The sequence below is a fragment of the Micromonospora sp. NPDC047465 genome (assembly GCF_040643125.1).
Lineage (GTDB): Bacteria > Actinomycetota > Actinomycetes > Mycobacteriales > Micromonosporaceae > Micromonospora.
Map to the genome: position 1 here is coordinate 111,333 of NZ_JBEYTP010000001.1, position 56,477 is coordinate 167,809.

A 56,477-nucleotide genomic window follows, 5' to 3' on the forward strand; every position below is an offset into this window, starting at 1 on the left:
CCAGGGCGGCTACGGCCAGCAGGGCGGCGGCTACGACGACCCGCAGGCCGGGCGCGGCCGCCCGGACGGCCCGCCGCAGCAGGACCGGGGCGGTCGCCGGCTGGACTGGCTGGACGACTGACCGCACGGGCACAGCCGAAAACGACAGCACCACGGCGAGGGCCGTCCGGGACACCCGGGCGGCCCTCGCCGCTGTGGCGCGCGGCACCGTCAGTCGGTCCGCCGAAGCGACGGAGGCCGGCGGACGCGGGTGAGCGGACGCCCGGACGGCACGCCGCCGCGCAGTCCCGGCAGGCGGCAGGACGCGCGGCCGTCAGATGACAGGGCGCGCGCGGCCGGCAGGCGGGCAGAGGGGCGCGCGGCCGGCAGGCGGGGCAGGGGCGCGCGGCCGGCAGGGCGCGAGCGAACTGTCAGGCGGCGGAGAAGACGCCCTGGCGCAGGACCGGGACCACGTCGGAGACGCCGACCCGGACGGCGATCTCCACGTCCTGGGCGAAGCCGCCCTCGACCAACTCGCGGCCCGACACGCTGCCGCGTACCGCGGCGGGAACGTCCGGGGTGCTGGCGAGCGCGGCGAGCGCCATGGCCGCCTCCACGGAGAGACCGCCGGTCACCCCGGAGAGGGCGTCCAGCACGCTGGCCGCCCCGAGCTGGTCCTCCACGGCGGGGCGCAGCGACCCGTCCGGCCAGCGCTCGCCCGAGGCGACCACGCCGATCGGGGCGTCCGTCGAGCCGTACCCGTGGCGGCGCAGCCAGCGCCCGACGGCGCGCGCGTTGCGCAGGCAGGCCGCGACCACCGGCAGGCCGGTGGCGCTGGCCGCGGCGCTGATCGCCGAGCCGTTGGGCGACGGCAACACGAGGTCGGCGACGACCGGCGCGGTGCTCAGCGCCGCCGGCGAGAGCGACCACGGGTGCTCCGGGGTCGTCTGCCGGCGGCCCACCGCGGCGACCGCGCCGACCCGTCGCGCGTAGTCGGCCGCCTGCTCCCCCCAGGGGAACGGGTGCACCCGCATGCCGCGCCCGACGGCGACCTCCACGGCGGTGGTGAACGAGAGCACGTCCACCACCACCAGCACCGCGCAGACCCGGCCGAGCTCAGCCGCTCCCGTCAGCCCCCAGTCGAACCGGGCGCCGGATCCGGGTTGGGCGTAGACGGCCGCAGCCAATGCCTCAGCGCTTATCGGGCGCGGAGGGCTGCTCGGTGTCACCGGAGTCGGGGTCGGACGTGGCGTCGGCCCCGGTCGGGCCCTCGGCCGCCTCGGCGGCCGGCTCCTCGGGAGCGGGGGCCGCGGCCTCCACCGGCGCCACGGCACCGGTCGACGGGACCGGCCCGGCCGACGCGATCGGCTCGGACGCGACGTCCGCCGGGTCCACCGGCGCCACCTCGGCCCGCTCGGCGTCGGGCAGCGGCACGGCCTCGACCGCACCGGCTGCCGGCGCGGGCACCTGGACGACCTCCGAGCCCCCGAAGAGGCGCGGCAGCGTCGCCGTGTGCGCGGCGCGCAGCTCGTCCAGGCCGATCCGGAACTGTCCGTGCACCTCCAGCGCGCCGCCGGCCGGGTCGGTGACGCCGATCAGCTCGAACGGCACCCCGCGCTCGGCGCACAGGGCGGTGAACGCCTTCTCGTGGCCGCGCGGCACCGAGACCAGGACCCGCCCCGCGGACTCGCTGAACAGGTAGACGAACGGCATCGAGCCGCTGGCGAACCGCTCCGGCACCGCGATCCGCGCGCCGACCCCGCGCCGCAGGCAGGACTCGACCAGGCTCTGCGCGAGACCGCCGTCGGAGAGGTCGTGCGCGGAGCTGAGGTGCCCGACCCGGGCGGCCTCCGCCAGCAGGTCCGCCAGCAGCCGCTCGTGGGCCAGGTTGACCTGCGGGGGTACGCCGCCGAGGTGCTCGTGGGTGACCCACGCCCACTCCGAGCCGGAGAGCTCCACGTGCGTCTCGCCGAGCAGGAAGAGCTGGTCGTGGTCGCCGCCGGGGCGCGGCACGAAGCCCATCGGCACCCGGTTGGCGACGTCGTCGAGCACGCCGAGCACGCCGACCACCGGGGTCGGGTGGATGGCCGCCGCGCCGGTCTGGTTGTAGAAGCTGACGTTGCCGCCGGTCACCGGGATGCCCAGCTCGGCGCAGCCGTCGGCCAGGCCACGGACGGCCTCGGCGAACTGCCACATCACGCCCGGGTCCTCCGGGGAGCCGAAGTTCAGGCAGTTGGTGACGGCGATCGGCTTCGCGCCGGTGACGGCGACGTTCCGGTACGCCTCGGCCAGCGCGAGCTTCGTGCCGTGGTACGGGTCGAGGCGGGCGTACCGGCCGTTGCCGTCCACCGACAGCGCCACGCCGAGCCCGGTCCGCTCGTCGATCCGGATCACGCCGGAGTCCTCGGGCTGGGCGAGCACGGTGTTGCCCAGCACGTACCGGTCGTACTGCTCGGTGACCCAGGTCTTGTCGGTCAGGTTCGGCGACGCGATCATGCGCAGCACGGTCTCGCGCAGCGCCTCCGGGTCGGCCGGCCGGGGCAGCGTCTCCGCGCGGTCGGCCTGGAGCAGGATCAGGTCGGCCGGCTCGCGCATCGGGCGGGCGTAGACCGGGCCGTCGTCGACCAGCGAGCCCGGCGGCACGTCGACCACGAGCTGGTCCCGCCAGGTGATCACCACCCGGCCCGGCTGGCCGTCCGGGGCCGGCGGGGTGACCTCGCCGATCGCGGTGGCCCAGACGCCCCACTTCTCGGCGGTCTTGAGCACGGCGTCGAGCTTCTCCGGCTCGACCACCAGCAGCATCCGCTCCTGCGACTCGCTCGCCAGGATCTCGTGCGGCTCCATCGAGGGCTCGCGCAGCGGCACCCGCTCCAGCCACACCCGCATGCCGGTGCCGGCCGCCGCGGCGGTCTCGGTCAGCGCGCAGGTCAGGCCGGCGCCGCCGAGGTCCTGGATGCCGACGACGAGCTGGGCGTCGTAGAGCTCCAGGCAGGCCTCGATGAGCAGCTTCTCCATGAACGGGTCGCCCACCTGCACCGACGGGCGGCGCTGCTCGCTGCCCTCGTCGAAGGTGGCGCTCGCCAGCACCGACACGCCGCCGATACCGTCCCGGCCGGTCTTGGCGCCCATCAGCACCACGACGTTGCCCGGGCCGGCGGCGGCCTTGTTCTGCAGGCGGTTGACCGGCAGCACGCCGAGGCAGAGCGCGTTGACCAGGGGGTTGCCCTGGTAGCAGGGGTCGAACACGACCTCGCCGCCGATGTTCGGCAGGCCGAGGCAGTTGCCGTAGCCGCCCACGCCGGCGACGACGCCGGGCAGCACCCGGGCGGTGTCGGGGTGGTCGGCCGCGCCGAAGCGCAGCGGATCCATCACCGCGACCGGACGGGCGCCCATGGCCAGGATGTCCCGGACGATGCCGCCGACGCCGGTGGCCGCGCCCTGGTAGGGCTCGACGAAGCTGGGGTGGTTGTGCGACTCGACCTTGAAGGTCACCGCGAGCTCGTCGGAGACCTGCACCACGCCGGCGTTCTCGCCGATGCCGGCGAGCAGCCGGTCGCTCGGCGGGGCCTTCTCCCCGAACTGGCGCAGGTGCACCTTGCTCGACTTGTAGGAGCAGTGCTCGCTCCACATGATCGAGTACATGGCCAGCTCGGCCTGGGTGGGCCGGCGGCCGAGGATGTGCCGGATCCGGTCGTACTCGTCGTCGCGGAGCCCCAGCTCGGCGTACGGCTGCAGCTCACCGGGGGTGTCCACGGCGCGCGGCACGGTGTCCAGTCCGGCCGCCCAGTCGGCCGTCGCCGGCCCGGTGGGCGCGGCCGGCGGCGCGACGACGGCCGCGCCCACCGGCTGCGCCGGGCCGGCCGGGAAGGCCTCCGGGGTCTCCCGTACCTCGTCCGGATGGCTGGTCATGACCTCTCCTCGCTGCGCTCAGGGCCGCCCTGAGGGCGGGTGAGCCGACCGATGATGCCGCCGCGCACGGTCACCGCCCCGCACGTCGTTCGCGACTGCGGGGCTCGCAGACCCGGCTCACTCCTCGCGCTCACGCTGGCGCCCCCACCAGGTGCTTGAGCACCGAGGTGAAGAAGCCGAGGCCGTCCAGGGAGGGGCCGGTGAGCGCCTCCACGGCGTGCTCGGGGTGCGGCATGATGCCGACCACGTTGCCGGCGGGGTTCGTGATCGCGGCGATGTCGCGCTGCGACCCGTTGGGGTTGCCGCCGACGTAGCGGGCGACCACCCGACCCTCGGCTTCGAGCTGGTCGAGCGTCGCGGTGTCGGCGACGTAGCAGCCCTCGCCGTTCTTGACCGGGATCAGCACCTCCTGGCCGGGCTGGAACGCGTTCGTCCACGCGGTGCCGACCGACTCGATGCGCAGGACCTGGTCCCGGTTGCGGAAGTGCAGGTGCTGGTTGCGGGTGAGGGCCCCGGGCAGCAGGTGGGCCTCGCAGAGGATCTGGAAGCCGTTGCAGATGCCGAGCACCGGCAGGCCGGCCCGGGCCGCGTCCACGATCGTCTCCATCACCGGGGCGAACCGGGCGATGGCCCCGCAGCGCAGGTAGTCGCCGTAGGAGAAGCCGCCGGGCAGGACGACGGCGTCCACCCCGTGCAGCCGCGGGTCACCGTGCCAGAGACGGACCGGTTCGGCGCCCGCGATGCGGACGGCCCGGGCCGCGTCCCCGTCGTCCAGCGAGCCGGGGAACGTGACCACACCGACCCGGGCGGTCACGAGCGGGCGTCCGCGGTCTCGTCGGCCTCGACCAGGCGGACGGTGAAGTCCTCGATGACCGGGTTGGCGAGCAGTTTGTCGGCGATCTCCCGGGCCCGGTCCAGGTCCGGTTCACCGGTGAACTCGATCTCGATCCGCCTGCCGATCCGAACCGAGGCGACGTCGCTGACGCCGAGCCGGGGCAGCGCGTTTGCGACGGCCTGGCCCTGCGGATCGAGGATCTCGGGCTTGAGCATGACGTCGACGACGACGCGAGGCACTGGGCACTCCTGACTGTGTACGCAGTTGGGTGCCTACCCACAACGGGCGAGCGCAGCCAGCCTACCTGGCAGATACGGCCCTGGACGCACCGGCCGGACGCAGTTCAGGCAGTGATCGGCATTCCCGGCGCGGAGGCCGCGGACCGATACGGGTTCGTTGCGATCCCGATGCGTTTCCGTTGCCGACCAGCCCGTTTCGCCCCACTCCGGCCGCCGGGACGCCCGCCGCCACCGACCGGCCGACCGGCGATCACATAGACGGAAGTCGATGAAACTCTTGTGAACGACATCTCAGGAGCCCTACCGTACATCGTCGTACGTCGATCGGACGTGCCCGGCCGCCGGCCACCCCGACCGCCGGCCGACAGCTCGACCCGGTGACCCCGGGCCCATCCCCGAAGGAGCCCCCATGCGCATCCGATCCATGATCGCGGTGCTGGCCACCGCAGCGGCCGGCCTGCTCGGCGCCAGCTCCGGCGCCCTCGCCGCCCCGGCGGGCCCGCAGCCCATCATCGGTGGCGGGACCGTCTCGTCCGCCCCGTGGGCCGCCGCGGTGTTCAGCAACGGATCGTTCACCTGTTCCGGCACGATCATCGCGCCGGAGTGGGTGCTCACCGCCCGGCACTGCCTCGGCGGCAGCATGTCCGTCCGGGTCGGCAGCGTCTACCGCTCCTCCGGCGGGGTCACCCGCACGGTGAGCGCCACCTACAGCCGCTACGACCTGGCCCTGATGCGCCTGTCCAGCTCGGTGAGCACCTCGTACGTCACGCTGGCCACCAGCAACCCGCCGATCGGCTCCACCAACTCGATCTACGGCTGGGGCATGACCTGCTACAGCGGCTGCTCCGCCTCCAGCCAACTGAAGACCGCGAGCGTCCAGGTGACCAGCAACAGCGCCACCGACGCGTACGGCGGCCAGGCGATCCGGAGCACGCGGATCAACGGCAACGCGTGGCGGGGCGACTCGGGCGGCCCGCAGTTCTACAACGGCCGCCAGGTCGGCGTCGCCTCGACCGCCGACGGCTACAGCATCCAGAACTACGGCAGTGTCGCGTACAACCGGGCCTGGATCACCTCGGTGGCCGGTGTCTGACGGTTAGCGCCCGGACGGCGCGGATGGGCGGCCACGCGCCGGCCGTCCGCGCCGCGCCGTTTTGCAGCATCCGATCAGGTGAACAAGGCTCGCGATCGGGTGCGGGGTCGCCCTGACAGCATCGGAAACGTGCTGGTCGTGACGACGGAGCAACTACCCGGGTACGAGATCCGCCAGATCCTCGGCGAAGTGGTGTCGTCGATGGCCAGGACGCGGAACCCGTACCGCGAGGGGGTCAAGAACCTGCGCGGCGGCGCGTACGACCCGATGGCGCCGGACAACCTGACCCGGTGGCGTACCGACTCGGTGGCCCGGCTCGGCGAGGAGGCCCGCCGCCTCGGCGCGAACGCCGTGGTGGGCATGCGCTTCGACAGCCGCGACTGCGGCGAGATGTGGATGGAGATCTGCGCGTACGGCACGGCGGTGATCGTGGTGCCCAAGGTGCCCGACGTCATGCCGCCCGACCAGCCGCTGGTCGCCGCGGAGACCGCCCACGACCCCGCCTTCGCCGACTCCCCGGGCGGCATCGCCGAGCCGGCGAGCGCCCCCACCCTCCGCACCGCGGCCGAAACCCCCACCCGCGACTCCTGACCCTCCCGCCCCTTGGGCCCCTTGATCATGAAGTTGTTGCCCGCCCGTTCGGCGTGTCGAGGCAACAACTTCATGATCAACGCGGGCGGTGGGGGTGGGGGGTTAGAGGATGGGGGGTGGGGTGTAGGTGGCGGCCTTGGGGTGGGCTTCGACCACGGCGGCTACTCGGCGGGTGACCGCCTCGACCTGGGCCGGGGCGGCGCCGACGAAGGCGGTGCGGTCGGCGACGAGCGCGTCGATCTCGCCCCGGGTCAGGCCCAGGCGGCCGTCCGCCGCGAGGCGGTCGAAGAGGTCGTTCTCGGGGGCGCCCTTCTCGCGCATGGCGAGCGCGACGGCGACCGCGTGCTCCTTGATCACCTCGTGGGCGACCTCGCGCCCGACGCCGCGCCGGACCGCCGCCACCAGGATCTTGGTGGTGGCCAGGAACGGCAGGAAGCGCTCCAGCTCCCGGTTGACCACCGCCGGGTACGCGCCGAACTCGTCCAGCACGGTGAGGAACGTCTGGAACAGCCCGTCGGCGGCGAAGAACGCGTCCGGCAGCGCGACCCGGCGGACCACCGAGCAGGAGACGTCCCCCTCGTTCCACTGGTCGCCGGCCAGTTCGCCGACCATCGACAGGTAGCCCCGGATGATCACCGCGAAGCCGTTGACCCGCTCGCTGGACCGGGTGTTCATCTTGTGCGGCATGGCGCTGGAGCCGACCTGGCCCGGCTTGAAGCCCTCGGTCGCCAGCTCCTGGCCCACCATCAGCCGGATCGTCGTGGCCAGCGAGGACGGCGCGGCGGCGATCTGCGCCAACGCGGAGAGCACCGCCAGGTCGATCGAGCGCGGGTAGACCTGGCCGACGCTGTCGAGCACCCGGGAGAAGCCGAGGTGCTCGGCCACCCGGCGCTCCAGCTCGGCCACCTTGTCGGCGTCGCCGTCGAAGAGGTCCAACTGGTCGGCGGCGGTGCCCACCGGGCCCTTGATGCCGCGCAGCGGGTACCAGTTGATCAGGTCGTCCAGCCGCTCGTACGCGATCAGCAGCTCCTCCGCGGCCGACGCGAAGCGCTTCCCGAGCGTGGTGGCCTGCGCGGCGACGTTGTGCGAGCGGCCGGTCATGACGAGGCCCGAGTGCTCGACGGCCAACCGGGACAGCCGGGCCAGGGTGGCGACCACCCGGTCCCGGACCAGCTCCAGCGAGGCCCGCACCTGGAGTTGCTCGACGTTCTCCGTGAGGTCGCGGGAGGTCATCCCCTTGTGCACGTGCTCGTGCCCGGCGAGCGCGCTGAACTCCTCGATCCGGGCCTTCACGTCGTGCCGGGTGACCCGCTCCCGCTCGGCGATCGAGGCGAGGTCGACCTGGTCGAGCACCCGCTCGTACGCCTCGACCACGCCGTCCGGGACGGGCACGCCGAGGTCCCGCTGCGCCCGGAGCACGGCGAGCCAGAGCTGCCGTTCCATCCGGACCTTCTGCTCCGGTGACCAGAGGGCGACCAGCTCGGGCGAGGCGTACCGGTTGGCGAGCACGTTGGGGATCGTCGTCACGTACCTCAGTCTTGCACGCCCCTCTCGCGGGCCTTCGCCGAAGACCCGCGACGTGCCACGGCTCTCGGCAGGGCGGGGTGGGCGGAGCGTCGTCGCCCCGGCATGCCGCGCGTCGCGGCGACCGGTCGACCGACCGCCCTGAGGACGAAGGTGCGGGACGGCCCGTCAGGGCCCGCCACCGCCCCGGGATCAGCGGGGCCCGTCCCCCGTCGACGGTCCCGCCCCGATCACGAGCCGGTCCAGGTAGAGCAGCTGCAACGCCACGAACGCGGCCAGGAACAACAGCAGCATCGGCAGCGGCAGCACCTGGGCGACGAGGCCCCGCGTGGCCTCCGGGTCGCCGAAGGACTCCGCGAGCCGCAGGAGGACCAGGTTCGCCGCCGGCGCGTGCCGGACGTCCGCGACGACCAGTTGCGGCCACAGCCAACTCTGCGCGCCGACCAGCCAGCTCAGCAGCCCGGCGCCGGCCAGCATCGGCAGGGCGGGCAGGAGCATGCTCGACCCGAACCCGCCACCGGCCTCCCAGCGTTCCCGCTGGCCCCGGAAGAGCAGGGTGAACACCACGAGCGCGGGAATGCAGAGCCAGCCCGGCGGGATCAGCCCGACGAAGGTGTTGAGCTGGTCGGCCTCCCGGGCCCGGACGAAATGGGCGATGGCGAGCGGACCGTCGCCGACGAAGAGCCAGGGCGCGAACGGCAGCAGGAGCAGCTCACTGGCCCGGCCCAGTGGGCGCAGGCCGCCGATGCCGAAGCCGGCCAGGGCGGCGACGCCCACCCCGACCACCGCCGGGATCAGCGGCGGCAGCCAGGTGTTGACCTGGACCTGGCCGGTGGAGACGCCGGAGGGCAGGAGCGCCGCCTCGGCGGTGAGCGCCCGCAGCCACGGCGCCAGCACGTAGGCGAGTACGCCGAGGAACGCCAGCAGCCCCACCGCCAGCAGGCCGAGCGCGACCGGGTTGCGCACACCGGCCGGGACGCCCGTCGGAGCGCCTGTCGGGGCACCGGCCGGGCGGTCGCGCCACCCGGTGAAGGCGATCCTCGTCCGGGTGACCAGGAGCAGGACGACCGCGAGGATGCCGAGCACCGCCAGCAGGGCGAGCAGCAGCACGTTGCCTGCGGCGCCGACGCCGAACTGGAGCCAGGCCACGCTCTCCCGGACGATCCGCACCAGGGGGGCGACCTGGTCTTCCCGCCCGCCGAGGACGGGCCACTGGAGGGACCAGGACTGTACGGTCACCGCGACGACGGCCAGCCCGAGCACGCCGCCGACGGCCAGGACCGCCGGGCCGGAGCGGCCGCCGCCGGGGCCACGGCGCAGCGCGGCGAGGAAGACGGTGGCACCGACCCCGACCACCAGCCCGGCCGTCAGCAGCGCCACGGCGCGTACGGCGGTCAGCGTGGGCGCCTGCGTCCAGGCGTCCCGGTCGGCCTCGAACCGGTCCATCGTCCACGCCACCCCCACGGCGAGCGGGGCGTAGGCGGCCAGCGGCAGGGCCAGCAGCGCCCGGGTCACCAGGCGGGGCACCCGGCCGGCACGCTGTGCGGCGAGCGCGAGCAGCGGGGCGACGAGCAGCGCGAGCAGCAGCGGCACGAGGGCGAGGAGCAGCGCGTGGCCCAGGTCGCCGAGGAACCCCCGCTCGATCGCCTGCGCGTAGTTGTCGCCGCCGGCGGACTCGGTCGGCCCGCCCAGCCCGTTGCCCCGCCGGAAGCTCTCCACCAGCGTGCTGACCGACGGGAGCACGTACGACCAGAGCAGGGCGACGGCCGCCGGCACGAGCAGCACCAGCCCGGTGACCACCTGGGCCGTCCGGCCGATCCCGACGCCCCCGGACGGCGCCGGGCCGAACGGGGCCGGGAAGGGCGGCGCGGGGTGGGCCTCGGGGTCGGACACGGACGTCGGGTTGGCAGACACCGGCGGGATCCTCCGGTCGACAGCGGAACGAGGGCGACTCAGGTTAGGCCACCGGACCGGCACCGCGTCCAGGTGCGGATCTGCACAGTCACGCCGGCCGGCGGCGCGCGCCGCACAGCGTCCACCCCGGCGGGGCGGGCGCTCAGCGCTCCAGGATCGCCGTCACGCCCTGGCCGCCGGCCGCGCAGATCGAGATCAGTCCCCGCCCGCTCCCCTTCTCGGCGAGCAGCTTCGCCAGGGTCGCCACGATCCGGCCGCCCGTCGCCGCGAACGGGTGCCCGGCGGCCAGCGAGGAGCCGTTGACGTTCAGCCTCTCCCGGTCGATCGCGCCGAGGGGGGCGTCCAGCCCGAGCCGGTCCTTGCAGAACTCGGGCGACTCCCAGGCGGCCAGGGTGGCCAACACCTGCGAGGCGAACGCCTCGTGGATCTCGTAGAAGTCGAAGTCCTGGAGCGTCAGCCCGGCCCGGGCCAGCATCCGGGGCACCGCGTACGCGGGGGCCATCAGCAGCCCCTCGTCGCCGTGCACGAAGTCGACGGCGGCGGTCTCCGACCAGGAGAACCAGGCCAGCACGGGCAGGTGGTGCTCGCTGGCCCACTCCTCGCTGGCCAGCAGCACCGTGGAGGCGCCGTCGGTCAGCGGCGACGAGTTGCCGGCCGTCATCGTCGCCCGCTCGGCGTCCGGGCCCTTCGCGCCGAAGACCGGCCGCAGCGACGCGAGCTTCTCCGGGCTGGTGTCCGCGCGCAGGTTCTGGTCACGGGTGAGCCCGAGATAGGGCGTCAGCAGGTCGTCGAAGAACCCCCGGTCGTACGCGGCGGCGAGCCGCTGGTGCGAGCGCAGCGCCAGCTCGTCCTGCGCCTGCCGGTCGACCTGCCAGCGCAGCGCCGTGCGGGCGGCGTGCTCCCCCATCGACAGCCCGGTACGCGGCTCGGCGTTGCGCGGGATCTCCGGCCGGAACGGCTGGGTGGGGCGCAGCTTCGCGGCGACCCTCAGCCGCTCGCCGAGGGTGCGGGCGCTGTTCAGCCTGAGCAGCGTGCGGCGCATGTCCTCGTTGACCGCGAGCGGGGCGTCGGAGGTGGTGTCCACGCCGCCGGCGATGCCGACGTCGATCTGCCCGAGGGCGATCTTGTTGGCGACCAGGATGGCGGCCTCCAGCCCGGTGCCGCAGGCCTGCTGGATGTCGTAGGCGGGGGTGTGCGGGTCGAGCTTCGAGCCGAGCACCACCTCGCGGGTCAGGTTGAAGTCCTTGGCGTGCTTGAGCACCGCGCCGGCGACCACCTCGCCGACCCGCTGGCCGGCCAGGCCGAACCGGGCGACCAGCCCGTCCAGCGCCGCGCCCAGCATGTCCGCGTTGGACGCGCTCGCGTACCGCGAGTTGGACCGGGCGAAGGGGATGCGGTTGCCGCCGATGACCGCCACCCGCCGGATGCTCTGCACGATCCCGCCTCCTCGAAGGGCTTGCCCTCAACCTACTCGCCAGTAGGCTACGCCTATGACCGACAGGTACGCGAGCTTCGTCCGATCGGGGGCCGGTCGCGCGCTGGTCAAGCGCCTCGGGCTGCCCGACCCGCCGCGACTGCGCCGGCACACCCCCGGCGACCCCCTCGCCCCCGGGCCCGTCCTGCTCGGTGCCGCGACCGGGGGTCGGCTCGCCGAGCAGGTCGGCAAGATCCTGACCGCCGCCGGGGTCGAGCTGCGGGACCCCGCCGCCGTGGAGCCCACCGGGCGCTTCGCCGCCCTGGTCTTCGACGCGACCGGCATTACCGACTCCACCGAGCTGCGCCAGCTGTACGACTTCTTCCACCCGCACGCCCGCTCGGTGCTGCCCAGCGGCCGGGTGGTCGTGCTCGGCACCCCGCCCGCCGAGGGCGGCTCGCCCCGGGAGGCCACCGCCCAGCGGGCCCTGGAGGGGCTGACCCGCAGCATCGGCAAGGAGTTCGGCCGGGGTGTCACCGCCCAGCTCGTGTACGTCACGAAGGAGCCCGACGCCGGCACGTCGACCAGCCTGGAGGCCACCCTCCGGTTCCTGCTCTCCGGCCGGTCCGCGTACGTCTCCGGGCAGGTGGTCCGGGTCGGCGCCGGCAGGGCCGAGCCGCCGACCGACTGGGACCGCCCGCTGGACGGGCAGGTCGTCCTGGTCACCGGGGCGGCCCGGGGCATCGGCGCGGCGCTGGCCCGGGTGCTGGCCCGCGACGGCGCGCGCGTCGTCGCGCTGGACATCCCGGCGGCCGGGGACGCGCTGGCAGCGGTCGCCAACGAGATCGGCGGAACGGCCGTCCAGCTCGACCTCACCGCTCCCGACGCCCCGAACCGGCTCGCGGAGCACCTCGCCGGCCGGCACGGGCGGGTCGACGTGGTCGTGCACAACGCCGGCATCACCCGGGACAAGACCCTCGGCCGGATGGACGCAGACCGCTGGGACTCCGTGCTCGACGTCAACCTCTCCAGCCAGGAGCGGATCAACGACGTGCTGCTGGAGCGGGAGCTGATCCCGGCCGGCGGCCGGATCGTCTCCGTCTCCTCCATCGCCGGCATCGCCGGCAACCGGGGCCAGACCAACTACGCCACCAGCAAGGCGGGCGTGATCGGGCTGGTCGACTCGCTCGCCCCCGTCCTGCGCGAACGGCAGATCAGCGTGAACGCCGTCGCTCCCGGGTTCATCGAGACCCGGCTGACCGCGCGCATCCCGCTGATGCTGCGCGAGGCGGGCCGGCGGATGAACAGCATGTCCCAGGGCGGGCTGCCGGTGGACGTCGCCGAGACCATCGGCTGGCTGGCGTGGCCGGCCTCCGGCGCGGTCAGCGGCAACGTCGTCCGGGTCTGCGGCCAGAGCCTGCTGGGGGCGTGATGGCCGGGCGGAGGGAACCGGCGGAGGGCCCGGCCGACGACCTGTCGGTGCACGAGCTGATCGACGGCCCCACGGAGCGGCTGTCGGAGGAGACGCTGGCCGCGATCCGCCGGCCGGGGCCGGCCGACCACGACCTGAGCCTGGCGGAGACGCACGACCTCTCCGGGCGCGCCTCCTCGGTCGAGGCGACGCAGGACCTGGCCGGGCACGCCGGGGCGGTCGCCCGGGAGCGCGTCGAGCTGGCCCGGATGCCGGCGGCCGGGGCGCTCTACCGGCGGGCGCTGCTCGGCGCGCTGCCCGGCCTCGGCGGGCGACCGGCGGCGGCCGGCGCCCCGGCGGCCGAGCTGGCCGTCGGCGGGGTCGCCGTCGACCGGGCGCACCTGGCGGACTACGACCGGGTCTGCGGGTTCCGGCTGACCGACCGGCTGCCCGCCACGTTTCCGCACGTCATGGGCTTCCCGCTGACCCTGCGCCTGATGACCGCTCCGGGGTTCCCGATCCCGCTGACCGGCGTGGTGCACGTGGGTAACCGGATCACCGTGCACCGCCCGGTCACGGCCGACGAGACCCTCGACTTCACCACGTACGCGGAAAACCTGCGCCCGCACGACCGGGGGCGGCAGGTCGACGTGGTGCTGGTCGGCTCGGTCGGCGGGGAGGAGGTCTGGCGCGGCGTCTCGACGTACCTCGGCCGGGAGCGCAGGCCCGGCGGCGACGGAGGGCGCGACCGGGGCGAGCGACCTCCGGCGCCGGCCGGCTCGGCCCACTGGCGGGTCGACCCCCGCGTCGGTACGCACTACGCGCGGGTCTCCGGCGACCACAACCCGATCCACACCTCCCGACTGGCGGCCCGGCTGTTCGGCTTCCCCCGGCCCATCGCGCACGGGATGTGGAGCAAGGCGCGGTGCCTGGCGGCGCTGGAGAACCGGCTGCCGGACGCCTACACCGTCGAGGTGGCGTTCAAGCTGCCGGTGCCGCTGCCGAGCACGGTGAGCTTCGGCCTGCTGCCGGGCGGCGGGTTCGCCCTGCACGACCTACGCGGTCGCCCGCACCTGGTGGGCCTCGTGCGCTGATCGCCCCTGCCGACCCCCGCACCGCCCGGGGGTTGGCAGGGGCGATCACATGCGCTAGGTTGTTCTCACATCGAGATGTTCTCAAGATGAGAGGGACGCCGTGGACGAGCAGGACTTCCTGGCCGCGTACGACCCCCGGGCCTATCCGGCGGTCGCGGTCACCGTCGACGTGGTGGCGCTGACCATCCGCGACGGCGCGCTCCACCTGCTGCTCATCCGGCGCGGCGAGCCGCCCTTCGCGGGGCACTGGGCGCTGCCCGGCGGCTTCGTCCGCCCCGACGAGGACCTGACCGCCGGCGCCCGGCGGGAGCTGGCCGAGGAGACCGGGCTCGGCGGCGAGGGGCTGCGTCGCGTACACCTGGAGCAGTTGGCCAGCTACGGCGGCGTCGACCGCGACCCGCGGATGCGCGTCGTCTCGGTCGCCCACCTCGCGTTCGCGCCCGACCTGCCGGACGCGGCCGCCGGCACCGACGCCGACGAGGCGGTCTGGCTGCCGGTGACCGCCCTGAGCAGCCGGCAGCTCGCCTTCGACCACGACCGGATCATCGCCGACGGGCTGGAGCGGGCCCGGTCCAAGCTGGAATACACCCCGCTCGCCACCCGCTTCCTCGCCCCCGAGTTCACCATCAGCGAGCTGCGCGCCGTCTACGAGACGGTCTGGGGGCACCCGCTGCACGCCGGCAACTTCCACCGCAAGGTGCTCTCGGTACCGGGCTTCGTGGAGAGCACCGGCGCCAGCACCGAGCGCGGCGGGGCCCGGGGCGGCCCCCGCGCCAAGCTCTACCGGGCCGGCGACGCCCGGCTGCTGCACCCGGCGCTGCTGCGCCCCGCCCGCGAGGAGACGGTGCGGTGAGGACCGCCGAGGCGATCCGCCTGGTCGCGGCGGCCCGCACCGACGCCGACCTGTTCGGCGCCGACGAGCCGGCCCGGCGCTACCGCGAGCTGGTCGCGGCCCTGCACCCCGACCGGGTGCCCGCCGATTCGGCCGTACGCGCCGAGGCCACCGACGCGTTCGTCCGGGTCACCACCCGCTGGCGAGCCCGGCGGGTCACCGTCCTCGGCGGCTACCGCATCGGCGCGCCGGCGCACTCCGGCGACCTGGCCGACCTCTACGACGTCGGGGCGGACCGGCTGCTCAAGCTGCCCCGGCGGCCCACCGACAACGACCTGATGGCGCGGGAGGCGCACGCCCTGCGCGCCCTCGCCGAACGCGGCGACCCGCGCTACCTGCCCTACGTGCCCCGGCTGGTGGAGGAGTTCCGGCACCGGGACCCCGACACCGGCGCCGAGCGGCGGATCACCGTGCTCGCCACCGCGCCCGGCCTGCACGACCTCACCGAGGTGCGGCGCGCGTACCCGGACGGGCTGGACGCCCGGGACGCGGCCTGGATGTGGCGGCGACTGCTGGTCGCGCTCGGCCTGGCCCACCGGGCGGGCGTGGTGCACGGCGCGGTGCTGCCGCCGCACGTGCTGATCGAGCCCGACGGGCACGGCGTGGTGCTGGTCGACTGGTGCTTCTCCGTCGTCGACGGCGGCACCGTCCCGGCGCTCGTGCCCGGCCACGAGGACTGGTATCCGGCCGAGGTCGTCGCGAAGCGCCCGTGCGGGCCGGGCACCGACATCGCGATGGCCACCCGCTGCATGACCTGGCTGATGGGCCCGCGCGCGCCGCGCGAGCTGCTCGCCTTCGCCCGGGGCTGCCTGCGGCCCGCCCTGAATGCCCGGCCCGGCGACGCCTGGCGCCTGCTCCGCGAACTCGACGAGGTGCTGGACCGGCTCTACGGGCGGCGCACCTTCCGACCCTTCACCCTGAACCCCTGAGGAGGCTGCCATGGGCAGTGGAACCTGGTCCACCGACGTGTACGACGCCGCCGACCGCTACCGCCGGGCCACCGGCAAGAGCGCGTTCTCCTACAGCGACAGCGGGGCGCGCACGGTGCACCCCGCGCTCGACCCCCGCGACGCGACGCGGGAGAGCCGCGACTCCGCCGAGCACCCGCAGTCGACGGCCATCGCCGTGCTGTTCGACGTGACCGGCTCGATGCGCAACGTGCCGCGCGTCCTCCAGACCAAGCTGCCGCAGCTGCTCGGGCTGCTCCAGCGGCAGGGCTACGCCCGCGACCCGCAGATCATGTTCGGCGCGATCGGCGACGCCACCTGCGACCGGGTGCCGTTGCAGGTCGGCCAGTTCGAGTCGGACAACCGGATGGACGACGACCTCGGCCGGATCGTGCTGGAGGGCGGTGGCGGCGGGCAGATGACCGAGTCGTACGAGCTCGCCATGTACTTCATGGCCCGGCACACCGTCACCGACTGCTGGGAGAAGCGCGGCCGACGCGGCTACCTGTTCATCATCGGCGACGAGCTGGCCTACCCGCAGGTGAAGGCCCGGGAGGTGGCCCGCCTGATCGGCGACGACCTGGGCGAGGACGTGCCGCTGCGGCAGGTGGTCGACGAGGTGACCCGCCGCTGGGACACCTACTATCTCCTCCCCGCCGGCAGCCACTACGCCGGCAACGCCAAGGTGCTCGACTTCTGGCGGGGCCTGCTCGGGCAGAACGCCGTCGTGCTGGACGACCTCGACGCGGTCTGCGAGACCATCGCGCTCACCATCGGCCTCGGCGAGCAGGCCATCGACCTGGACGAGGGCCTGCGCGACCTCGACCGGGCCGGTTCGGGCGCCACCGGGACGGTGTCGAAGGCGCTGGCCCGGCTCGGCCGGGGGCGGCGCGCCGAGGTGTCGGCGCTGCCGGCCTTCCGGGACACCGACGGCGGGGTCACCCGGCTGTGAGACACGTGACGGTGGCCGACCTCGGCTACGGCGACGCCGGCAAGGGCACGGTCGTGGACTGGCTCTGCGCCACCCGGCCCGTGCACACCGTGGTCCGCTTCAACGGGGGCGCGCAGGCGGCGCACAACGTGGTGCTGCGCGACGGGCGGCACCACACCTTCGCCCAGTTCGGCGCGGGCACCTTCCACCCCGGGGTGCGTACGCACCTGTCCCGGCACGTGGTGGTGGACCCGCTGGCGCTGGCCGCCGAGGCCGACCACCTCGCCTCGGTCGGGGTGCCCGACGCGCTCGACCGGCTGACCGTGGACGGGGAGGCGCTGCTCGCCACCCCGTACCACCGGGCCGCCAACCGGGCCCGGGAGATCGCCCGGGGAGCCGACCGGCACGGCTCCTGCGGGCTGGGGGTGGGCGAGGCCGTCGCGTACGGTCTCGCCCACCCCGACGAGGCGCCCCGGGTGGCCGACTGCCGCACCCCGGCGCTGCTGCGCCGCCGGCTGACCGCCCTGCGGGACCGGCTGACCGCCGAGCTGGGGCCGCTGGACGCGCCGCCCGTCGAGGACTGCCTGCCCGCGTTCACCGGGTTCGCCGGGCTGGTGGCGATCGTGGACCGGGGCTGGCTGGCCGGGGCGCTGCGCGCCGGGACGTGCGTCTTCGAGGGCGCGCAGGGGGTGCTGCTCGACGAGTGGCACGGCTTCCACCCGTACACGACGTGGAGCACCACCACGTTCGCCAACGCCGACAGCCTGCTCGCCGAGGCGGGCCAGGCGGGCACGGCGACGCGGCTCGGGGTGCTGCGCGTGACCACCACCCGGCACGGGCCGGGGCCGCTGGTGACCGAGGACCCGGCCCTGCCGTGGACCGACCCGCACAACCCGACGAACCCGTGGCAGGGCCGGTTCCGGTTCGGCCACTTCGACGCGGTCGCCCACCGGTACGCCCTCGCCGCGGCCGGAGGCGTCGACGGCCTGGCGTTGACCCACCTCGACCTCGCCGGCCCCGGGCTGCGGATCTGCCGCCGCTACGACTCCACCGACCGGCTCACCCCGGGCCCGCCCGGCGACCTGGACCGGCAGTCCGCGCTCACCGCCCGCCTGCTGCGCTCCCGCCCCGTGTACGACGAAACGCCCGTCGACTGGCCGTCGGCGGTGGCCCGGGAACTGGCCACCCCGGTGGTGCTCACCTCGCACGGCCCCACCGCCGGGGACAAGGTCCCACACGGCCCGCTGCTCGCCCCGCCGGCCCTGGTCGCCACCGCCTGACGCGGTGATCGCGGCCGGCGGCGGGTGAGCGGGCCGCCGCTCACGGATCTTGAATGCGTCGTCGAGCGGGGTGATCCGGCGACTCGGCCACCCGGCGCGCCGTGCCCGGCCAGCATGGGGGCATGGAGTCCGCGCTCGACCTGCTCCGGCAGCTGGTCAGCTCCCCGTGGGTGTACCTGCTGCTGTTCGGGCTCACCGCGGTCGACGCGTTCTTCCCCGCGGTGCCCGGCGAGACCGCCGTGATCACCGCCGCCGTACTCGCCACCGACGGCAGCCCCAACCTGGTGGCGGTGATCGTCGCCGCCGCATTCGGCGCCTGCGTCGGCGACCACATCTCGTACGCCATCGGGCGCGGCGGCGGCGCGCACCGGCTCGCCCGGTTTCCCGAGGACAGTCGGCGGCGGGCCGGTTCGGAGTGGGCCCGCCAGGCGGTGCACCGGCGCGGCGGGCTGATCCTCACCACCGCCCGGTACATCCCGGGCGGTCGCACGGCGGTGACCCTCACCATGGGCGCGGTCCGCTACCCGCTCCGCTCGTTCCTGCTGTTCGACTCGATCGCGGCGGTGAGCTGGGCGCTCTACTCCGCCCTGCTCGGCTACTTCGGCGGGCTGGCCTTCGAACGCGACCCGGTCAGAGGCATCCTGGCCGCGGTGGGCATGTCGGTGGCGGTGACGCTGGTGCTGGAGTCCGTCCGCTGGCTTCGCCACCGCGCCCGCCGCCGCACCCCCCACTGACCCGCTCCCGCGCCCCACCCACCTCTGGCCCACCCACGTCCGTCCGGGCCCGCGCGCCGCCGCCGCGCTCGCCGCTCGCCGCCGCGCCCACCGCTCGCCGCCGCCTATCGACGGGCTGTTCCATCACGGCGCGGCCGACGAGTGGAACAACATGGCTGTCACGGCGGGCGGGAGACAACCATGACGTTCCACCGGTGCGGGAGCCGGGACGGCGGACCCTTCGTCCCGTCGTGGCCGGGAACGAGACACCGGGCACCGGGACGACCGGACGTCGTGGCGGGGCGGGCGGCGGCGACGCCGTGGCCGGGCAGGCGGCGGCGACGCCGTGGCGGGGCAGGCGGCGGCGACGCCGTGGCGGGGCAGGCGGCGGCGACGCCGTGGCCGGACAGGCGCCGAGGACGCCAACCCGGGCAGGCGGCGGCGTCGTGGCCGGGCCGTCAGAGGAGGTCGGCGTCGTGGACCAGGATCGCGAGCTGCACCCGGTTGGCGAGCTGGAGCTTCGCGAGGGCCCTGCTCACGTGCGTCTTGACCGTCGCCTCGCTCATCGTCAGCCGGCGGGCGATGTCGGCGTTGCCCAACCCCCGGCCCACCTCCCGGACGATCTCCAACTCCCGGTCCGTGAGGTGGTCGAGCCGCTGCCGCGCGGCGTCCCGCCGGGCCGGGCCGCGCTCGGCGAAGGAGTCGATCAGCCGCCGGGTGACCGTCGGGGCCAGCATGGCGTTTCCGGCGGCCACGGTCCGCACGGCGGCGGCGAGTTCCCGGGGTGGCGTGTCCTTCAGCAGAAAGCCGACCGCGCCCGCCCGCAGCGCCCGGTGCACGTACTCGTCTCGGTCGAAGGTGGTCAGCATGACGACCTTCGCCCCGGTGGCGACCACCTGCGGGGCGGCGGTCAGCCCGTCGGTGCCCGGCATCCGGACGTCCAGCAGCACCACGTCGGGACGCAACCGGCGGGTCTCGGCCAGCGCCGCCGCGCCGTCAGCCGCCTCGCCGACCACGGTGAGGTCGGGTGCCGCCTCCAGGATCAGCCGCAGCCCGGCACGGACCAGCTGCTCGTCGTCGACCACCAGGACCCGGATCATGTCGCCTCCTCCACCGGGATCAACGCCCGGACCAGGAAGCCGCCGTCGCGGGGGCCGGCCTCCAGCCGCCCACCCAGCAGTTCCACCCGCTCCCGGAGGCCGATCAGCCCGAGTCCCGCTCCGGGCAGGACCGAACCGCCCGCCGGCCGACCGTCCGCTCCCGGCAGGGCTGGGCCGCCCGCCGGCCGACCGTCCGCACCCGGCCGGGCCGCACCGCCCACCGGCCGACCGTCCGCACCCGGCCGGGCTGGGCCGCCCGCCGACGGGCCGGTGCGGACGCTGATCTCCAACCCGCCCGGGAGGTACCGCAGCCGGACGGTGGTGTCCGCGCCCGGCGCGTGCTTGCGGACGTTCGTCAGCGCCTCCTGGACCACCCGGTACACGGTCCGGCCGACGGTGGCGGGAACGGGCCGGGGCGTCCCCTCGTCCTGCCGGTCGATCCGCTGCCCGGCGGCGCGGGACTCCCGGACCAGGTCGTCGACGCCGGCCAGCCCGGCGGCGGTGGTGGTGGTGGCCGGCTCGCCGGCGGGCGTGGGCTGGCGCAGCACGCCGAGCACCTCCCGCAGGTCGGTGAGGGCCTGCCGTCCGGTGGACCGGATCAGGGTCGCGGTGTCGACGGTCGCCGGATCGGTGGCGGTGACCTCCAGCGCGCCGGCGTGCACCACCATCAGCGACACCCGGTGCGCCACCACGTCGTGCATCTCCCGGGCGATCCTGGCCCGCTCCTCGGCCCGGACGCGCTCCGCCCGCGCCTCCTGCTCGCGCTCCAGCCGCTCGGCCCGGTCTTGCAGGGCGGCCAGGGTGTCCCGGCGGGCCCGGACCCAGAGCCCGACGACCAGCGGGAACAGCACCGTCCACGCGAACATCGCCAGCGCGTTGGCGGGCGTGGCCGTGGTCAGCCGCCGGTCGCCACCCACCACGACGCCGATCACCACGCCCGCCACCGCCACCAGGGCGGCACCGGCGAGGAAGCCGGCGAGCCGCCGCCGGTCCCGCAGCCGGAGTCCGGCCTGCCAGGAGGCGACGGCCACCACCGGCCAGGCCGCCAGGAGCAGCCACGTGACGGCGGCCGTCACGAACAGCGGCCAGCGCCGTACGCGTACCGTCGCGGCGGCCCAGCCCGCGAGGACGGCGACGGCGAGGACCAGCACCGGGGGCAGCGGCGAGCGCACCCCGAGCGAGCCGGTCGCCGCCCCCCAGACCCCCGCCGCGACGACGACGGCGAGCAGCACGGGCGCGTACCGCTCGACGGTGCGCCGGAGCGCGACGGCTCGGGAGGTCACGCCCCGAGCCTAGGCCGGGCAGAGGCCGTTGCCGTCCACCCGCCTCCGGGTGCGCGCGGCCCGTGCCGCTCCGGCATCCGGCAATCAGTGCAGGTTGATCAACTGGGCGAGGTGCCGGCCGGCCGGTCGCTGCGGGAGACCTGGGCCGCGAGTTCGGCGCCGTCCAGGGTGGAATCACCGCGTACGCGAGGTCTTCGCCCCCGCCGCCGTGGCAGGCGTCGACGCACGACCCCTGACGCCGGTCCGCGCCCGACCCTGAAAGCCGGTCGTGCCCGACCCGGATCCCTCTCCGGGTCGGGCACGACTTAAGTCGCAGGCACCGGGTGACCACCGGACGATGGCAGGGCCGCCGGGCGGCACCAGCATCGAGATCATGGATTCGGTGCTCGACCTGCTCCACCAGACGATGTCCTCGCCCTGGGTCTACCTGGCGCTCTTCGCGATCGCGGTGATCGACGGCTTCTTCCCGGCGGTGCCCAGCGAGACGGCGGTGATCACCGCCGGCGTGTTCGCGGCGACCGGGCAACCCGACCTGGTGGCGGTGATCGCGGTCGCGGCGGCCGGCGCGCTGGTCGGCGACCACGTGTCGTACGCCATCGGCCGGCACGGCGGCGGACCCCTCCTCGCCCGCCTGCCCGACGGCGGCCGACGACGGGCCGCCTACGAGTGGGCGAGGCGCGGGATCGCCGTGCGGGGCGGGCTGATCCTCACCGTCGCCCGGTACGTCCCCGGTGGCCGGACCGCCGTCACGATGACCATGGGGGCGACGCGCTTCCCCCGGCGGCGCTTCCTCGCGTTCGACGCGCTCGCCGCCGGCTCGTGGGGGGTCTACTCGGCGCTGGTCGGTTACCTCGGCGGGCTCGCCTTCGAGCAGGACCCGATCCGCGGGCTGCTGCTCGGGCTCGGTCTCGCGCTGACGGTGACCCTGGTGGTGGAGCTGACCCGCTGGCTCCTGGGCCGTCGCCGGGCGGCCGTCGGCGCGCCCGCCCGGGAACCGGCGGAGCTGCGACGGTGACCCACCGGCGCGTCCCGGCCGCCGACGCCGGCCGGGCCTTCGTCGGCGGCGTCGTCGGCCGGCCGTCGTCGGCGGCGGCCGGGCATCGTCGGCGTCGGCCGGGCCTTCGGCGTCGTCGGCGTCGTCGGCGGTGTCGGCGTCGGCGTCGGCGAGATGCGGCACCAGCCGGGCGTGGGGACCGCGCGAGGGCGGCGGGCCCGTCGGTCGGTCTCCCCGGGTGGAAGGTCAGGCGGTGGGCGGCCGCCAGGTGGCGCCGCGCAGGAGTTGGCCGGCGCCGAGCCACGCGACGTTCATCATCCGCGTCGCGGTCTTCTCCGGGTCCGCCTCCGGGTGGTCGGCGAGCCAGTCGGCCAGCGACTCGGTCGCCCCCACCAGGGCGTACGCGACGACCTCCAGGTCGGTCTCGCCCACCTCGCGCCCCTCGGCGCTCAGCGCGTGGCCGAGCATCCCGGCGACCACCTCGACCAGCCGGGCGCGCATGCCCGCCAGCTCGCCGGCGAACGGCTGCTCGCCCCGGGCCTGCCGGTAGAGCACCGCCCAGCCGTCCCGGTGCGCCCCGACGAAACCGAAGAACGCCCGTAGCCCGCGCCAGAGCCGCTCGTCGGCCGACAACTCGGGGGCGGCCGCCCCGGCGATGGCCTGCATCATCCGGGCGCCCTCCCGGTGCAGGCAGGCGACGAAGAGCTCCTCCTTGGTGCCGAGGTAGGCGTAGACCATCGGCTTGGAGATGCCGGCGTCCTCGGCGATCTCGTCCATGCTGGCCGCGTGGAAACCCCTGCGGGAGAACACTTTCACGGCCGCGTCGAGCATCTGCTGCTCGCGTACGGCACGCGGGAGGCGCTTGAAGGTGGGTGGGGTGGACACCCTTGCGAGCATACCTACTCGTGCGTAGGGTTACGCACGAGTAGCCTATACCCGGAAGGTGCAGACCCATGACTGACTTCGACCCGGCCAACTTCGCGAACGTCGGCCCCAAGGAGTTCGCCCAGCTGGTCAAGTCCACCCCGGACGACAAGATCGCCGAGGTCATGTCCGGCGACCTGCGCGGCAAGATCCTGGGCGAGGTCTTCGGCCGGATGCCGCAGCTCTTCCGCGCCGACCGGGCGGGCTCGACCAACGCGGTCATCCACTGGAACATCACCGGCCGCCCCGACGGTGGCACCGACACCTACGAGGTCGTCATCGCCGACGGCGCGTGCACGGTCAACGAGACCGCGCAGCACGACCCGAAGCTGAGCCTCACCATGGGCCCGGTCGAGTTCCTGAAGATCGTCTCCGGTGGGGCCAACCCCGTCATGATGTTCATGACCGGCAAGCTCAAGGCCAAGGGCGACCTGGGCCTGGCCGCCAACATCGCCAACCTGTTCGACATCCCCAAGGCCTGACATGGCCGAGTTCTCGCTCGACCTGAACGAGGAACAGCGGGATCTGCGCGACTGGGTGCACGGCTTCGCCGCCGAGGTCGTGCGCCCGGCCGCGGCCGAGTGGGACGCCCGGGAGGAGACTCCCTGGCCGATCATCCAGGAGGCGGCGAAGGTCGGCCTGTACGGCTTCGAGTTCCTCGCCACCTGCTGGGCCGACCCCACCGGCCTCTCCCTCCCGATCGCCAGCGAGGAACTCTTCTGGGGTGACGCCGGCATCGGGCTGGGCATCTTCGGCACCTCCCTCGCGGTGGCCGCCATCTACGGCACCGGCACCCCGGACCAGATGGTGGAGTGGGTGCCGCAGTGCTTCGGCACCGTCGACGAGCCCGCCGTCGCCGCGTTCTGCACCAGCGAGCCCGAGGCCGGCTCCGACGTCGGCGCGATGCGCACCCGGGCGGTCTACGACGAGGCCACCGACGAGTGGGTGCTGAGCGGGCAGAAGGCGTACGCCACGAACGGCGGGATCGCCGGGGTGCACGTCGTCACCGCCTCGGTCGACCCGACGCTCGGTTCCCGGGGGCAGGCGGCGTTCGTCGTACCGCCGGGCACCGCCGGGCTGACCGCGACCCGCAAGTTGCGCAAGCTTGGCCTGCGCGCGTCGCACACCGCCGACGTCTTCCTCGACGACGTACGCGTTCCGGGGCGCTGCCTGCTCGGCGGCCGCGACGCGCTGCGCGAACGGCTCGACCGGGCCCGCTCCGGCCGACGCGCCTCCGGCCAGGCGGCGATGCGCACCTTCGAGCTGTCCCGGCCCACGGTCGGCGCGCAGGCGCTGGGCGTGGCCCGGGCCGCCTACGAGTACGCGCTGGACTACGCGAAGGACCGGGTCCAGTTCGGCCGGCCCATCATCGAGAACCAGGCGGTCGCGTTCGCGCTGGCCGACATGAGGACGGAGATCGACGCGGCCCGGCTGCTCGTCTGGCGGGCCTCCTGGATGGGCCGCAACAACCGGCCCTTCACGGCGGGCGAGGGCTCGATGTCCAAGCTGAAGGCCGGCGAGGTGGCCGTCTCCGTGACCGAGAAGGCCGTGCAACTGCTCGGCGGGGCCGGATTCCTGCGGGACCACCCGGTCGAGCGCTGGTACCGGGACGCCAAGATCTACACCATCTTCGAGGGCACCTCGGAGATCCAGCGCCTGGTCATCTCCCGGGCCGTCTCCGGCATCCAGATCCGCTGATTCGAGGACCCTCCGCGCAGCGCACGAGGAGGCCGCTCCGTGGACCTGCCGTTCGTCGTCGCCACCCTGACCCGGCGCGGGCTGCTCGCCCCCGGCCGCCCGATCCGCGTCGCCGCCCAGCTCGGCGCGCTACGCAAGTGGGGCTGGAGCCTCGCCGGCGAGCTGCGCCAGGCCGCCGCCCGCGACCCCGACCGGGCGGCGGTGGTCGACGAGCGGGGCGCCGAACTGACGTACGCCGAGCTGCTGGACCGGGCCGAGCGGCTGGCCCGGGCGACGCGGGCGGCGTTCGGCGTGCAGCCCGGGGACCGGGTCGGCGTGCTCTGCCGCAACCACCACGGGCTGATCGAGACGGTCGTCGCCGCCATCCTGCTCGGCGCGGACGCGGTGCTCGTCAACACCGGGCTCTCCGCCGCGCAGCTCGCCACCGTGGCGGAGGAGCAGCGGCTGCGGGTGCTGGTGCACGACAGCGAGTTCGCCGAGCGGCTCCTCGGCATCCCCGCCGAGGTGCACCGGCTCGACGAGCGCGCCCGGGAGGAGCTGGTGGTCGGCGCGCTCCCCGGCGAGCTGCGCCCGCCGGAGCGCGACGGCCGGATCATCGTGCTCACCTCCGGCACCACCGGCGCCCCGAAGGGCGCCCGGCGCCCCACGCCGAACGGCTTCGGGCCGCTCGTCTCGATCATCGACCGCATCCCGCTGCACACCCGGGACCGGGTGATGATCGCCGCGCCGCTCTTCCACACCTGGGGGTACGCCGCCCTCCAGGTGGCCTTCGCGCTGCGCGCCACCGTCGTGCTGCACCGCCGCTTCGACCCGGCCGCCACGCTGACCGCCCTGGTCGAGCAGCGCTGCGACGCGCTCTTCGCCGTACCGGTGATGGTGCAGCGGCTGCTGGAGGTGCCGCCGCCGGAGCCGCGGCCCCCGCTGAAGGTGGTCGCGGTCAGCGGCTCCGCGTTGCCCGGCGGCCTCGCGCCACGGTTCATGGACGTCTACGGCGACGTGCTCTACAACCTCTACGGCTCCACCGAGGTCTCCTGGGCCTCCATCGCCGACCCCGCCGACCTGCGCGCCGCCCCCACCACCGCCGGCCGCCGGCCGCACGGCACCCGACTGGCGATCCTCGACTCGGCCGGTGAGCCGGTGCCGGACGGTCGCGTCGGCCGGATCTTCGTCGGCAACGAGATGCTCTTCGAGGGCTACACCTCCGGGGCCAGCCGGGAACGCCGGGACGGCCTGCTCGACACCGGCGACCTGGGCCGGCTCGACCCCGACGGGCTGCTCTTCGTCGACGGCCGGGCGGACGACATGATCGTCTCCGGCGGGGAGAACGTCTTCCCCTCCGAGGTGGAGGACCTGATCGCCCGGCTGCCGCAGGTGCGGGAGACCGCCGTGATCGGCGTACCCGACCCCGGGTACGGGCAACGGCTCGCCGCGTTCCTCGCCCTGCACCCCGGCGAGACGCTCGACCCGGAGGCGGTCCGCGAGTACGTCCGGCACTACCTGGCCCGCTTCTCCGTGCCCCGCGACGTCGTCTTCGTGAAGTACCTCCCCCGCAACGCCACCGGCAAGGTGCTCACCCGCGAGCTGCGCCGCTACTACGGCTGACCGCTGCCCCGGCGGCACGTCGGGCCGGGCCGAGGGGCGGGCGGGTTGCGGACATGGTCGGTCGGCGTCGGCGCTCCCTCCCGCTCGGCCGTTTTCCGGTACGCACCGCCGTCGGCGGCCTCTAGGCTGACAACACCATGATCAGCTCCGGACCCCGCCGCCGTACGCCACTGCTGCTGGTCGAGGCGGCGACGCTGCTCTCCGGCATCGGCAACGGGGTGTCCACCGTGGCCCTGCCGTGGCTGGTGCTGGAGCGCACCGGCAGCGCCACCGCGGCCGGCCTGGTCGCGGCAGCCACCGCGCTGCCGCTGCTGCTGTCCAGCCTCGTCTCCGGCACCGTCGTGGACCTGCTCGGCCGGCGGCGTACGGCCCTGGTCTCCGACGCGCTCTCCGCCGTCTCGGTCGCCGCGATCCCGGTGGTGGACGCCCTGCTCGGGTTGAACGTCGGCTGGATCGTGGCGCTGGCCGCACTCGGGGCCGTCTTCGACCCGGCCGGGCTGACCGCCCGCGAGACGCTGCTGCCGGCCGCCGCGCAGGCCGCCGGGTGGCGGATCGAACGGGCCAACGGGGTGCACGAGGCGGTCTGGGGCCTCGCCTTCCTGATCGGGCCCGGGGTCGGCGGCGTGCTCATCGCCGCGATCGGTCCGGGCTCGACGCTCTGGGTCACCGCCGCCGGTTTCGCGCTGGCCGTCGCGCTGGTCGCCGCCGTCCGGCTGCCCGGGGCCGGCCGCCCGGAACGCCCGCCGGCCGGCCTGTGGCACGGCACCGCCGAGGGACTGCGGTTCGTCTGGCGGGACCGGCTGCTGCGGACCATCGCACTGATCACGATGGTGCTGGTCGCGCTCTACCTGCCGGTCGAGGGCGTGCTGCTGCCGGCGTGGTTCGTCGCCCAGGGCGAACCGGCCCGGCTCGGCGCGATCCTGATGGCGATGAGCGCCGGATCGGTGGTCGGGGCCCTCGCCTCCGGCACGGCGGGACGGCGGATCCGCCGGCGCACCCTGATGGTGGTCGCCCTCGTGGTCACCGGGGCGGCCCTGGTCGGACTCGCCGCGTTGCCGCCGTACCCGGCCATGCTCGGCTTCGCCGCCGTCATCGGGCTCGCGTACGGGCCGGTCAACCCGCTCGCCAACTACGCCATGCAGACCCGCACGCCGGAGCGGCTGCGCGGCCGGGTGGTCGGGGTGATGACCTCCTTCACGTACGCCGCCGGCCCGGCGGGCTATCTGCTCGCCGGGCCGTTGGTGGAGTGGCTCGGGCTGCGCCCGGCCTTCCTGCTGCTCGCCGGGGCGCTGCTGGTGGCGGCGCTGGTCGCCGCGCCGCTGCCCGTACTGCGGGCGCTGGACGAGCCGCCCCGTCACCCGCCCGCCCCGCCCGGCGGCACGTCGGGCCGGGTCGAGGGGCCCCTCCCGCTCGGCGAGCAGTGGGCGCCCTCGGCGCACCGGGACCCGCCGGATCAGGGGTAGAGCGTCAGCCCGGGCGTGGTGGCGATCTCGGTCAACTGCGCCACGCTGAGCACCGGCGACGGCCCGAACTTTTCGCTCGGGGTCCCGTCCGGCTCGACGACGACGCGGAAGTTGTCCGTCGTCACCGTCACGGACGTGCCGTCCACCCGCTGCACCAGCACCCGGCGCTGCTCCGCACCCTCGTCGCCAGGGGTGGAGATGCTGGTGGTCAGGGTGCTGCCGTCCGGCAGGCGGGTGCTCGTGCAGGCACCGGCACTGGGGGCAGTTGCGCACCCCCGGGGCTCGTCGGCCGCCGTCGGGATCAGCCTCACCGTCAGGTTGTCGGTCTGGCCGTCCCGGACCAGCCGGACGTGGGCGTAGTAGTTCCAGTGGCTCTTCTCGTAGACGAACTGGACCCGGTCGCAGCCCGGGATCGTGCCCTCGACCGTCAACCCCGCCGGCACGACGGCCGCCAGCGCCGGGCGCAGGGCCTGGGTCAGCCGGGCCACGCCGGCGTCGGGGCGCTCGGTCGACCGTTCCCGCACCGTGTCGTACGACTGCTGCGGCGCCGGCGGGCCGCTGGCCGACGGCTCGGCGATCGGGCAGAGCGACGGCTCGGCGGAGCCCGCGGCGGCCGGCGGCAGGGTGAGGCCGCCCGGTTGCGGGACGGGACGGGCGAGCAGCGCCGGTGCCACCGCGACCGCCGCGACCGCGACGGCGGCCCCGGCGCCCGCCAGCGCCCAGGCCCGGTGGCGGCGGCGCTGCCGGTCGTCGGCGATCAGCCGGTCCACGTCGATCCGGGTCGGTGGCGGCGAGGCCACCGCCGTGCGCATCTGCCGGGAGAGTTCATCCATCGGTGCCTGCCTCCTGGGCTCGGGCCGGCGCACCGACGAGGCGGCCCCGCAGCGCCTCGATCGCCCGCGCCGACTGGCTCTTGACGGTGCCGGTGGTGCAGCCGAGTTCCCGGGCGGTCTCCTCGACGGACAGGTCGCAGAAGTAGCGCAGCACCAGGACCGCGCGGCGGCGCGGCGGCAACTCGGCCAGCAGGGCGAGGATGGTCAGCCGGTCGGCGGCACCTTCGGTCGCGGACCGCGCGGGGGCGTCCGGGACCTCGGCCCAGGCGGCCTCACGCCGCCACGGCCGGCGCCGCTCGTCCAGCCAGACCCGCAGCAGGGTCCGCCGGACGTAGGCGTCCGGGTTGTCCATCGCGGACACCCGCCGCCAGTGCCGCAGCAGCTTGACCAGCGCCGTCGACACCAGGTCGTCGGCCGTGTGCCAGTCACCGCAGAGCAGGTACGCCGTGCGCCGCAGCGGCTCCAGCCGGGCCCCGACGTACTCGCGGTAGCCCTCGATGTCGGCAGGCAATCCCGCCACCTCCTCGCCTCACCGGTCAAACGGAGGCGACGGCGGCGGGGGTTGCCCGGTCAGCCCGGAATCGTGATCCGGCCCTCGACGGCGGCGGAGGCGATGTCGGTGCGGTGGTGCGAGCCGGCCAGCTCCACGCCGGCCACCAGCGCGTACGCGGCGTCCCGGGCGGCGGCCAGGTCGGCGCCGGTGGCGGTGGCGCAGAGCACCCGGCCACCGGAGGAGAGCAGCGCCCCGTCGTCGGCCCGGCGGGTGCCGGCGTGGATGACGCCCGGAACCTCGGCACCGGTGATCACGTCGCCGCTGCGCGGGGCGGCCGGGTAACCCTCGGCGGCGACCACGACCGTGACGGCGGCACCGTCGCGCCAGCTCAGCGGCGGGTGCCCGGCCAGCGTGCCGGTCGCGGCGGCGTGCAGCAGCCCGGCGAGCGGTGTCTCCAGCAGCGCGAGCACCACCTGCGTCTCCGGGTCGCCGAAACGGGCGTTGAACTCGATCACCCGGGGGCCGTCGGCGGTGATCGCCAGCCCAACGTAGAGCAGGCCCGCGAACGGCGTGCCCCGTCGGGCCATCTCGGCCAGGGTCGGGTGGACGACGTCGCGCATGACCTCGTCGACCAGGCCGGCCGGCGCCCAGGGCAGCGGCGCGTACGCCCCCATGCCGCCGGTGTTCGGGCCGGTGTCGCCGTCGCCGACCCGCTTGAAGTCCTGCGCCGGCAGCAGCGGCACCGCCGCCTCGCCGTCGGTGACCACGAAGAGGGAGACCTCCGGGCCGGCCAGGTATTCCTCCACGACGACCCGGCCGCACTCCTCGGCGTGCCGGAGCGCGGCGGCGCGGTCGTCCGTCACCACGACACCCTTGCCGGCGGCGAGCCCGTCGTTCTTCACCACGTACGGCGCGCCGAACTCGTCCAGCGCCCGCGCCGTGCTCTCCGCATCCGTGCAGGTGTACGCGCGGGCGGTCGGCACGCCGGCGGCGGTCATCACGTCCTTGGCGAACGCCTTCGAGCCCTCCAGCCGGGCGGCCTCGGCGGACGGCCCGAACGCGGGGATCCCCTTGGCGCGTACGGCGTCGGCGACCCCGGCGACCAGCGGCGCCTCCGGCCCGATCACCACCAGGTCGACCCCGGTCTCCACCGCCAGCGCGGCGACGGCCGCCGGATCGCAGGGATCCACCGCCCGCAGCTCGGCGACCGAGGCGATGCCGGGATTACCGGGCGCCGCGATCAGCTGCTCGACGGACGGATCGCCGGCGAGGCCCAGCGCGAGCGCATGCTCCCGCCCCCCACCACCAAGAAGAAGAACCCGCACACCCCGATCCTACTGACCCCCTCGCCCACCCCGTTGATCATGAGGTTGTTGTCACGACACGCCGGGCACCGAAGGCAACAACTTCATGATCAACGGGGTGGCCCCCGAGGGGGAGGGGGTTAGGGGAGGAGGGGGTGGCGGAGGACGTTTTCCTCGCGGCCGGGGCCTACGCCGACCACGCTGACGCGGGTGCCGCAGAGTTCCTCGATGCGGGCGATGTAGCGGCGGGCGTTCTCCGGGAGTTCCGCCTCGGTCCGCGCCTCGGTGATGTCCTCCCACCAGCCGTCGAGCTCCTCGTAGATCGGAGTCGCGTGGTGGAAGTCGGTCTGGGTCATCGGCATGTCGTCGTAACGCTTGCCGTTGATCTCGTACCCGACGCAGATCGGCACCTTGGGCAGGCCGGTCAGCACGTCCAGCTTGGTGACCACCAGGTCGGTGACCCCGTTGAGGCGGCAGGCGTACCGGGCGACGACGGCGTCGAACCAGCCGCAGCGGCGCTCCCGGCCGGTGGTGGTGCCGTACTCGTGGCCGACCTTGCGCAGGTGCTGACCGTTGTCGTCGAAGAGTTCGGTCGGGAACGGCCCGGAGCCGACCCGGGTCGTGTACGCCTTGCTGACCGCGATCACCTTGCTGATCGCCGTCGGCGGGATGCCGGCGCCCACGCAGGCCCCGCCGGCCGTCGGGTTCGACGAGGTCACGAAGGGGTACGTGCCGTGGTCCATGTCGAGCATGGTGGCCTGGGCGCCCTCCAGCAGGACCGTCTCGCCGCGGTCCAGCGCGTCCCAGAGCATGACCCGGGTCTCGGCGATGTACGGCTTGAGCCGCTCCGCGTACTCCAGGTACTCCTCGATCGTCGCGTCGACGTCGATCGCCTTGCGGTTGTACACCTTGAACAGGAGCTGGTTCTTCTCGCGCAGCGCCAGTTCCAGCTTCTTGCGCAGGATTCCCGGGTCGAGCAGGTCCTGCAGCCGGATCCCCATCCGGGCGACCTTGTCGCCGTACGCGGGGCCGATGCCCCGGCCGGTGGTGCCGATCCGGGAGCTGCCGAGGTAGCGCTCGACGACGCGGTCCAGGGCCCGGTGGTGCGGCATGATCAGGTGCGCGTCGCCGGAGATCCGCAGCCGGCTGACGTCCACGCCCCGCTCGGCGAGCCCGTCGATCTCGGCCAGCAGCACCTTTGGGTCGACCACCACGCCGTTGCCGATGACGATCATCGCGCTCGGTGACAGGGCACCCGACGGCATCAGGTGCAGCGCGTACTTCTGGCCGTCCGGGGTGATCACCGTGTGGCCGGCGTTGTTGCCGCCCGAGTAGCGCACGACGTAGTCGACCCGCTCACCCAGCAGGTCGGTAACCTTGCCCTTGCCCTCGTCGCCCCACTGGGCGCCGAGGAGCACGATCGCTGGCATCTTCTCGCCTCCAGAAGGCTCGGGTGCCAGGTGGCGACCGGTCAGCGAGCCCGGGGTGTCAGGCTAACAAGTAGTGACGACGCGGCCGGCAGGGGTCGCGTCGAGAGGCAGGAGGCCGTTTCCGTGTACGACGTGGTGCTGCTCACCCTCGGCTCGGAGCGCGACGCGCCCGGCGGGGCCTGCGGCAGCGGCGGTGCCTGCTGCGGCGGCGCGACGGCGCACGAGGGCGACGCCGGGGCGACGGCGGACGGAGCCGAGACCGGGGCCGGGGCGACGGCGGACGGGGGCGCGACGGCACGTGACGCGGCCGACGTCTGCGGGACCGGCGACCGGCACGACGGGAAGGCCGGGGAGCGCTGCGACACCCCCCGGGTGCCGGTGCTGGCCTGCGCGGACGCGCTCACCGCCCGGGGCGCCCGGGTGGAGACGGTCACCGCCCGCTCGGACGCCGAGATCGACGAGGTGCTGGCCCGGTTCGACGCGCCGCCCCGCCCGGACGGCCTCACCTGGCCCGACCCGGACTCCAAGATCCGGCTGGTGGTCGCCGCCGCCAGCGACGCGCAGTTGCGCGCCGTCGTGCGCCGGCTCGTCCGGCGGTACGCCCCACCGCCCAGCCGCCGTCCCGACGACCTCCCCGGCAACCGCACGGTGCCGGACCTGCCGCCGATCGGCGTACTCCCGCTCGATCCGGCGCGGAGCACGACGCACCGTGACCTGGCGGCGCAGCTCGGGCTGCCCCGCGACCCGGCGGCGGTGGCCGCCGCGGTGCTGGACGGCACGGCCCGCCGGCTCGACCTGCTGCGCAACGACGGCGGCTCGGTGACCCTGGACGGCGCGCTGATCGGCGCCGCCGACGACAGCGGCCGGCCGCTGCACTGGCGGGGGCGGGTCGAGGTGGACGACGCCGTCCTCTCCAACGGCGACGACCCGCTGCTGGCCTGCGCGATCGGCAACGCCGGCGGGTACGCCCGACTCGACGACGTGACACTGCTCGGCGACCCCGACCCGACGGACGGGCGGGTCGAGGTGGCGGTGGCCGTGCCCGTGGTCACCCGCTCGGCGTTGGGCAGGAAGCGAATGCGGCTGGAGGTACGCCGCGCCCGGGGGCGGGCCGTGTCCGTGCTGCCCCGCGAGGGGAAGGTCCCGTTCCTCGACGACGGGGCCGAGGGTGAGCTGAGCCGGAAGCGGTCCTGGTGGACCGAGCCGGGCGCCTGGGCGGTCTGGACGAGCTGACCTCGGCGTCCCCCGCGACGGCCGACCGCGGCCGACCACTGGGCCTATCCTCGGCAGAAGGAATGGGGAGGAACCGTGGTGGACGAGAACGCCGACCGGGTCCACGTGCCCGGCCAGCCGCCGGTGCCGGAGCGGGACATCGAACCACTCTGGCCGCCCGACCAGATCGACGGTGCCGACGCACCGCCGTGGGCGTCGACCGCCTCACCGGGGTCGCCCGTTCCCCCGCAGGGCCGACCGGCCGCCCCGCCCTCGCCCGCCGACTACCCGTCCCTGACCGGCGGCCCGCCGGGCGGCCCGGCGACGCCCGCGCCGCCGGACCCGGCGACCGGTTGGGCGCCCCCGCCGGCTGCGGCCTCCGGCTGGGCGCCCGGCCCCTCGGGCCAGGGCTGGGCGCCGCCGACGCCCCCCGCAGGGCCGACCGCCCCGCCCGCCGCAGGCGCTGTCGTCCCGCCCGCCGCAGGCACAGTCGTCCCGCCCAGCGACCCGACCGCCCCGCCCGCCGGTTCGGACGCAGCCGCCCGGCAGGGCATCGGCACGAGCGTCCCGCCGACCTCGGGCGCAGCCGCCCCGCCGGGCGCGGGCGCAGCCGTTCCGCCCGGCGCGGGCACCTCCGCTTCAACCGGTGGGGGCACGAGCGGCCCGGGCGTCGCGGGGAACGGAACCAGGTCGGCGGTCGGGGCGGGTGGGCACCCGGCCGAGGGCGTCGGGGCCGGCGTGCCGGCTCCCCGGTCTCCTCAGCCCGCCCCCGCCCGGGTCGACCTCGACATGCCCTTCAGCCTCGACCAGCCGGCCGCGCCGATCCCGGTCACGCGCCCGGCCGCGATTCCGCAGCCCTCGGCCACCGACCGAGCCGCCGCCAGCGAGCGGTCGCCGGAGGTCGCCGCCGGACTGGACGCGACCGGTGCCGGGCGGGCGACGGGCGGAGTTGCCGGCAGCACCGACAGCGGAGGCGGCGCACCGGCGGGCGGCGCAGCGGCGATCAGCGGCTCGGCGAACGGCAACGCGGCCCACGGTGACGGGGCGCGCGGATCGGCCGAGTCCCCGTGGGCACAGCCGCCGCAGCGGCCCGCCCCGTCCGCCGTCGAACCCACGCCGGCGGCCGGCACCGCCCCGCCGGCAGCCATGACGAACCACGGTGCCGCCGAGCCGGCGCCCACGAGCGGAGGCGCCGCGCCCGGTCCCGACGTGGCCCCGCAGGACACGGCCGGGCAGGGCATGCCCCCGCAGGACACGGCCGGGCAGGCCATGCCGCCGCAGCACGCAGCCGGACCGGACACGGCTGGGCAGGGCTCGGCCCGGCAGGGCACGGACGAGCAGGACAGCGCCGGGCAGGGCATGCCGCAGCAGGGCGGCCCCTGGCAGGGCGGCGCGCCCGGGGCGGCCGGGGGCCCCGGGCCGGATGCGGGTGCACCGCCGCAGGCCACGCCGCCCGGCCCCTACCCGCCGCAGATGACCGGCCCGTACCCGCCCCAGCAGGCGGGCCCGCCGCCGCCCGGCCCGTACCCGCCCCAGCCCGGGTGGTATCCGCCGGCCTGGCCGCAGGGCACGCCGGGGGTCGCCGGCCCGGTGCCGCAGCAGGCGTACCAGGCGGCCGAGGGGGTGACCGCCGTGCCGCCGGCCCAGCCCGACCCGAACTGGAACCCGGCGATCACCGCGCCGCCGACCGCCGAGGACTTCGCCCGCCGCCGGCAGGTGCGGCCCGCCGATCCGGTGGCCACGATGGGCGTACGGGCGGTGGCGAACCGGATCGGGCTGCGGCTCCCGCCGGGGCGGCACGAGCAGGAGCTGCGGCGGGACATCGAGATGGTGCGCCGCAACTTCGGCGGGCTGCGCCAGGTGACCGTGGTGAACCCGAAGGGCGGCGCCGGCAAGACGGTGGCCATCCTGCTGCTGGCGATGACGTTCGGCCAGAAGCGCGGCGGCTACGTGCTGGCGTGGGACAACAACGAGACCCAGGGCACCCTCGGGATGCGCGCCCAGCAGGACTTCCACTCGCGTACGGTGCGGGACATGCTGCGCGACCTGGGCCAGTTCCAGGGCGCGCACGGGCGGGTGGGCGACCTGTCGCAGTACGTCCGGTCGCAGGGCGAGGGGATGTTCGACGTCCTCGCCTCGGACGAGTCGGCGACCGGGGGCGAGATGCTCACCGCCGCCGCGTTCGCCGAGATCCGCGAGGTGGTGAGCCGGTTCTACAAGCTGATCTTCGTGGACACCGGCAACAACGTGCGCGCCCAGAACTGGCAGGCCGCGATGGACGCCACCGACCAGCTCGTGGTCACCATGTCGGCCCGGAACGACTCGGCGGAGACGGCCGCGCGGATGCTGGACCACCTGGAGCAGAGCGGCCGGCAGCGGCTGGTCCGGCAGGCGGTCACCGTGGTCTCCATGCCGCCCTCGCGCAAGGAGATCGACCTGCCGGCGATCCAGGAACACTTCGCGGCCCGCACCCGGGCGGTGCTGCTCGCGCCGTACGAGCGGCTCATCGACACCGGCGAGCCGATCCGGTACGCCGCCCTCTCCTCGGCCACGCGGGACGCCTGGCTGAAGATCGCCGCCTCCGTGGCGGAGGGGTTGTAGGGACCGGGACAGCCCGACGGCCGGCCCGCAGCGTGTCGGGCCGGCCGTCGGAGCGGCGTCAGTTGCTGGCCAGCGCGTCCGCGGCGGCCGGGTCGCAGTCCCGGAGGAACTGGGCGCAGCGGGCCGCCTCGTCGGCCTCGCCGATCGCGTCGGCGGCGCGGGACAGCACGTAGAGGCAGCGCAGGAAGCCCTGGTTCGGCTCGTGCGACCACGGCACCGGGCCGTGCCCCTTCCAGCCGTTGCGGCGCAGCTGGTCCAGCCCGCGGTGGTAGCCGGTGCGCGCGTAGGCGTACGCCGGGACGACCTGGCCCGCGGCGAGGGCCCGGGCCGCCAGCGCGCCCCAGCCGGCGCTGTAGGTCGGGAAGCGTGCCGCCACCTCGGCGTACGCCTCGTCGCTGCCGGCCTGCTCGGCGGCGGCCAGGGCGGCGTCGGCCTCGTCATGCGCGGGGAGGAGGGTGGCCGGTGGTTCCGGCAACAGGTTCTGCATCGTCCCATTCAACCCGCTTCGCCCGCGGGTGCGCGAGGGGGTTGGGCGAGCTGGTTGGCTGAACGGCTGAGGAGTTGGTCACGCCTGCGGCCTATGCCACCAGCAGATGTTTTCCACTACAACTATTGGTCCGGAGCCTCCCCAGGACCGGGTTATGCAGGAGCCCGGTGGCTGTGGCCGCCGGGCTCCTGTCCGTTCCGGGCAGGCCCGGCGCGCTCCCGACGAGCCGGGCGGCCCGGCGCGCTCCCGACGAGCCGGGCGGCCCGGCGCCGCCACCGCCCGGCCGCCGGCCCGGGTCTGCCGACCGCACGGCCACCCCCGCAGGTTTGGCCGGTTGCCGGGGCGGGGCAGGATGGCGAGGGTGCCGACCCCACCACCCGCGGACGTCATCGAGCCGCACACCTGCACCGACGAGATCGAGACCCGCGCCGAGTTCGACCGGCGACTGGCCACGGGCAGCCTGGCCGGGCTGACCGTGCAGGGGCTGCGGCTCGACCTCGCACCCGTCCCCGACCTCACCGGGATCGAGGTGACCGGCACCCTGTTCGTCGGGTGCCGCTTCGCCTCCCGCGAGGTCGGCGCAGACCTGGTCCGGCGCGGCGCGAACGTCGTGCCGCCGTTCTCCGGGCTGCCCTACCCGACCCAGCCGTCGCACCTCTACACCCCGGAGGACCTGGCCGCCGGCTTCGCCGAGGGCGGCTTCGCCGGGATGTACGACACCCGGGTGTACGAGCACTTCCGCGCGCACGGCGGGGCGCTGCCGGAGGTGAAGGAGGCGCTCGGCCAGCGGCTGCACGACCACGGCGTGGACAACGCCCTCGCCGACGCCACCCGCGCCTGGCTGGCCACCCACGGGCCGCAGTCGGTGGTCGGCATCATGGGCGGACACGCGGTGCCGCGCGGCAGCGCGCCGTACCGGATGGCGGCCGTGCTGGGCTGGGAGCTGGCCCGGGCCGACCGGCTGGTGGTGACCGGCGGCGGGCCCGGGGTGATGGAGGCCGCCAACCTGGGCGCGTTCCTGGCACTGCGGCCGGTCGAGGACCTGGACGCCGCGATCGACCTGCTCGCCGGGGCGCCGGACTTCACCGACCACGACCGCTACACGGCGGCGGCGCTGCTGGTCCGGGAGCGCTACGGCCAGCCGGTGCCACCGCCCCGGCCCCGGGCCGCCGACCCCGCAAGCGTCTCCCGCGTCGACTCGGCCACGCTGGCCGGCGGCGACGTGGGCTGGGCGCGCGCCGGCGGGCTGGCCATCCCGACCTGGCTCTACGGGCACGAGCCGGCGAACCTGTTCGCCGGCCGGATCGCGAAGTACTTCTCAAACGCCATCCGGGAGGACACCATCCTGCGGCTGGCCCGGGGCGGGATCGTCTTCGCGCCCGGCCGGGCCGGCACCGTGCAGGAGGTGTTCCAGGCGGCCACCAAGACCTACTACGGCACCGACGGGGCCAGCGGCGCGTACGTCTTCCTGGACCGCGCGTACTGGACGCGGGAGCTGCCGGTGGAGTCACTGCTGCGACCGTTGCTGGGCGCCTCGCCGTTCGGCGACCTGTCCGCCACCGTGCACCTCACCGACGACGTCCACGAGGCCGTCCGGGTGCTCACCGCGACGGCCTGACGGGCCGGAACACGCCGACGGCCGGCCCCCGGTGGGGGAGCCGGCCGCCGGCGGTACGCGTCAGCGCGTCACTTGGCGAGCGTGGTGCCGGTCGAGCGCAGGTGCTCGCAGGCCTCCACGACGCGGGCGGCCATGCCGGCCTCGGCGGCCTTGCCCCAGACCCGCGGGTCGTACATCTTCTTGTTGCCGACCTCGCCGTCGACCTTGAGCACGCCGTCGTAGTTGCGGAACATGTGGTCCGCGACCGGACGGGAGAAGCAGTACTGGGTGTCGGTGTCGATGTTCATCTTCACCACGCCGTAGTCGAGCGCCTCGCGGATCTCCGACAGCAGCGAGCCGGAGCCGCCGTGGAAGACCAGGCTGAGCGGCTTCTCCTTGCCGTACTTGGCGCCGACCGCCTCCTGGATCTGGTTGAGGATCTCCGGACGGAGCTTGACGTTGCCCGGCTTGTAGACGCCGTGCACGTTGCCGAAGGTCAGCGCCGCCATGTAGCGGCCCTTCTCGCCCAGGCCGAGCGCGTCCACCATGGCCAGGCCGTCCTCGACCGTGGTGTAGAGCTTCTCGTTGATGGCGTTCTCGACGCCGTCCTCCTCGCCGCCGACCACGCCGACCTCGATCTCGAGGACGATCTTGCCCTTGGCGGCCTCGTCGAGGAGCTGCGCGGCGATCTCCAGGTTCTCCGCCACCGGCACGGCCGAGCCGTCCCACATGTGCGACTGGAACAGCGGCTCCTCGCCGCGCTTCACCCGCTCCTGCGAGATGCCCATCAGCGGGCGGACGAACTTGTCCAGCTTCTCCTGCGGGCAGTGGTCGGTGTGCAGAGCGATGTTGACCGGGTACTTCTTGGCCACCTCGTGCGCGTACGCGGCGAACGCCACCGCGCCGGTGACCATGTCCTTGATCGAAGGTCCGGAGAGGTATTCCGCGCCACCGGTCGAGACCTGGATGATGCCGTCGCTCTCCGCGTCGGCGAAGCCCTTGAGCGCCGCGTTCAGGGTCTGCGAGGACGTCACGTTGATCGCGGGGTACGCGTACCGGCCGGCCTTGGCGCGGTCCAGCATCTCCGCGTAGGTCTCGGGGGAAGCGATGGGCATGTCGAACGCTCCTTACTTACCGCTGTCGGCCGTCGCCGGCCGCTGTTGTCCTTGGGTGCGCCGGACCGCGCTGTCCACCGTCGGAAGTATCCCGTAGAAGAGGGGCGCCGGCACAACCGACCCGGTACGCGCCCGACGGCCGGTCGCGGCGCTCACCGCTGCCCCCACCTGTCGGGCACGACGACGCTGATCAGCCAGGTGACCACGGCCATCACGATGGCGCCCCAGAACGCGGCCCAGAAGCCGTCCACCTGGAACGGCAGGTCCAGCGCCCGGGCGATCCGGTCGGTCAGCAGGAAGAGCAGGGCGTTGACCACCAGCGCGAACAGGCCGAGGGTGAGCAGGTAGAAGACGCAGCCGAACACCTTGATCAGCGGCTTGAGCACCGCGTTGACCACGCCGAAGATCAACGCCACGACGACGAGCGTGAGCGCGTCGTCGGTGCCGGAGCGGCCGGTCACCTCGACGCCGGGCACGATCAGCGTGGTGATCCACAGCGCGACCGCGGTGATCGCCAGCCTGATCAGGAAGCCCACGGCATCATCCTGGCACCGGGGGCGGCGACCGGTGGGGCGATTCGGTCGACTCGGCTTCCGAGCGGCGGGCGGGCGCAGCCCGTACGGTGTGTGGGGTAACCGTCCGCCGAGATCCCGGGAGGGACTGATGGGTCAGCCCGACGAGGACTTCGCCCCCAGCGACCACCTCAGCCCCGAGGAGCGCGACATGGAGGCGGAACCGGCCGACGCGGTCGAGCAGGCCGCCGTGGTCGACCCCGGCGAGGCCGACGTCGAGCCGCATCGCGGCCTGGAGATCAACGACTGGGACGCCATGGAGCAGGCCCGGGTGGTCGCCCCCGACGAGGAGGACTACCGCTGATCCGTCAACGGGTGCGGTTGACCTGACCCGGATTCCGCGCCGCCCACTGCGCCAGCCGGTCCTCCCGCAACGCGGCAAGGAACGCCGGAGCCTCCTTCGGATCCGGTGGCAGCCGCCAGCCGAGGCCCTCCGGCGGCCCGACCGGGAGACTGAGCCCGACCGGGTCGACGGACTTCAGATCCGGAAGCACCTTCAGCAGGTCCACCAGTGGCGAACCGTCGCCGCCCACGACCAGGTCCGCGCCGACGGTGTCGACCAGGGCGAAGAGCCTGGCCGGGTTGGTCAGCACCCCCTGCTCGCCGGCCCGACGGATCAGCCCGGCGGCGAACAGCTGTGCGTGCCGGTCCCGGTCGAGCCCGCCCTCGGGCAGTCCCCGCCGCTGCCGCAGCAGGTCGACCGAGGCGGCGCCGTCGAGCCGCTGGCAGCCGGTCGGGAAGACCCGCTTCGTGTGGATGGAGCGCACCTCGCGCGGCAGGCAGACCTCCACGCCGTCGACCTCGTCGGTGAGCCGGCGCAGCACCGGAAAGGTGAGCACCGCGCCGGCGTCCACGCGTACGCCCGTCAGGTCGGTGACCACCCGGCGGGTCAGCTCGTAGCCGCGCCCCAGGTCGGGCCGGCCGTCGCCGGCACCGTACCGGAAGGCGGCGTTGAGCTTGTCGGTCCCGTGACCGGGAATCGGCACCGCCAGGTCGCGGGGCAGCGAGATGAGGTACGGCCGGCTGCGGTCCGCCGGAATGTGCACCAGCAGGACGGAGTCCGCCAGCCGGGCGGGCTCCTTCGCCGAGCCGTCCACGCCGAGCAGCAGGATGTTCAGCGCGCCCGTCGGTGCCGAGCCGGCGGGCTCGGCGAGCAGGGTGGCGTCCTCGGCGACCCGGTCGGGCGTGAACGGTGGTATCCCGATCGCCAGCACGCCGAGCAGGGCCAGCGCGGCACCGCCGGCCCGGAGCCGCCGCCGGCGACGGCGACGGGCAGCCGCGAGCCGGTCGATCGCGGACCGCAGCGGACCGACGGGCGGGGTCAGCGCCTCGTGCCGGGCGAAGGCGGCACGCAGGTCGTCCTCGATCATGAGCAGGCCTCCACGTGTTCCGCCCGCAGCGTGGCCAGGGCGCGCGAGATGGACGAGCGGACGGTCCCGACGGCGCAGCCGAGGATGTCGGCGATCTCCGCGTCGGGCAGGTCCTCGTAGTAGCGCAGCACCAGGGTGGCCCGCTGCCGGCGCGGCAGCCCGGACAGCCAGGACCAGACCTGGTCCCGGTCCACGGCGTGCTGGGCGTGGTCGGCCGGCACCGGCACCGCGTCGTCGGGCTCGGCGCGCAGCAGCACCCGGCGCATCCAGGAGCCCCGCCGCCAGTCGACGTACTGGTTGGTCAGCATCCGGCGGACGTAGCGCTCGGGCGAGTCGGCCCGAGCCACCCGACGCCAGTTGAGCTGGACCCGGACCATGGTGTCCTGCACCAAGTCCTGCGCCTGGTGCGGGTCGCCGGTCAGCATGACCGCGTACCGCAGCAGCGCGGCCAGCCGCGAGTCGGCGAACTCCTCGTACGTCACTGCACCTCCCGGGCTCCTGCCCCAGATGACGGGTCCGGGCGGGCGGAACGTTGCGACGATCCTGGTCAGCCGTTCGGTCGATGTTTGCCGCCGGAGGCGATTCGGGACAGCGGCGAGTCTTAAGGCCTTCTTAAGATCCGCTCGCCACTCCTGGCACCCCCACGGGAGGACTCCCCACATGCTGAAGCACTCCACCCGGCGCTGGTTGGCCGGGCTGGGCGTCGCAGGCGCGCTCGTCGCCGCCCCCGCCACCCCCTCCTCGGCCGCTCCGGCCGAGGATCTCGATCTCTACGCAAACAACGTGATCGTCGCCCCGGGCGGCACGGAGAAATGGGTCACCCTCTTCGCCCTGACGGCCGAGCGACACGGCGACTTCACGGTCAAGGTGGACCGGAGCAAGGTCGCCGCCTTCGCCGACGTGCAGAACAGCGGCCCCGAGGACGCCTGCACCGAGTCCGGCGCGATCCTGACCTGCAAGGTCCAGGACACGGACGACGACGGCTCGTACCTGAACATGGTCGAACTGTTCGTGCGGGCGAAGGACGGCGCCACGCCGGACCAGGAGGGTGAACTGGAGTTCACCGTCACCTCTGCCGACTCCGGCTCGGCCAGCTACCGCTCGACCGTCGCCATCGGCGAGGGCGTGGATCTCGCCGCCGAGGAGTCGCTGGAGCTGAAGGGTGCCCCCGGCGCCACGCTCAAGGCCCCGCTCAAGGTGGAGAACCGGGGCGAGACGACCACCCGCGGCGCGGTGCTGTTCGTCTTCGGCTCCTACGGCCTCAACCCCTCGAAGCGGTACGAGAACTGCGAGTACACCAACGACGAGTTCGACTCCTACGCCTTCGCCTGCACGTTTGACAGCGTGATCGAGCCGGGCGAGGCAGCGCGGCTCGATTCCAGCTTCGGTTTCACGGTGCCGGCTGACAGTTGGGCCCCGAACGACTACTTCGGCGCCGCGATCTGGTTCACCCCCGCGGACTGGAAGGAGTTCCTGTCCGAGGTGGACGTGGCCGACGAACTCGGCACGAAGGGCACTGAGGGCGAGCTGAAGCTCGAACCCGTCGCCGCCCAACGCTCGCGGCAGACCGACGTCGAGCCCTACAACAACGAGACCTGGATGCAGCTCCAGGTGACCGGTGACCAGCGGGCCGACGTGGCGGCGCTCGGGGCCAAGGTGAACGGCGAGGTCGGCACGACCGTCCCGGTGACGCTCGGCTACGTCAACAACGGCCCGGCGGCCGTCGGCACCGGCGGCAGCGAGGGGATCTGGGTCGGGACCACCGTGACGCTGCCGAAGGGCGTCACGGCGGTGCGCGCCCCGGAGACCTGCCTCGACGGCGAGAGCGGCGAGGGGGAGCCGGGCAAGCCCGGGGCCTCGGTCTACCGGTGCTTCCTGCCCGGCCACCTCGGCAAGGGCGAGAAGGCCGAGTTCGACTTCGAGCTGCGCATCGACAAGGCCGGCAGCCGGACCGGCGAGGTCAAGCTGCGCACCGGCTACGACGAGGCCGAGGTCAAGGACCTCGACCCGGCCAACGACACCGCGAAGATCCTGGTCAACGCGGGCGGCGGCCAGGGCGGTGGCGACGACCCCGAGCTGCCGATCACCGGTGAGTCCACCGGCCTGATCGCCGGCATCGGCGGCCTGCTGCTCGTCGCGGGCGTCGGCGGCTACGTGGTGGCCAAGCGTCGCCGGACCCGCTTCGTCGCCTGATCCTCCCCGCACCACCGGTGCCCCGCCGACCCCCGGTCGGCGGGGCACCGCCGTCTCCAACGCCCTGATCCCCGACCCCGACAGCCGACCCCGGCCCGGCAATCGCCCCCCGATCCCCGACCCGACAGCACGCGCCTCCACCCCACGGGCGGCCACCTGATGCCTCCGGACGGCGCTGGACCACCACGGGTTTCCGGGGGAGCCCCACCCGCGCAGGGATCAAGCCTGACCGCCCGGAGCGGGTGGGGCTCCCCCGGAAACCACCCCGAGACAAGAGCAAAAACGGGACGACGCAAGATCGAAGACACTGACACCATGGGCGCGTGCTGCTCACCCTGACCACCACCCACCGCCCGGCGACCGACCTCGGTCACCTGCTGGTCAAGCACCCCGACCGCGCCCACTCCTTCGACGTGCCGGTCGGCACCGCGCACGTGTTCTACCCCGAGGCGGGCGAGCAGCGCTGCACCGCCGCCCTGCTGCTGGACGTGGACCCGCTGCGGCTGGCCGGCGCGCGGGGCAAGGGCCGCGGCCGGCAGCAGGCGGCGCCCCCGGAGGCCTTCACCCTCGGGCGGTACGTCAACGACCGGCCGTACGCCGCGTCCAGCCTGCTCTCCTCGGCGCTGTCCAAGGTGTACCGCTCGGCGCTGCGCGGCGAGTCCCGGGAGCGCCCCGAACTGGCCCGTACGCCGATCCCGCTGGAGGTGCGGGTGCCGGTGCTGCGCTGCCGGGGCGGCGCGGACGTGGCGGCCCGGATGTTCGGCCCGCTCGGCTGGGCGGTGACCGCGACCCCGATCCCGCTCGACGAGCGGCACCCGGAGTGGGGCGACAGCCGGTACGTCGACCTGACCCTGACCGGGACGCTGCGTGTCGCCGACGCGCTCAACCACCTCTACGTCCTGCTGCCGGTCCTGGACGACGCCAAGCACTACTGGGTGGCGCCCGACGAGGTGGACAAGCTGCTCCGGGCCGGCGAGGGCTGGCTGGCCGACCACCCGGAGCGCGGCATGATCACGCGCCGCTACCTGGCGCACCGGCGGGCGCTGGCCGGGCTGGCCCTCGCCCGCCTCGCCGAGCAGCGGTTGACCGACGAGCCGGCCGCCGCCGAGCCCGACACGGTGGACGAGCCCATCCTCCGCCAGCCGACGTTGGCGGCGCGGCGGCGGGAGGCCGTCCTCGCGGCACTGGTCGAGTCCGGCGCGAGCCGGGTGCTGGACCTGGGCTGCGGCGGGGGCGCCCTGCTCGCCACGCTGGTCGGCGACCGTCGGTTCACCGAGATCGTCGGCACCGACGTGTCCCCGCACGCGCTGGCCCTGGCCGCCCGGCGGCTGCGGCTGGACCGCCTGCCGGAGCGGCAGCGGGACCGGGTCCGGCTCTGGCAGTCCGCGCTGACCTACCGGGACGACCGGCTGCGCGGCTACGACGCGGCGGTGCTGATGGAGGTGATCGAGCACGTCGACCCGCCCCGGCTGCCGGCGCTGGAGGACGCCGTCCTCGGTCACGCCCGCCCCGCCACCGTCGTGGTGACCACGCCCAACGTCGAGTACAACGTCCGCTACGAGGGCCTGCCCGCCGGGCGGTTCCGGCACGCCGACCACCGGTTCGAGTGGACCCGCGCGGAGTTCGGGGCGTGGGTCGACCGGGTGGCCGCGACCTACGGCTACTCGGCCGCGATCGGCGGGATCGGCGACGACGATCCCGAGGTCGGCGCCCCCACCCAGCTCGCCGTGCTCACCCGCCAGGAGAACAGCCGATGACCACCCTCGACATCCCCGAGCTGGCCCTGGTCGCGCTGGTCGGCGTCTCGGGCTCCGGCAAGTCCACCTTCGCCCGCCGGCACTTCGCGCCCAGCCAGGTGCTCTCCTCCGACGCGTTCCGGGCGATGGTCGCCGACGACGAGAACGACCAGTCGGCCTCCGCCGACGCGTTCGACGCGCTGCACCACGTCGCCGCCACGCGGCTGCGGCGGGGCCGGCTCACCGTGGTCGACGCGACCAACCTCCAGCCGCACGCCCGGGCCGCCCTGGTGCGGGTGGCCCGCGAGCACGACGTGCTGCCGGTGGCCGTCGTGCTGGACGTGCCCGAGGCACTGGCCTGGGAGCGCACCGAGGGCCGCGCCGACCGCACCTTCGGCCGGCAGGTGCTCGCCCGGATGCAGCGCGACCTGCGCCGGTCGTACGGGCAGCTGGCCCGCGAGGGTTTCCGGAAGGTGCACGTGCTGCGCGGCGTGGACGAGATCGACGCCGCCGAGATCCGCTACGAGAAGCTGTTCAACGACCGGCGGGAGCTGACCGGGCCGTTCGACATCGTCGGTGACGTGCACGGCTGCCGCGCCGAGCTGGAGACGCTGCTGACCCGGCTCGGCTGGGAGCTGCGCCGCGACGAGCACGGCCGGCCGGTCGACGCGACGCACCCGGCGGGGCGTACCGCCGTCTTCGTGGGTGACCTGGTGGACCGCGGCCCGGACTCGCCCGGCGTGCTCCGCCTGGTCATGGGCATGGTCGTTGCCGGGCACGCGATCTGCGTGCCCGGCAACCACGAGCAGAAGCTGCTGCGCCGGCTGCGCGGCCGGGACGTGCGGCTCACCCACGGCCTTGCCGAGACGATGGCCCAGCTGGCGGCGGAGCCGGACAGCTTCGTGGCCGAGGTGGCGGCCTTCGTCGACGGCCTGGTCAGCCACTACGTGCTGGACGGCGGCCGGCTGGTGGTCGCGCACGCCGGGCTGAAGGAGGCGTACCAGGGCCGCGCGTCGGGCCGGGTGCGGGCCTTCGCGCTGTTCGGCGAGACCACCGGCGAGACCGACGAGTACGGGCTGCCGGTGCGCTACCCGTGGGCGCGGGAGTACCGGGGCTCGGCGATGGTGGTCTACGGGCACACGCCCACCCCGGAGCCAGAGTGGGTGAACAACACCATCTGCATCGACACCGGCTGCGTCTTCGGCGGCCGGCTCACCGCGCTGCGCTACCCGGAGAAGGAGCTGCTCTCGGTGCCGGCGGAGCGGGAGTGGTACGCCCCGGCCCGTCCGCTGACCGCCGCCCCGGCCCGCCCCGACCAGGTGCTGGAGCTGTCCGACGTGGCCGGCCGGCGGCACGTCGAGCACGCGTACGGGTCGCTGACGGTGCCGGCGGAGAACGCCGCGGCGGCGCTGGAGGTGATGAGCCGGTTCGCGGTCGACCCGCGTTGGCTGGCCTGGCTGCCGCCGACGATGGCGCCCTGCTCGACGGCGACGGTGGGCGGCTTCCTGGAGCACCCGGCGCAGGCGTTCGCCGACTACCGCGCGGCGGGCGTGGACCGGGTGGTCTGCGAGGAGAAGCACATGGGCTCGCGGGCGGTGGTGCTGGTCTGCCGGGAGCCCGACGGCGGGCCGTTCGGCCCGGGCGGCGGGGTGGTGCACACGCGCACCGGCCGGCCGTTCTTCGGCGAGCCGCTCGACACCGGGCTGCTCGACCGGGTGCGCGGTGCGGTCGGTGGGGCGGGGCTCTGGGCCGAGCTGGGGACCGACTGGCTGCTGCTCGACTGCGAGCTGCTGCCCTGGTCGGCGAAGGCGGGCGGGCTGATCCGCGAGCAGTACGCCGGGGTCGGCGCCGCCGGCCGGGCCGCGCTGCCCGCGGCGCTGGCCGCGCTGGAGGCCGCCGCCGGTCGGGGCCTGCCCGTGGGCGACCTGCGCGACCGGATGGCCCGCCGACGCGACGAGATCGTGGCCTACTCGGACGCCTACCGGGCGTACGTGGGGCCGACCGACGGGCTGCGCGGGGTGACCCTGGCCCCGTTCGCGGTGCTCGCCGGCGCCAAGGCCAGCTACGCCGACCGGGACCACGGCTGGCACCTCGGGCTGGCCGACCGGCTCTGCGCGGCCGACCCGGAGTTCTTCACCCCGACCCGTCGACAGGTGGTCGACCTGGCCGATCCCGCCGCCGAGGCGACGGCCACGGACTGGTGGCTGGAGCTGACCGCCGCCGGCGGCGAGGGCATGGTGGTCAAGCCGTACGCCGGGCCGGCCGCCCGCTCCGAGCGGGGCTCGCTGCTCCAGCCGGGGATCAAGTGCCGGGGCCGGGAGTACCTGCGGATCATCTACGGCCCCGGGTACGACGAGCCGGAGCAGCTCGCCGCGCTGCGCCGCCGGTCGCTGGGGCGCAAGCGGGGGCTGGCGCTGCGCGAGCACGGGCTGGGGCTGGCGGCGCTGGACGCGCTGGTCGCCGGTGCGCCGCTGTGGCGTCGGCACGAGCTGGTCTTCGCGATCCTGGCCTGCGAGTCCGAGCCGGTCGACCCCCGGCTGTAGGCGCGGTCCCCGCCGTCCCGGCCCCGGTCGGGACGGCGGGCGGGCGGACGCGGGTGTGACGTCGAGCACCGGCACGCCGGGGAGCCACCTAGACTACGGACGTTCCGTCCCCGACCGGCATACATCGGAGGTCACCTCGTGCCGACGCCCACCACCACCCTGGCCCTGGGGCCGAGCTGGCTCGATCCAGAGGTGTTGATCTCGACGTTCGGGCTGATCGGCATCCTGGTCATCGTCTTCGCCGAGTCCGGCCTGCTGATCGGGTTCTTCCTGCCGGGCGACTCGCTGCTGTTCACGGCGGGTCTGCTCACCGCCGACGGGAAGTACATCACCTACCCGCTGTGGCTGGTCTGCCTGCTGATCACCCTCGCGGCGATCGCCGGCGACCAGGTCGGGTACGCGTTCGGCCGCAAGGTCGGCCCGGCCCTGTTCCGCCGGCCGAACTCGAAGCTGTTCAAGCAGGAGAACGTGCTGAAGGCGCACGACTTCTTCGAGAAGTACGGCGCGCGCTCCATCGTGCTGGCCCGATTCGTGCCGATCGTGCGGACGTTCACGCCGATCGTGGCCGGGGTCAGCCGGATGAACTACCGCACCTTCGTCATCTACAACGTGATCGGCGGCATCCTCTGGGGCACGGGCGTGACCGTGCTCGGCTACTTCCTGGGGCAGATCCCGTTCGTCAAGGCGAACATCGAGATGATCCTGATCGCCATCGTGGCGCTCTCGGTCGTCCCGATCGCCGTCGAGCTGCTGCGGGCGCGGATGGCCGCCAAGCGTGGCACCACCCCGCAGGAGCGGGCCGCCGCCGAGGAGGCGATCCGGGAGACCCGCGAGCACTACGGCAAGCACTGACCGCCCGGCCGTCCGGTGCCGTCCCCGCTGGGGGATGGCACCGGACGATCGCTACAGGTCAGCGAGCCTTCTTGGTGGCGCGCTTGCGCGGCGGGGTCAGCAGATCCGCGATCGTGGCGATCGCGGTCGGCACCAGCCGGTAGTAGGCCCAGACACCGCGCTTCTCCCGCTCCAGCAAGCCGGCCTCGGTGAGGATGCGCAGGTGGTGACTGACCGTCGGCTGCGAGAGGCCGAGCGGCGCGGTCAGGTCGCACACGCACGCCTCGCCCTCGGGCGCCGACTGGATCAGGCTGAGCAGCCGCAGTCGAGCGGGGTCGGCGAGGGCCTTGAGGACCCCGGCGAGACGCTCGGCATCGGCACGTTCGATCGGCTCGCCGGCAAGCGGCGAGATCTGAGGCATGGTCATTTCAGCCAACGCAGTTCCCACGTATTCCATCCTTCCACCAGCAGCATCGATCCGCCTGCATATCAGCAGATCCGAATCGGCAGACTTTTACGCCACAAGGCCGAGGTCAGCCAACGTATAGGCCGCCCGATAAGGCAGTCCGGCAGCTCTCACCGCGTCGCCGGCGCCTCGATCAACAATAACCGCCACACCCACGATCTCGGCCCCGACCTCACGAAGGGCCTCGACCGCGGTCAACACACTCCCCCCGGTGGTGGACGTATCCTCCACCGCCAGCACCCGCCGGCCGGCCACGTCCGGTCCCTCGATCCGGCGCTGGAGCCCGTGCGCCTTGCCCGCCTTGCGGACCACGAACGCGTCCAGCGGATGATCAGTCGCCGACGCGGCGTGCAGCATGGACATCGCCACCGGATCGGCGCCCAGGGTCAGGCCGCCCACCGCGTCGTAGTCCCAGTCGGCGGTCAGCTCGCGCATCACCCGGCCCACCAACGGGGCGGCCTGGTGATGGAGCGTGACGCGACGCAGATCGACGTACCAGTCCGCCTCGCGCCCGGAGGAGAGCACCACCCGGCCGTGGACCACCGCCAGGTCGGTAATGAATTTACGCAGGTCGTCGTGGTCCCCCATGGGGGTAGAGGGTACTGCGCAAGTCTGGGAGCCGCGTGCCGGGTCCACCCGGATCAGCCGTGGGAGCGACCGATGGATGGCGATGGCCGGCTACGCTGAGCGACCGTTCAGCCGGTGGGGCGGGCGATCGACGCCGGCCGCGGCGCGGCGCGGTGCCGCCGCGGCGGTCAGCCGCCGTCGCGACCGATGCGGCCCCGGGTGTCGCGGGCCACCGCCTCCAGCAGCCGCCGGGGCGCGTGCCGCAAACCGGCGACGGCCAGCTTGTACTTCCACGCGGGGACGCTGACCAGCTTGCCTTTGCGCAGGTCACGCAGCGCTTCGTCGACCACGTCGTCGGCCCGCAGCCACATCCACTCCGGGGTCTTCGACATGTTGATGCCGGCCCGCTCGTGGAACTCCGTCCGCGTGTAGCCGGGGCAGAGCGCCATCACGCGGACGCCGAACGGCCGCGCGGACTGGCCGACGGACTCACTGAAGTTGGTGACCCACGCCTTGCTGGCCGAGTAGGTCGAGCCCGGCATGACCGCCCCGAAACCCGCCACGGAAGAGACATTTATCACTGCCCCGTGACGCCGCTCCGTCATCGGACGCAGGGCCGCGAGGGTCAGCCGCATCACCGCGTGCACGTTGAGCCGCAGCAGCCGCGCCTCGTCCTCGGCGGACGAGCGCAGGAACGGGGTGTTGAGGCTGATGCCGGCGTTGTTGACCAGCAACTCGACCGGCGACCCCTCCGCCAGCCGCCGCTCCACGGCCGCGCAACCGTCGTCGGTGGACAGGTCGGCCGGGATCGTCTCGACCTCCCGGCCGTGCCGCGCGGTCAGCTCGGCCGCCGCGTCGGCCAGCCGGGCGGCGTCCCGCGCCACGAGCACCAGGTGCCAGCCGTCCGACGCCAGCCGGCGGGCGAAGGCGGCGCCGATGCCGGCGGTCCCGCCGGTGATCAGGGCCCGCCGCCCGGTGGTCGGCTGGTCGAGCGTCACGGGCGATCCTCACTCGGCGGGTACGAAGGCGCGGGCGGCTGGTGCCACGGGTGCTGGGCGGGCGGCGGTGCGGACTGCTGCGGGTCGGCGGGCGGTGCGGGCTGCGTCGGGGGCTGCTGCGGGGCGGGCGGTGCTGGTCGGCGGCGGAACCAGGCGTTCGCCGCCGGCAGGGCCAGCAGCGTTGCTACCACAAGGTAACCGAGCACCTGGCCGACGGAAAGCCCTGCGCCCAACGGAATCCACCAGGACGGGTGGGCGTCGTCGACGAGGCCTAGCAACTCCCCCGTCGCCCGGTCGTCCTCGCCGAGTCGCAGCGGGGCGGCACGCTGGCCGACCAGCACCGCCAGCGCGCAGCAGCCGAGGATCAGGCCCAGGCCGGACACCACCCAGGTCGCGGTGCGCGCGCCGGAGCGGCCGGCCCGCAGGCCGAGGGCCAGGCCGGCGAGGAGCAGCCCCGCCAGCAGGCTCACCACCACGGTGAGCACGGTGGACACGCGCAGCAGGGTGACGATGCGGTCGACCTGCCCGGGGCCCGCCGAGGTGCCCCCGGCCGCGTCGCGGAACCGGTCCACGGTGCCCCCGAGGGTCGCCGCGCCGGCGACGGCGTACGCCAGGGCGGCGACCGCCATCAGCACCAGCGCCGCCACGGCCAGCGTGACCACGGCCGGGCGACGGGCCGGTGCCCGATCGGGGTACGACACGACGAGTCCCTCCGGTAGGCGTCGGGATGCAACCTACTCGGAGGGACCGTCGGCGTCGCCGTTATCGACCGGTCAACTCATCGGCGGCGGCGTCGGACCGGGGCGGTCCGAGCCGGGCTGCTCGCCACCCGGGGTCGCCCCCGGCTGACCCGACTGCCCGCCGTACGGAGCGGACGGCGGCTGGCCGCCCGGAGCCGGATAGCCGGGCTGGCCCGGCGCCGACGGCTGGCCGGGTGCCTGCGGATACCCCGGCGTCTGCGGATAGCCGGGCTCGCCGGACGTCTGCGGGTGGCCCGGGTAGGCCGCGCCCGGGACCGGCGGCTCCCACGCCTGCTTCGGCTTGCGGAAGAACTCGTTGGCCTTCGGCAGCGCCAGCAGGATCAGCGCGGCGAGCAGCGAGAGCAGCCCGATCACGCCGACCAGCGTGGAGACCGGGTTGACCCAGCCGGGCAGCGCCTCCTCCAGGCGGCGCTGGATCTCCTCGGGGCTCGGCCCGTTGCCGGTCGTCTGGCCGGTCCCGCCGAAGCCGCCGCCCGCCAGGCCGCTGGCCAGGCCGCCGCCCGTGCAGCAGACCATGATGCCGCCGATGATCCAGGTGGTGATCCGGGCCCCGTTGCTGCCCCGGTTGTTGAACACGCCCAGTACGGCGAGCACCACCGCGAGCAGGAGCAGGATGGCGGCGCTGACGATGGTGATGACCTTGGTGATGTCCGCCAGGTTCTGCACACCGTTGGCCTCGGTGCCCCGGTAGGCCTCGTCGAGCACCCTGGAGACGGTGCCGAGGGTGGACAGCGTGATGATGACGCCGATGAGCTGGGTGAGCGCGAACAGCCACAGCAGATACGTGGAAATGGTCACCACACCCGGCCGGGTGCGGGCCGGCGTGTTGTGGGGATCGACCATGATTCTCCCTCCCTAAGATCGCGGTCACACCGTATCGAGATCGGGCCAGTCGGGCACGGCAGGCGGACACCGACCCGCCGTACGGCATCGATACGTTCGCCCGCGACGGGGCGCGGCGGGGCGCGTCAGTAGCCGCGCCACTCCGCCCGCGCGTACTCCAGCACCCGGGGCTGGAGCAGGGTGGAGGCCGGCACGTCCACGCGGCGGCGGTCGGCGGGGAAGGCCCCGGCGGCGGAGAGCGTCGCCGCGTCGAGGAAGCGCAGCGCCGGCGCGTCCGGCGGCAGGGTCAGGGCGGGCGCGGTAGCGCCGGGGGCGGCGAGCAGGAAGCCCCAGTCACCGAAGGACGGCACGTCCACGTGGTACGGCGTGGTGGCGAAGCCGGCCTCGCGCAGCGACGCCTCGATCGACCAGTACGACCGGGGCGCGAAGTACGGCGAGCCGGACTGCACGACCAGCCGGCCGCCCTCGGCGAGCACCGCGCGCACCAGCGCGTAGAACTCGACCGTGTAGAGCTTGGCGGTGGCCGTCTCGTCCGGGTCGGGCAGGTCGGCCACCACCGCGTCGAACCGGTCCGTGGCGGTACGCAGCCACGAGAACGCGTCGGCGTGCACCACCCGGACCCGGGGGTCGTCGAACGCCCCGCCGTTCAGCCGGCGCAGCTGCGGCTCGCTGCGGGCCAGCGCCACCACCGCCGGGTCCAGGTCCACCACCGTGACCCGCCGGACGTCCGGGTAGCGCAGCAGCTCGCGTACGGCGAGGCCGTCGCCGGCGCCGAGCACCAGCACCTCGCCGCGCGGACCGTTCAGCACCGGATGCACCAGCGCCTCGTGGTAGCGGTACTCGTCGACGGAGCTGAACTGGAGGTCGCCGTTGAGGAAGAGCCGCAGGTCGGTGCCGGCCCGCCCGGTCTCGGCAACCGAGCGGGTGAGCACGATCTCCTGGTAGCGGCTGCGCTCGGCGTGCACCACCGGGTCCCGGTAGAGCTGCTGGCGGGCGGTCAGCTCGAAGTCGTGCGCGGTCACCCACGCGTACCCGAGGCTGAGGAAGACCACGGCGGTGCCGGCGCCGAGCGCGACGCGGGCCCGGCGGCTCAGCTCGCGCCGGAAGACCGTGCAGACCAGCGCGAGCCCGGCCACGGCGTTCACCGCGCCGACCACCAGCGCGCCCTTGAGCTGCCCGAAGACCGGCAGCAGCAGGAACGGGAAGGCCAGCCCGCCGAGCAGCGCACCGACGTAGTCGGCGGCGAACAGGTCCGCCACCGCGCTGCCGGCGGACTGCTCCCGGATGCGTTGCAGCAGCACCATCAGCAGCGGGATCTCCGCGCCGATCAGCAGGCCCAGCACGAACGCGGTGCCGACCAGCGCCGGTCCGTAGAGGTCCAGCCACGCGAAGGCCGCGTAGAGGCCGAGGACGGAGAGACCGCCGAGCAGGGCCAGGGCCAGCTCGATCGCGGCGAACGCGGCGGCGGCGCGCGGCTGCAACGGCTTGGCGGCGAGCGCGCCGACACCCATCGCGAACACCATGACGCCCAGCACGATCGACGCCTGCCCGACCGTGTCCCCGATCAGGTAGCTGCCCAGGGCGACCAGGGCCAGCTCGTAGACCAGGCCGCAGGCGGCGCAGACGAAGACCGCGACGAGCACCGCCGCGCGGGACAGCCGCCACCGCGCGGGCGCCGGCGCGTCGACGGTCACCGGCCCTCCGGCGTACGCCGTGCGTCCCGCTTGGCGGACTGCTGCCGGGGCGCCGTGGGCGTCCGCCCGTTGGCCCCGCCCTTCTCGGCCTCCCCGCGGAGCTGGCGGCGGCGCTGCCACAGGCCGACGGCGACCAGCAGCCCGGTGAGCAGCAGCAGGCCGAGCGCGGCCAGCAGGTAGCCCCAGCGGTCCCGCCACAGGTCGTTGCCGGCGTCCGACAGCGGAGCGGGGGTGGCCGCGTCGGCAGCCGGGGTGGCGGCCGGTTCCACCAGTCCCGCCTCGACGGCGAGCAGGGGCAGCGTCACGGCGGCCCGGGTGATCGCCCAACCCGGATCGTCGATGAAGACGTCCTCGGTCAGGCCGAACCGGGTCAGCCCGTCCTCGATGCGGAACAGCTGACTGGTGGAGATGTCGGCGGACCCCGTCACGTCGATCCGCGCGAAGTCGTTGCTCTCGCTGCTCTCCGAGGTGTAGGCGACCCGGGCGTCCACCTGCACCCATCGGGGGCACGCCGGGTTCTCCTCGACCGCGACCCCGTCGCCGAGGTTCGACCCGACGCTCAGCGGGTCGCTGTAGCTGAAGTAGTCCTGGAGCACCCAGCCGTAGCAGATGCCCTGGCTGTCGGCGGAGCGTTGGAGGATCGGCACGGTGTCAGCGCGTTCCTGCGCGGTCGGCGACGGCACGTCGTCGTCTCCCGAACCGCTGTTGACCATCCCGGCCACCACGCACCCGAGGACGATCATGCCGCTGACCAGCCAGATGACCGCCGCCGCCTTCGGCGACGACTTCTTCGCGGCCGGCGCGGTGGGCGTCTTCGCGCCGGCCATCAGCTGATGGCGGCGGCGATGATCGCGCCGGTGGCCAGGTGGACGACGGCGGAGACCCAGACCGCCGGGTGCGGCTGCGGGTCGACCAGGATCTCCCCGAGCCTGCCCGGCGTGGCCGCGTCGAGCAGCAGGAACGCCGCCGCCATGATGACCAGGCCGAGGATGCCGTACGCCGCCGCGCCGACGATGCCGAGCACGAAGTCGTCGGCGCTGGCGGCGATGGCGGCCACCACGATGATGCCGACGCCCGCCAGGTTGGAGGCGAGCAGCAGCGCGGCGTTGCGGTTGCGCTCGACCCAGATCAGCTCGTGGAGCTTTCCGGGGGTGGCCACGTCGACCAGGGCGTAGCCGACGGCCATCAGGACGACACCGACCACGCCGTAGGCGAGCGTGACCAGCAGATCGGTGACCAGCGTCTGCAAGGGGACTCCAGGGGTTTCGTCGGGGTGAGGGGATGGGCTACTTGCCGGAGCCCGGGCCGCCGCCGCGCACCGTGCTGCCCCGGCCCCAGCCCCAGTGGTTGCCCACGGTGGAGTGGTAGCGCGGGTACGCCGTGCCGAGGCGTTCCAACAGGATCACCGAGCCGGCGGCGATCGGCAGGATCACCACCGAGTCGTCGTCGTAGCGCAGGTAGACGCCGCTGCCGTCGACGTACTGGTCGGCCGGCCGCCACGCGTCGGTGACCTCCTTCGCCACCTGGCTGGGCGACCGGTTCGAGGTGTAGGCGACGGCGTCCCGGCCGATGTCCTGGCTCGCCGCCCGGGTGTACCTGTCCTCGACGAAGCCGCGGGGCGAGAAGTTGCCGTAGAAGATGGCGAAGGCGGCGACCAGCGCGCCGATGACGGCGAACGCCACCCCCACCACGAACCAGCGTCGGTACGTCATCGCAGTGCCACCACCGTCTCGGTCAGGACCAGCTCGTTGGTCTGGGGATACGCGTGCCAGGTGCGCCAGCCGAGGGCGCCGTCCGGCGGGTCGGGACGCACCGACAGCGCCGTCACCGCGTCGGCGTCGCCGGGGAAGACCCCCACCAGCGCGTACGGGTCGTCGGCCAGGTCGGCGCGCAGGGCGGCCACCCGGTCGCTCAGCCCGGTGCCGGCGGGCCGCAGCACGGTCGCGGTGAAGCGGTAGCCGTTCGCCTCGTCCTGCACCGCGTGCGGCAGCTCGGGCGGGCGGCCGGGCAGGCAGGCGACCGTCTCGGTCAGCGTGGCGCCTCCAGCGCGCAGGACCACCTGGTGCGAGGCGCCGAGCAGGCGCAGCCGCAGCCGGACGCCGCCGGGCAGGTCGAGGTCGAGCACGTGCAGCGCGGGCAGCTCGTCGTCGCCGAGGGCCAGGCTGAGGTCGGCGGCGCTGGTGTCGACGTACGGGGCGTCGAGGGTGACGAGCATCAGTCCACCTCGGCCTGTGGGTAGATCATCACGTCGGCGCGGTGCAGCACCTCGCCCAGCGCCACCTCCCAGCCCGCCTCGCCGTACGCCTCGAAGGAGAGCCGGGCCCCGCCGGGTGCCTGGTAGTCGTGGTACCGCATGGTGCCGGTCGGGTCGAGGCCGGTGGTGCCCGTCGCGGTGTAGCGAGCCTGGCCGGACTCGTTCCAGTTGTAGCGTCGGCCGGCGAAGTCGATCGTCGGGGCGCCCGGGGTGACGGTGGCGCCCGGCTCGGCGGCCCAGAGCACCAGTTCCAGCTCCGGGTCCTCCTCCACGGAGAGCCAACGGCGCACGCCCGCGGCGTCGTCGAGCAGGTGCTCGGCCCAACTCCAGCCGCCCTCGACCAGGCGGATCGAGCCGCGGACGGCGTACGACGTCCCACGGATCTCGACGATGTCGCCGGGCTTCAGGCGGCGGGGGTCGCCGCGCAGCGCGTCGGCGTCCCGGTCCCGCAGCGGGTCGCCCGGGTCCTTGGGGCGCTGGGGCCGGGACCGACCCCGGCGCAGGGCCACCACGGCGACCACCACTCCGGCCACCCCCACCAGACAGCCCGCCGCCGTCAGCAGGTACGCCACCGACCCGTCCACCGACCACCTCCCCAGGTACGTCGGCGGAGACGGTAACAACCCCGCGCACCTGGGGAAACCTGCTGCCGTTCGAGTGAGAGACCGATTACGCGGCGTGCTGGGCGCTCAGTCGTCCGCCGTCCCCGCCTCGGCGTCGCCCGGCCGGGCCGGGGCCTCGTGTGCC

53 protein-coding genes and 1 pseudogene (2 of these 54 cut by a window edge) are annotated in these 56,477 nt (G+C 74.5%); 23 read left to right on the forward strand and 31 right to left on the reverse strand.

All coding sequences use genetic code 11. The annotated features are described in order from the left end of the window. A protein-coding gene (locus tag ABZ793_RS00610; RefSeq protein WP_357449735.1) for a carboxypeptidase-like regulatory domain-containing protein crosses the window boundary here: on the forward strand, nt 1-121 show its 3' portion. Its footprint begins 1,847 nt before the window's first position; only the last 121 of its 1,968 coding nucleotides appear in the window; its start codon lies beyond the left edge, outside the window; it ends in the stop codon at nt 119-121. 289 nt (nt 122-410) lie between these two features. Here ABZ793_RS00610 and ABZ793_RS00615 read toward each other — a convergent pair whose 3' ends face one another. From ABZ793_RS00615 to purS, 4 genes are all read right to left on the reverse strand, one after another. After that, a complete protein-coding gene (locus ABZ793_RS00615) occupies nt 411-1,166 on the reverse strand; it encodes a 2-phosphosulfolactate phosphatase (RefSeq protein WP_357449738.1) in 756 nt (251 codons plus the stop codon). A gap of 4 nt (nt 1,167-1,170) precedes the next feature. Continuing rightward, complete coding sequence (purL, locus tag ABZ793_RS00620) at nt 1,171-3,888, reverse strand: phosphoribosylformylglycinamidine synthase subunit PurL (RefSeq protein WP_357449741.1); 2,718 nt, start codon at nt 3,886-3,888, stop codon at nt 1,171-1,173. 130 nt (nt 3,889-4,018) lie between these two features. Beyond that, nucleotides 4,019-4,702, reverse strand: coding sequence for a phosphoribosylformylglycinamidine synthase subunit PurQ (purQ, locus tag ABZ793_RS00625; protein ID WP_357449744.1), 684 nt, complete (start codon nt 4,700-4,702; stop codon nt 4,019-4,021). Continuing rightward, nucleotides 4,699-4,962 (reverse strand): phosphoribosylformylglycinamidine synthase subunit PurS, encoded by a 264-nt coding sequence (gene purS / locus ABZ793_RS00630; protein ID WP_030332194.1) that lies wholly within the window; start codon nt 4,960-4,962, stop codon nt 4,699-4,701. Before purS ends, purQ begins: the two co-directional genes overlap by 4 nt. 409 nt (nt 4,963-5,371) lie before the next feature. On the opposite strand from purS, the gene ABZ793_RS00635 reads away from it, so the two are divergent. Together ABZ793_RS00635 and ABZ793_RS00640 are read left to right on the forward strand one after the other, a co-directional pair. Continuing rightward, nucleotides 5,372-6,055, forward strand: coding sequence for a trypsin-like serine protease (locus ABZ793_RS00635; protein ID WP_357449747.1), 684 nt, complete (start codon nt 5,372-5,374; stop codon nt 6,053-6,055). Nucleotides 6,056-6,078: 23 nt separating this feature from the next. Next, nucleotides 6,079-6,646 (forward strand): annotated as a pseudogene (locus ABZ793_RS00640) (YbjQ family protein). A 102-nt stretch (nt 6,647-6,748) separates the two neighbouring features. Here the strand turns inward: ABZ793_RS00640 and purB are convergent. The 3 genes from purB to ABZ793_RS00655 form a co-directional block, all read right to left on the reverse strand. Further along, nucleotides 6,749-8,173, reverse strand: coding sequence for an adenylosuccinate lyase (purB, locus tag ABZ793_RS00645; protein ID WP_357449750.1), 1,425 nt, complete (start codon nt 8,171-8,173; stop codon nt 6,749-6,751). 189 nt (nt 8,174-8,362) lie between these two features. Further along, complete coding sequence (locus ABZ793_RS00650) at nt 8,363-10,084, reverse strand: sugar ABC transporter permease (RefSeq protein ID WP_357449753.1); 1,722 nt, start codon at nt 10,082-10,084, stop codon at nt 8,363-8,365. A gap of 142 nt (nt 10,085-10,226) precedes the next feature. Further along, a complete protein-coding gene (locus ABZ793_RS00655) occupies nt 10,227-11,519 on the reverse strand; it encodes an acetyl-CoA C-acetyltransferase (RefSeq protein ID WP_357449756.1) in 1,293 nt (430 codons plus the stop codon). A gap of 55 nt (nt 11,520-11,574) precedes the next feature. On the opposite strand from ABZ793_RS00655, the gene ABZ793_RS00660 reads away from it, so the two are divergent. The 7 genes from ABZ793_RS00660 (at nt 11,575) to ABZ793_RS00690 (ending at nt 18,787) form a co-directional block, all read left to right on the forward strand. Next, complete coding sequence (locus tag ABZ793_RS00660; RefSeq protein WP_357449759.1) at nt 11,575-12,930, forward strand: 3-oxoacyl-ACP reductase; 1,356 nt, start codon at nt 11,575-11,577, stop codon at nt 12,928-12,930. After that, on the forward strand, nt 12,930-14,003 hold the full coding sequence (locus ABZ793_RS00665) for a MaoC/PaaZ C-terminal domain-containing protein (RefSeq protein WP_357449762.1): 1,074 nt from the start codon (nt 12,930-12,932) through the stop codon (nt 14,001-14,003). Before ABZ793_RS00660 ends, ABZ793_RS00665 begins: the two co-directional genes overlap by 1 nt. Nucleotides 14,004-14,103: 100 nt before the next feature. Continuing rightward, a complete protein-coding gene (locus tag ABZ793_RS00670; protein ID WP_357449765.1) occupies nt 14,104-14,856 on the forward strand; it encodes an NUDIX domain-containing protein in 753 nt (250 codons plus the stop codon). Beyond that, on the forward strand, nt 14,853-15,824 hold the full coding sequence (locus ABZ793_RS00675) for a serine/threonine protein kinase (RefSeq protein WP_357449768.1): 972 nt from the start codon (nt 14,853-14,855) through the stop codon (nt 15,822-15,824). Before ABZ793_RS00670 ends, ABZ793_RS00675 begins: the two co-directional genes overlap by 4 nt. Before the next feature lie 10 nt (nt 15,825-15,834). Continuing rightward, nucleotides 15,835-16,794, forward strand: a complete 960-nt coding sequence (locus ABZ793_RS00680) for a hypothetical protein (protein ID WP_357449771.1) — start codon at nt 15,835-15,837, stop codon at nt 16,792-16,794. Continuing rightward, nucleotides 16,791-18,053, forward strand: a complete 1,263-nt coding sequence (locus ABZ793_RS00685) for an adenylosuccinate synthetase (protein ID WP_357449774.1) — start codon at nt 16,791-16,793, stop codon at nt 18,051-18,053. Before ABZ793_RS00680 ends, ABZ793_RS00685 begins: the two co-directional genes overlap by 4 nt. A gap of 122 nt (nt 18,054-18,175) precedes the next feature. After that, nucleotides 18,176-18,787 (forward strand): DedA family protein, encoded by a 612-nt coding sequence (locus tag ABZ793_RS00690; protein WP_357449777.1) that lies wholly within the window; start codon nt 18,176-18,178, stop codon nt 18,785-18,787. Between the two features lie 437 nt (nt 18,788-19,224). Here the strand turns inward: ABZ793_RS00690 and ABZ793_RS00695 are convergent, their stop codons facing one another. Both ABZ793_RS00695 and ABZ793_RS00700 read right to left on the reverse strand, forming a co-directional pair. Continuing rightward, on the reverse strand, nt 19,225-19,866 hold the full coding sequence (locus tag ABZ793_RS00695; protein ID WP_357449780.1) for a response regulator transcription factor: 642 nt from the start codon (nt 19,864-19,866) through the stop codon (nt 19,225-19,227). Next, a complete protein-coding gene (locus tag ABZ793_RS00700) occupies nt 19,863-21,149 on the reverse strand; it encodes a histidine kinase (protein ID WP_357449783.1) in 1,287 nt (428 codons plus the stop codon). Before ABZ793_RS00700 ends, ABZ793_RS00695 begins: the two co-directional genes overlap by 4 nt. A gap of 373 nt (nt 21,150-21,522) precedes the next feature. Here ABZ793_RS00700 and ABZ793_RS00705 point away from each other — a divergent pair, with 373 nt between their 5' ends. Continuing rightward, nucleotides 21,523-22,164, forward strand: coding sequence for a DedA family protein (locus ABZ793_RS00705; protein ID WP_357450594.1), 642 nt, complete (start codon nt 21,523-21,525; stop codon nt 22,162-22,164). A gap of 225 nt (nt 22,165-22,389) precedes the next feature. Here ABZ793_RS00705 and ABZ793_RS00710 read toward each other — a convergent pair whose 3' ends face one another. Further along, a complete protein-coding gene (locus ABZ793_RS00710) occupies nt 22,390-23,028 on the reverse strand; it encodes a TetR/AcrR family transcriptional regulator (protein ID WP_357449786.1) in 639 nt (212 codons plus the stop codon). A gap of 68 nt (nt 23,029-23,096) precedes the next feature. On the opposite strand from ABZ793_RS00710, the gene ABZ793_RS00715 reads away from it, so the two are divergent. The 4 genes from ABZ793_RS00715 (at nt 23,097) to ABZ793_RS00730 (ending at nt 27,830) form a co-directional block, all read left to right on the forward strand. Further along, nucleotides 23,097-23,549 carry an SCP2 sterol-binding domain-containing protein gene (locus tag ABZ793_RS00715; RefSeq protein WP_357449789.1) on the forward strand — a complete coding sequence of 151 codons (453 nt, stop codon included), beginning with the start codon at nt 23,097-23,099 and terminating at the stop codon, nt 23,547-23,549. A gap of 1 nt (nt 23,550) precedes the next feature. Next, a complete protein-coding gene (locus ABZ793_RS00720) occupies nt 23,551-24,765 on the forward strand; it encodes an acyl-CoA dehydrogenase family protein (protein WP_357449792.1) in 1,215 nt (404 codons plus the stop codon). 39 nt (nt 24,766-24,804) lie between these two features. Then, nucleotides 24,805-26,367: an AMP-binding protein gene (locus tag ABZ793_RS00725; RefSeq protein ID WP_357449795.1), complete on the forward strand. Its 1,563-nt coding sequence runs from the start codon at nt 24,805-24,807 to the stop codon at nt 26,365-26,367. A gap of 137 nt (nt 26,368-26,504) precedes the next feature. Continuing rightward, nucleotides 26,505-27,830, forward strand: coding sequence for an MFS transporter (locus ABZ793_RS00730; protein ID WP_357449798.1), 1,326 nt, complete (start codon nt 26,505-26,507; stop codon nt 27,828-27,830). Here the strand turns inward: ABZ793_RS00730 and ABZ793_RS00735 are convergent. The 4 genes from ABZ793_RS00735 to ABZ793_RS00750 all read right to left on the reverse strand — a co-directional run bounded on the left by ABZ793_RS00735 (nt 27,821) and on the right by ABZ793_RS00750 (nt 31,890). Next, on the reverse strand, nt 27,821-28,663 hold the full coding sequence (locus tag ABZ793_RS00735; RefSeq protein ID WP_357449802.1) for a hypothetical protein: 843 nt from the start codon (nt 28,661-28,663) through the stop codon (nt 27,821-27,823). The two genes, ABZ793_RS00730 and ABZ793_RS00735, sit on opposite strands and share 10 nt — an antisense overlap. Then, nucleotides 28,656-29,174 (reverse strand): SigE family RNA polymerase sigma factor, encoded by a 519-nt coding sequence (locus tag ABZ793_RS00740; RefSeq protein ID WP_357449805.1) that lies wholly within the window; start codon nt 29,172-29,174, stop codon nt 28,656-28,658. The genes ABZ793_RS00735 and ABZ793_RS00740 overlap by 8 nt, the downstream gene beginning before the upstream one ends. 59 nt (nt 29,175-29,233) lie before the next feature. After that, a complete protein-coding gene (gene purD / locus ABZ793_RS00745; RefSeq protein WP_357449808.1) occupies nt 29,234-30,481 on the reverse strand; it encodes a phosphoribosylamine--glycine ligase in 1,248 nt (415 codons plus the stop codon). A gap of 119 nt (nt 30,482-30,600) precedes the next feature. Continuing rightward, nucleotides 30,601-31,890, reverse strand: a complete 1,290-nt coding sequence (locus ABZ793_RS00750; protein WP_357449811.1) for an adenylosuccinate synthase — start codon at nt 31,888-31,890, stop codon at nt 30,601-30,603. 123 nt (nt 31,891-32,013) lie between these two features. Between ABZ793_RS00750 and ABZ793_RS00755 the strand changes: the two genes are divergently transcribed. Next, nucleotides 32,014-33,123, forward strand: a complete 1,110-nt coding sequence (locus ABZ793_RS00755) for a hypothetical protein (RefSeq protein WP_357449814.1) — start codon at nt 32,014-32,016, stop codon at nt 33,121-33,123. A gap of 768 nt (nt 33,124-33,891) precedes the next feature. Next, a complete protein-coding gene (locus tag ABZ793_RS00760) occupies nt 33,892-35,703 on the forward strand; it encodes a chromosome partitioning protein (RefSeq protein WP_357450597.1) in 1,812 nt (603 codons plus the stop codon). A 58-nt stretch (nt 35,704-35,761) separates the two neighbouring features. Here the strand turns inward: ABZ793_RS00760 and ABZ793_RS00765 are convergent, their stop codons facing one another. After that, complete coding sequence (locus tag ABZ793_RS00765) at nt 35,762-36,190, reverse strand: DUF3151 domain-containing protein (protein WP_350702186.1); 429 nt, start codon at nt 36,188-36,190, stop codon at nt 35,762-35,764. Nucleotides 36,191-36,542: 352 nt separating this feature from the next. Here ABZ793_RS00765 and ABZ793_RS00770 point away from each other — a divergent pair, with 352 nt between their 5' ends. After that, nucleotides 36,543-37,808, forward strand: a complete 1,266-nt coding sequence (locus tag ABZ793_RS00770; RefSeq protein ID WP_357449817.1) for a hypothetical protein — start codon at nt 36,543-36,545, stop codon at nt 37,806-37,808. Between the two features lie 68 nt (nt 37,809-37,876). On the opposite strand, the gene fbaA is transcribed toward ABZ793_RS00770, so the two are convergent. Next, a complete protein-coding gene (gene fbaA, locus ABZ793_RS00775; RefSeq protein WP_350702190.1) occupies nt 37,877-38,902 on the reverse strand; it encodes a class II fructose-bisphosphate aldolase in 1,026 nt (341 codons plus the stop codon). A 152-nt stretch (nt 38,903-39,054) separates the two neighbouring features. Further along, nucleotides 39,055-39,438: a phage holin family protein gene (locus ABZ793_RS00780; RefSeq protein WP_357449821.1), complete on the reverse strand. Its 384-nt coding sequence runs from the start codon at nt 39,436-39,438 to the stop codon at nt 39,055-39,057. Nucleotides 39,439-39,565: 127 nt separating this feature from the next. Here ABZ793_RS00780 and ABZ793_RS00785 point away from each other — a divergent pair, with 127 nt between their 5' ends. Beyond that, on the forward strand, nt 39,566-39,778 hold the full coding sequence (locus ABZ793_RS00785; RefSeq protein ID WP_357449824.1) for a hypothetical protein: 213 nt from the start codon (nt 39,566-39,568) through the stop codon (nt 39,776-39,778). Nucleotides 39,779-39,782: 4 nt separating this feature from the next. Here ABZ793_RS00785 and ABZ793_RS00790 read toward each other — a convergent pair whose 3' ends face one another. Further along, nucleotides 39,783-40,844, reverse strand: a complete 1,062-nt coding sequence (locus ABZ793_RS00790; RefSeq protein ID WP_357449827.1) for an LCP family protein — start codon at nt 40,842-40,844, stop codon at nt 39,783-39,785. Continuing rightward, complete coding sequence (locus ABZ793_RS00795) at nt 40,841-41,326, reverse strand: SigE family RNA polymerase sigma factor (RefSeq protein ID WP_350702198.1); 486 nt, start codon at nt 41,324-41,326, stop codon at nt 40,841-40,843. Before ABZ793_RS00795 ends, ABZ793_RS00790 begins: the two co-directional genes overlap by 4 nt. 178 nt (nt 41,327-41,504) lie before the next feature. Here ABZ793_RS00795 and ABZ793_RS00800 point away from each other — a divergent pair, with 178 nt between their 5' ends. The 4 genes from ABZ793_RS00800 to ABZ793_RS00815 all read left to right on the forward strand — a co-directional run bounded on the left by ABZ793_RS00800 (nt 41,505) and on the right by ABZ793_RS00815 (nt 48,168). Then, nucleotides 41,505-43,037, forward strand: a complete 1,533-nt coding sequence (locus ABZ793_RS00800) for an LPXTG cell wall anchor domain-containing protein (protein ID WP_357449830.1) — start codon at nt 41,505-41,507, stop codon at nt 43,035-43,037. Nucleotides 43,038-43,360: 323 nt separating this feature from the next. Further along, nucleotides 43,361-44,794 carry a 3' terminal RNA ribose 2'-O-methyltransferase Hen1 gene (locus ABZ793_RS00805; RefSeq protein WP_357449833.1) on the forward strand — a complete coding sequence of 478 codons (1,434 nt, stop codon included), beginning with the start codon at nt 43,361-43,363 and terminating at the stop codon, nt 44,792-44,794. Next, complete coding sequence (locus ABZ793_RS00810) at nt 44,791-47,316, forward strand: polynucleotide kinase-phosphatase (RefSeq protein WP_357449836.1); 2,526 nt, start codon at nt 44,791-44,793, stop codon at nt 47,314-47,316. The genes ABZ793_RS00805 and ABZ793_RS00810 overlap by 4 nt, the downstream gene beginning before the upstream one ends. 138 nt (nt 47,317-47,454) lie before the next feature. Further along, nucleotides 47,455-48,168 (forward strand): VTT domain-containing protein, encoded by a 714-nt coding sequence (locus tag ABZ793_RS00815; RefSeq protein ID WP_357449839.1) that lies wholly within the window; start codon nt 47,455-47,457, stop codon nt 48,166-48,168. Nucleotides 48,169-48,226: 58 nt separating this feature from the next. Here the strand turns inward: ABZ793_RS00815 and ABZ793_RS00820 are convergent, their stop codons facing one another. From ABZ793_RS00820 to ABZ793_RS00875, 12 genes are all read right to left on the reverse strand, one after another. Next, on the reverse strand, nt 48,227-48,604 hold the full coding sequence (locus ABZ793_RS00820) for a metalloregulator ArsR/SmtB family transcription factor (RefSeq protein ID WP_007073957.1): 378 nt from the start codon (nt 48,602-48,604) through the stop codon (nt 48,227-48,229). A 57-nt stretch (nt 48,605-48,661) separates the two neighbouring features. Further along, nucleotides 48,662-49,201 carry an orotate phosphoribosyltransferase gene (locus ABZ793_RS00825; RefSeq protein ID WP_350685601.1) on the reverse strand — a complete coding sequence of 180 codons (540 nt, stop codon included), beginning with the start codon at nt 49,199-49,201 and terminating at the stop codon, nt 48,662-48,664. Between the two features lie 167 nt (nt 49,202-49,368). After that, nucleotides 49,369-50,178: an SDR family oxidoreductase gene (locus tag ABZ793_RS00830; RefSeq protein WP_357449844.1), complete on the reverse strand. Its 810-nt coding sequence runs from the start codon at nt 50,176-50,178 to the stop codon at nt 49,369-49,371. Beyond that, a complete protein-coding gene (locus ABZ793_RS00835) occupies nt 50,175-50,879 on the reverse strand; it encodes a hypothetical protein (RefSeq protein ID WP_357449846.1) in 705 nt (234 codons plus the stop codon). The genes ABZ793_RS00830 and ABZ793_RS00835 overlap by 4 nt, the downstream gene beginning before the upstream one ends. Nucleotides 50,880-50,951: 72 nt before the next feature. Continuing rightward, complete coding sequence (locus ABZ793_RS00840; protein WP_357449849.1) at nt 50,952-51,782, reverse strand: hypothetical protein; 831 nt, start codon at nt 51,780-51,782, stop codon at nt 50,952-50,954. 125 nt (nt 51,783-51,907) lie between these two features. Next, nucleotides 51,908-53,476: a polyamine aminopropyltransferase gene (locus tag ABZ793_RS00845; protein ID WP_357449853.1), complete on the reverse strand. Its 1,569-nt coding sequence runs from the start codon at nt 53,474-53,476 to the stop codon at nt 51,908-51,910. Further along, nucleotides 53,473-54,303: a hypothetical protein gene (locus ABZ793_RS00850; RefSeq protein ID WP_357449856.1), complete on the reverse strand. Its 831-nt coding sequence runs from the start codon at nt 54,301-54,303 to the stop codon at nt 53,473-53,475. Before ABZ793_RS00850 ends, ABZ793_RS00845 begins: the two co-directional genes overlap by 4 nt. Continuing rightward, the gene (locus ABZ793_RS00855; protein ID WP_357449859.1) at nt 54,303-54,725 is read right to left on the reverse strand and encodes a DUF350 domain-containing protein; all 423 of its coding nucleotides are present in this window, start codon (nt 54,723-54,725) and stop codon (nt 54,303-54,305) included. The genes ABZ793_RS00850 and ABZ793_RS00855 overlap by 1 nt, the downstream gene beginning before the upstream one ends. A gap of 37 nt (nt 54,726-54,762) precedes the next feature. Then, nucleotides 54,763-55,188, reverse strand: a complete 426-nt coding sequence (locus ABZ793_RS00860; protein ID WP_350702217.1) for a DUF4247 domain-containing protein — start codon at nt 55,186-55,188, stop codon at nt 54,763-54,765. Then, nucleotides 55,185-55,691 (reverse strand): DUF2617 family protein, encoded by a 507-nt coding sequence (locus tag ABZ793_RS00865; RefSeq protein ID WP_350702219.1) that lies wholly within the window; start codon nt 55,689-55,691, stop codon nt 55,185-55,187. Before ABZ793_RS00865 ends, ABZ793_RS00860 begins: the two co-directional genes overlap by 4 nt. Next, on the reverse strand, nt 55,691-56,314 hold the full coding sequence (locus ABZ793_RS00870; protein WP_357449862.1) for a DUF4178 domain-containing protein: 624 nt from the start codon (nt 56,312-56,314) through the stop codon (nt 55,691-55,693). Before ABZ793_RS00870 ends, ABZ793_RS00865 begins: the two co-directional genes overlap by 1 nt. 105 nt (nt 56,315-56,419) lie before the next feature. After that, nucleotides 56,420-56,477, reverse strand: the final stretch of a protein-coding gene (locus ABZ793_RS00875; protein WP_357449865.1) for a hypothetical protein. Its footprint extends 902 nt past the window's final position; only the last 58 of its 960 coding nucleotides appear in the window; its start codon lies off the right edge, out of view; its stop codon occupies nt 56,420-56,422.

Excerpts from the sequence above, each read along its gene's own strand:
- fbaA (WP_350702190.1), bottom strand. The coding sequence starts at position 38,902 with ATGCCCATCGCTTCCCCCGAGACCTACGCGGAGATGCTGGACCGCGCC.
- ABZ793_RS00850 (WP_357449856.1), bottom strand. The coding sequence starts at position 54,303 with ATGGCCGGCGCGAAGACGCCCACCGCGCCGGCCGCGAAGAAGTCGTCG.
- ABZ793_RS00730 (WP_357449798.1), top strand. The coding sequence starts at position 26,505 with ATGATCAGCTCCGGACCCCGCCGCCGTACGCCACTGCTGCTGGTCGAG.
- ABZ793_RS00695 (WP_357449780.1), bottom strand. The coding sequence starts at position 19,866 with ATGATCCGGGTCCTGGTGGTCGACGACGAGCAGCTGGTCCGTGCCGGG.
- ABZ793_RS00865 (WP_350702219.1), bottom strand. The coding sequence starts at position 55,691 with ATGCTCGTCACCCTCGACGCCCCGTACGTCGACACCAGCGCCGCCGAC.
- ABZ793_RS00820 (WP_007073957.1), bottom strand. The coding sequence starts at position 48,604 with ATGGAATACGTGGGAACTGCGTTGGCTGAAATGACCATGCCTCAGATC.
- ABZ793_RS00665 (WP_357449762.1), top strand. The coding sequence starts at position 12,930 with ATGGCCGGGCGGAGGGAACCGGCGGAGGGCCCGGCCGACGACCTGTCG.
- ABZ793_RS00690 (WP_357449777.1), top strand. The coding sequence starts at position 18,176 with ATGGAGTCCGCGCTCGACCTGCTCCGGCAGCTGGTCAGCTCCCCGTGG.
- ABZ793_RS00750 (WP_357449811.1), bottom strand. The coding sequence starts at position 31,890 with ATGCCAGCGATCGTGCTCCTCGGCGCCCAGTGGGGCGACGAGGGCAAG.
- ABZ793_RS00790 (WP_357449827.1), bottom strand. The coding sequence starts at position 40,844 with ATGATCGAGGACGACCTGCGTGCCGCCTTCGCCCGGCACGAGGCGCTG.
- purL (WP_357449741.1), bottom strand. The coding sequence starts at position 3,888 with ATGACCAGCCATCCGGACGAGGTACGGGAGACCCCGGAGGCCTTCCCG.
- ABZ793_RS00660 (WP_357449759.1), top strand. The coding sequence starts at position 11,575 with ATGACCGACAGGTACGCGAGCTTCGTCCGATCGGGGGCCGGTCGCGCG.
- ABZ793_RS00720 (WP_357449792.1), top strand. The coding sequence starts at position 23,551 with ATGGCCGAGTTCTCGCTCGACCTGAACGAGGAACAGCGGGATCTGCGC.
- ABZ793_RS00800 (WP_357449830.1), top strand. The coding sequence starts at position 41,505 with ATGCTGAAGCACTCCACCCGGCGCTGGTTGGCCGGGCTGGGCGTCGCA.
- ABZ793_RS00680 (WP_357449771.1), top strand. The coding sequence starts at position 15,835 with ATGGGCAGTGGAACCTGGTCCACCGACGTGTACGACGCCGCCGACCGC.
- ABZ793_RS00735 (WP_357449802.1), bottom strand. The coding sequence starts at position 28,663 with ATGGATGAACTCTCCCGGCAGATGCGCACGGCGGTGGCCTCGCCGCCA.
- ABZ793_RS00765 (WP_350702186.1), bottom strand. The coding sequence starts at position 36,190 with ATGCAGAACCTGTTGCCGGAACCACCGGCCACCCTCCTCCCCGCGCAT.
- ABZ793_RS00760 (WP_357450597.1), top strand. The coding sequence starts at position 33,892 with ATGCCCTTCAGCCTCGACCAGCCGGCCGCGCCGATCCCGGTCACGCGC.
- ABZ793_RS00770 (WP_357449817.1), top strand. The coding sequence starts at position 36,543 with ATGGCGAGGGTGCCGACCCCACCACCCGCGGACGTCATCGAGCCGCAC.
- ABZ793_RS00785 (WP_357449824.1), top strand. The coding sequence starts at position 39,566 with ATGGGTCAGCCCGACGAGGACTTCGCCCCCAGCGACCACCTCAGCCCC.
- ABZ793_RS00860 (WP_350702217.1), bottom strand. The coding sequence starts at position 55,188 with ATGACGTACCGACGCTGGTTCGTGGTGGGGGTGGCGTTCGCCGTCATC.
- ABZ793_RS00715 (WP_357449789.1), top strand. The coding sequence starts at position 23,097 with ATGACTGACTTCGACCCGGCCAACTTCGCGAACGTCGGCCCCAAGGAG.
- ABZ793_RS00635 (WP_357449747.1), top strand. The coding sequence starts at position 5,372 with ATGCGCATCCGATCCATGATCGCGGTGCTGGCCACCGCAGCGGCCGGC.
- ABZ793_RS00840 (WP_357449849.1), bottom strand. The coding sequence starts at position 51,782 with ATGGTCGATCCCCACAACACGCCGGCCCGCACCCGGCCGGGTGTGGTG.
- ABZ793_RS00810 (WP_357449836.1), top strand. The coding sequence starts at position 44,791 with ATGACCACCCTCGACATCCCCGAGCTGGCCCTGGTCGCGCTGGTCGGC.
- ABZ793_RS00825 (WP_350685601.1), bottom strand. The coding sequence starts at position 49,201 with ATGGGGGACCACGACGACCTGCGTAAATTCATTACCGACCTGGCGGTG.
- ABZ793_RS00705 (WP_357450594.1), top strand. The coding sequence starts at position 21,523 with ATGGATTCGGTGCTCGACCTGCTCCACCAGACGATGTCCTCGCCCTGG.